Source organism: Bacillus cereus group sp. BfR-BA-01453 (assembly GCF_022662915.1).
Lineage (GTDB): Bacteria > Bacillota > Bacilli > Bacillales > Bacillaceae_G > Bacillus_A > Bacillus_A paranthracis.
Genome location: NZ_JAKUEN010000013.1, coordinates 57672 through 112774, shown reverse-complemented (window position 1 = coordinate 112774; position 55103 = coordinate 57672). Strand labels below are relative to the sequence as shown.

Genomic DNA, 55103 nt, shown 5'->3' with positions numbered 1-55103 from the left:
ATAGGAGCAATTTTTTCATAGTGCTTCGTTTTCTTTAAAACATCTTGGCATGTTTCAACAAGTTCATCTAAATAACCACCATCATCTTGATCGTCACGATAACGATAATAATTACCGCCACCTTCTACTTCAGGTGATAATGCCATTAACATAGATTCATGCAACGCGGCAAAATCATTCGGATCAAGTGATGTACTGCGATCACATAAATTATCTAAGTAGTCACTAATCGTTTGATATGCGACGATAAAACGAATACATTCCTCACGGTGTTCATTTGCTAATAGTGCTAAAATGCCACCGCCTTCGCAATGAAACGTTTTATGCTCAATACTTGCGATTGCCTGACTATGAAGCTCATCATTCGGAATATGGTAGGCACGCTCTTTCCACATCGCTAGCTCATGGTGTACAACCGGAAACACATCACGGTATACTTTCGCCATGAGCGTTATGGGATTACTCGGTACGTTCACTTCTTCCTTCATCTCCTCTATTCAATGTACAAATAATTTACTTATTTGTTTCTATTATGTTATTGATGCGTATTTCAGTAAATGACTGAATATAATTCAAAATTTCATCACGCTCATACTCATTTAATAACTCATGATAACAATTCGGCCATTCTTTAAAAGCCTTATCACTTATTTTAACATTATTAAACCAAGTGCGGACACGTGTTTTATCTACAAGTTTATCCTCACATGCTTGCATTAGCAATAGCGGAACATCTGGAAAATCATCTATTTTTTTATGAGCGATTTCAATAGACTTAATCAATTCACTATACCAACGTACTGATACTTTGCGCAAGAACAATGAATCGTTCTCCATCGCATCTCTCACTTCATGATTACGCGTTGACATTTCCACTGTAAGATTCGTTGCAAATTGTAACTTCGGAGCGATAATATTTAATATTTTTGAGGCAGCTTGCAGCGGTGCTGAAGGTCCAGCTAATGCGCCTAAACATGGCGAACTTAAAATAATGCCGTCTACATCTTCTCTCTTCGTTTCTTGCATCATACGAATAACGATAAGACCACCCATACTATGACCAAATAAAAAGATAGGTAATCTATACTTCCTTGCTTCTTTTACCCATAATTTAACTTCCTCTATGTATTCATCAAACGAATCAATATGTCCTCTATTTCTTGAAGTCGTTCCATGTGACGGAAGGTCCCCCATCACGACATGGTAGCCGATATGATTCCACATTTCCGCAACGGCTTCATAGCGTCCGTGATATTCCATTGCGCCGTGCACGATAACGATTACAGCCTTTGCTTCTTCAGCTTCATAATTCCACATACGGCTCTCCTCCATTTCACTCTTTTTCATAATTTGGTACACTGAAACTAGTCTCTAGGAAAGGAAGGCTTTACATGATATATCCTTACAAAGAAAAAAATCCGAAAATTGCGAGTAGTGCTTTTATCGCTGACTACGTTACCATTACAGGTGATGTTTCCGTTGGCGAAGAATCAAGTATTTGGTTTAATACAGTCATACGCGGCGATGTTTCACCAACAATCATCGGAGACCGGGTAAATGTACAAGATCAATGTACACTTCATCAAAGCCCGCAATATCCTCTTATTTTAGAAGATGACGTTACAGTTGGGCATCAAGTTATTTTACATAGCTGTCATATTAAAAAAGATGCTTTAATTGGAATGGGATCTATTATATTAGATGGTGCTGAAATTGGCGAAGGAGCCTTTATCGGTGCTGGCAGCCTCGTTTCACAAGGAAAGAAAATCCCGCCGAACACGTTAGCTTTCGGTCGTCCAGCAAAAGTCGTTCGTGAATTAACAGAGGAAGACCGTAAAGACATGGAGCGAATTCGCACGCAATACGTTGAAAAAGGTCAATATTATAAATCACTACAAAAATGATTTTACTGCTGCCATAATACTGGCAGCTTTTTATATAAAATCTAACTTTTTCTTTACAAAACATTATTACTCCCTCAACAAAATCTTATTAAAATAAAAGCTAATATCTCCATATATATGTAGATGAGGGAGGAAAATTTTCATGAAGGTCAGTGGATTATATAAAATAGAATGTTACATTTTCAGAGGAATTAACCGCTACTTTGATCAAAAAACGTTAAATATCTTTTTCAGCAATATTACTCATATCGGTGGCGCGACTTTCTCTATCGCACTCACACTGTTCTTTTTAATTTTCGCAAGTGGAACTTTGCATCAAGCTGCAATTGCAACTGCTATTTCGCTAGCAATTAGCCATATTCCTGTGCAAATATTAAAAAGATGGTATCCACGAAAACGTCCTTATTTAACAATTCAGGATGCAAAATATCCAGTCCATCCATTACAAGACCACTCTTTCCCGTCTGGTCATACAACAGCCGTTTTCTCTGTCTTTATTCCATTTATTTGCTATAATCCAAACTTACTTATTTTCCTATTACCGTTAGCATTATGCGTCGGTATTTCGCGCATTTATTTAGGGCTTCACTATCCGTCTGATGTATTCGTCGGTATGTGCCTAGGCACTTGCTCTGGCATCATCTCTTTTTATCAATTCATCCCACTTTTCACATAAAGTGAACCTATAATCAGTGGGGGTTTTGTTCATCCCCCACTGATTATTAGTTGAACCAATCGGACGTTTACGGGCAGTTGATCTCCCACCTAGCTTCTTTGCACCAGCCGAATTTTGAGGTGGGAGTTTTACTGCCCGTTAATGTCGGATAAAGGAGTGATATGATGAGAGTCGCCATTTTTACCGATACTTTTACGCCACAAGTGAACGGGGTTGCGAAAACGTTAGAGCGGTTAACACGATATTTTCAGAAAGAAAAAATCGCCTATTCTGTTTTCGCCCCTCAGCATACAGCTGAAGATAATTTCGTAGCGAATGTAAACAAGATGAGAAGTATCCCGTTAACAATATTATATCCAGAATGTCGCTTTTCTTTTCCTACTCCGCGCATTAGACGAGAACTTCTTTCCTTTAAACCTGACATGATTCACATTGCCACACCTTTCAACATGGGACTTTGTGGATTGTATTATGCAAAAAAGTTAAACATCCCAGTTGTCGGTTCTTATCATACTGATTTCGATGCTTATTTACGCTATTACAAAATCGAATTTCTCTCCAATATGCTTTGGAACTATTTAAAATGGTTTCATAGTCATATGCAAAAAAATTTCGTTCCTTCCTTTGAGACGTTACACCAACTAAAAAATAAAGGCTTTCAAGCCCTCTCCATATGGGGGCGTGGTGTAGATTGCACACTCTTTCATCCATCTTACAATACAGACCTATTCCGAAAAAAATATAATATTACAGCGAAGTATGTCCTTTCCTACGTTGGACGGATTGCTCCTGAAAAGGACATTGATACGTTGCAACACATTATCGTAAAAACGACGCATACTCGAAACGACATTCATTGGCTCATCGCAGGAGACGGTCCGCTAGCAACAAATTTGCGTGAAGCTGTTCCGAAAACAAATGTCACTTTTACTGGCTATTTACAAGGTAAGGATTTAGCTGAAGCATATGCTTGTTCTAATATCATGGTATTTCCATCCGCTACTGAAACGTTCGGAAATGTCGTACTCGAATCACTTGCATGCGGCACACCTGTCATCGGTGCAAATAGTGGCGGAGTTAAAAATATTATTACTGATGGAAAAACGGGAGTTCTTTGTCCACCCAAAAACGAGGACGCATTTCTATCATCCATTTATTCTTTACTGCAAAATGAAGAGCAACTTACGCAACTGGGCATAGCGGCTGCATCTTATGCGAAAACAAAAAGCTGGGATGAGATTTTTCGTGGGTTACTTGACCAATATGAAGAAGTCCTTCAGAACACCGCATCAGAATTACTCGCTTAAACAGAAAAACTCCCTTCAAAAACGGAGGGCACTGAAAAACTCCACTTCATAAGAAAAAGGATCCCATCACCTACTATATACAGATGACGGGATCCTTTTTAATTTCAACATATTGATGAAATATGTGTTATTTTTTCAAAGCAACCACTTTTTCAGTGGCCTCCAAAAACGAAGGGAGTTTATTACACAGTTATAAATTTTAGTTTACTAAATGATACATAAGGTGAAGTATCACTTTATTTCTATATTCATTATAACAAAAAGATACATAACTAAACAGACTTGTAATAAAAACCCATAAAAATTAATATATGGTTATACAGTATTTTAACTGTATAGTGATTTTAAGAATTCCCCTTAAAATCAACTTACTCACATACCTTTATACAGTAATTGTTCCCCAATTTCTGTATACAAAAAAGACCTTTCATTCATTTGAAAGGTCTTTTTGAGCCTGCACATATTCTTCTTTCGTATTCACATTTATAAACCAATCTGCATGCGCTTGTACATCTTCACCAGCAATATATTTCACATTACATTGTGATAAAAGCTGACCCATACTTCTTTTTTCTTCTTGAAGCAAAGTATAAATTCTTTCTTTCACGCGGTTATGGTACGCTGCAAGTAACGGTTGTTTTCTTCCATTAATAATAGGTACAATCGCATCATATTCATTGCTTGTTTTCTCTAATAAAATGGTAAACCACTCATGCGAAACATTTGGCGCATCACATGGCATAATAGCGTACCAATCTGCTTCTATATATTCCATTCCTGATACAATTCCAGCAAGTGGGCCATTTCCTTTATAATGCGGAATATCTTCAATAACAGCAACTTGTACAAGTTGCTCTACTCGCTCTTTTAGATCCGAATGACTAATGACTACAACTTCTTGAAGCGCATTTGTCATCACTTTCACAATATGTTCAATAAACGTACTACCTTGCCAACTCGCTAACGCTTTCGGCTCACCAAATCTACTCGACATACCACCTGCTAATACAATTCCAGCCCACTTACTCATTGTCGATGTAGCTCAAATGTAATATGACCTAATTCCGGTAAAATCAATTTATTCATCGCAAGACGAACTGCTCCGCTAGACCCTGGCATGGAAAAGACAACTTTGCGCCCAATTGTGCCACCTATCGCTCTACTTAACATTGCGCTGCTTCCGATATCTTCTAAATAACTAATCATGCGGAACAACTCACCAAACCCGACAATTTCTTTATCTAATAACACTGACACTGCCTCAATCGTCACATCGCGTTTCGTAATGCCAGTACCGCCATTTGTTAATACAACATCTACATCTTCTCTATGATAACCATCTAAAACTGCTTGCTGAATACTTTCTTTATCATCTTTTACAATTTCATAAGATGTCACTGTATGGCCTGCTTCTTTTAACAATGTATGTAATAGTTGTCCGCTCTTATCCGTCTCTTCTGTACGTGTATCAGAAATCGTTATAATCTTGCAGCGCACTTCTTTTGGCGCTTGTTTTTTATGTTCGGTTACGCTCATTTTTTCATCTTTCCTCTCATTTAGCTTTATAAAATTATGTATAAACTAAAGAATCCAATATGATACAATAAAAGTATATTTATCCATATAAAGGAGCTTTACATGATTCAAACTATGAAACGATACGTACCCATTATACCATTCCTAGTTATATTATCTTTTTTCCAATGCATCGCTTACGGATTTAATATTAACTTTTTAAAATTATATGTGCTTATGCCTGATGGTGGTATTCGTTACTATTTGACTAGCACATTAATTCCTCTCGTACTTGCCTATATAGTTGATTTTATTTTTAAACGTTCTATCTCTAAATAAGGAGGTCTACCTATTATGGAACTATACAAAAAATTAACAACAACATTCATCCTCTTATTTATCGCTTCCATCACTGTCGGTTTTTCTCTAAAAGGCGCAATTCCATACGCTACATTAGTAAGTATTATATTCGCAACGCTTTTTTTACTAAGCAGTGCATTTTGCGCGGGTAAAGCATGTCAAATGAAAGATTGATTACATATGTTCCAGAAAAAAAATCTTTTGTAAATCATGCGGGAAAGAAATACAAACGTATGAAAAAGCATGGATTCATATGCCATTTCCGGCAAGTGGTATGACTAATATAAGAAAGTATATTGCACTAGAAGGACACATTTATTGTAGCTCGTGTATTGAAATAATGAACAAAAACTAGTAAATACAAAAGGTGGGCTTATATTGTTTGAATCAAACCGTATCCAGTTACGAAAGTTTTCCGAAGATGATATTCTAACGTATTATAAATGGCATAATGATATAGACGTTATGAGTTCAACTACCCTTAACCTTGATAAATATTCCTTACAAGATACAGAAAAACTTTGCCAGCAATTTATTCATTCTTCAAACTCTAAAAGCTATATCATTGAAGAAAAAGCTACGAACCTTCCAATTGGTATTACTTCTTTAATTCATATTGATTCGTATAATCGAAACGCTGAATGCATTATTGATATTGGTAAAAAGGATTACTGGGGGCAAGGTTATGGGAAGGAAGCTTTCACTTTATTATTGAATTATGCATTTTTAGAATTAAATTTACATCGCCTTTCTTTACGAGTATTTTCTTTCAACGAGAGAGCAATTAAATTATATAAATCACTCGGTTTTCAACATGAAGGAACTTGTAAAGAAGCTATATTCCGCAACGGCACTTGGCATGACATTGAACTCTTCGCTTTATTCCAACGTAATTATAAATAAAAAAAGCTTTGCGCTCACGGCGCAAAGCTTTTTTTCATATATTATAGACCAGCTTGCTCTTTTAAAGCTGCAGCTTTGTCTGTACGTTCCCATGTTAGATCTACATCAGTACGTCCGAAGTGGCCGTAAGCTGCTGTTTGTTTGTAAATTGGGCGACGTAAGTCTAGCATTTTAATAATACCAGCTGGGCGAAGATCGAAGTTGTTACGAACTAGTTCTACTAATACGTCTTCAGATACTTTACCAGTGCCGAATGTATCAACTGAAATTGATACTGGTTGTGCTACACCGATTGCGTATGCAAGTTGTACTTCTGCTTTTTCAGCAAGACCAGCTGCTACGATGTTTTTCGCAACATAACGAGCTGCATATGCTGCAGAACGGTCAACTTTCGTTGCATCTTTACCAGAGAATGCACCGCCACCGTGGCGAGCGTATCCACCGTAAGTATCAACGATGATTTTACGTCCTGTTAAACCAGCATCACCTTGTGGTCCACCAATTACGAAGCGGCCAGTTGGGTTAATGAAGAATTTCGTTTCTCCATCGATTAATTCTGCTGGTACTACAGCTTTAATTACGTGCTCTTTTAAGTCGCGATCGATTTCTTCCCATGTAACATCTGGGTGATGTTGTGTAGAAATTACGATAGTATCAACACGTACTGGTTTACCATTTTCATCATACTCAACTGTAACTTGCGTTTTTCCATCCGGACGTAGGTATGATAATGTATCATTTTTACGTACTTCAGTTAAACGGCGAGCTAATTTGTGAGCAAGCGAGATTGGAAGCGGCATTAACTCTTGTGTTTCATTACATGCGAAACCAAACATTAAACCTTGGTCTCCTGCACCAATTGCCTCAATCTCAGCGTCAGTCATTTGACCTTCGCGTGCTTCTAGCGCTTGGTCAACACCCATAGCGATGTCAGCAGATTGCTCATCGATAGATGTTAAAACTGCACAAGTTTCTGCATCGAATCCGTATTTTGCGCGTGTGTAACCAATGCCTTGAATTGTTTCACGAACGATTTTTGGAATATCTACGTAAGTAGAAGTCGTAATTTCCCCCGCTACCAATACTAAACCAGTTGTTACAGTTGTTTCACAAGCTACACGTGCATTTGCGTCTTTTGATAAGATCGCATCTAAAATTGAATCAGAAATTTGGTCACAAATTTTATCTGGATGTCCTTCAGTTACAGACTCAGATGTGAACAGATGACGTTTTTTTGTCATGTGGTAAACCTCCCTACAGTAATTGTATATATTGTACGGAACTCATCCTTAATTTGCCACAGATTGCGACATACATTTATTCTCCCACACAAGCATACAGAAAAACCTTTCCTACTTTATATAGAGGAAAGGTTTAATTTGCTACTTGCATACTGCTTTTTGCCCTTCGCTCTTATCGTTCGAGACCTGTAGCCTCGCACAGGTTTTAGCACCTATTCACCTGTATTTACCACTACAAGTGAGGTTGCTGGGCTTCATCGGGCCTGTCCCTCCGCCAGCTCGGGATAAGAGAGTATCCGTCCCAACCTATACTAAAGAAATGATATTCATTTGTCAATTAATATTCACATTTTCGTGAAAGTTTTTCTCAATGCGCCTAAAATGAAATATTAATAAGGAAATAATGTATTCACACAAACAAAAAGAAATAAATAGTATACATTATTTATATAATTGTGTTATACTCTTGTTGGGGATTACGAGAAATATTTCATTAAATGAAAAGGATGGTATATAAATATGAGTACTGTGAATGTCCAAATTGGTTTACACGAATTATTGAACGGAAGCAATGCACAGATTCAACTAAGTGTTCCGCAATTAGTGGAAAAAGTATTAATGCGAAATGAAGGGAAATTAACTTCGACTGGTGCCGTTTCTGCTTCAACTGGAAAATATACAGGACGTTCTCCTAAAGATAAATTTATTGTGAAAGAAGCATCGGTTGCTGACAAAATTGCTTGGGGAGCTGTGAATCAACCGATTTCTGAAGAACATTTTAATAAATTATATACGAAAGTTTTAGAATACTTAAAAGAAAAAGAAGAGTTATTCGTCTTCAAAGGATTTGCAGGCGCGGACCGCAATTACCGTCTACCAATCCAAGTTATTAATGAATATGCATGGCACAATTTATTTGTACATCAATTATTCATTCGTCCAACTGAAGAAGAATTAACGACTCATAAATCAGAATTCACAATTGTTTCTGCACCGAATTTCAAAGCTGATCCAGCTGTTGACGGTACAAACTCTGAAGCATTCATTATGGTTTCATTCGAAAAACGTATCGTACTAATTGGTGGTACAGAATACGCTGGAGAAATGAAAAAATCAATCTTCTCTATTATGAACTTCTTACTACCTGAACAAGATATTCTTTCTATGCATTGCTCTGCAAACGTAGGTGAAGAAGGCGACGTAGCATTATTCTTCGGTTTATCTGGAACAGGTAAAACAACATTATCTGCTGATCCAAACCGCAAATTAATCGGTGATGATGAGCATGGTTGGTCTGATAACGGTGTATTCAATATTGAAGGCGGTTGCTACGCAAAATGTGTAAACCTTTCTCATGAGAAAGAACCACAAATTTTCGATGCAATCACATTTGGATCTGTTTTAGAAAACGTTATCATTAATGACCAAACGCGTATTGCAGACTATAACGATACTACTTTAACAGAAAATACTCGTGCTGCATACCCTATGCATGCGATCGACAATATCGTATTGCCAAGTGTTGCTGGACACCCAAATACAATTATTTTCTTAACTGCTGATGCATCTGGCGTATTGCCTCCAATCAGCAAGTTATCAAAAGAACAAGCTATGTACCATTTCTTAAGTGGTTACACTAGTAAACTAGCAGGAACAGAGCGCGGCGTTACATCACCGCAAGCAACATTCTCAACTTGCTTCGGTTCACCATTCTTACCACTTGATGCATCTCGCTATGCTGAAATGCTTGGTGAAAAAATCGAGAAACACGATGCGAAAGTATTCTTAGTAAACACTGGCTGGACTGGTGGCGAATACGGCGTTGGTAAACGTATGAACTTAGGCTACACTCGTGCAATGATTCAAGCAGCATTAAACGGTGAACTTGCGAAAACTGAAACAGCTAAACATGACATCTTCGGTCTTGAAGTTCCACTTCACGTACCAGGTGTACCTGACGAAGTGTTAATGCCTGAACAAACTTGGGCTGATAAAGCTGCTTACAAAGCGAAAGCAATCGAACTTGCAAATGAATTCAAAGCGAACTTCAAAAAGTTCGACAGCGTTTCTGAAGATATTATTAACTTAGGCGGTCCAATCGCTTAAGCGCAAACTTTCTGTTGGAATAACCCTTTACTCATATGAATAAGTGTCGTGTAACCGTAAAGTTCCGCGTACTCACCGACAAAACCCAATGCGGCTTAACGGTTACACACACTTACATAAAAAAGAAGCTTACGTTTTTTACGTAAGCTTCTTTCTATATCTTATATAAAGTGAAACGTTATTCTCTTCATCTGTGACTTAGTTTGTTAATTTACAGAAATTTCACTTTATATTTATTTGCTTTTAGTTTTTTATGATATAATTTACATATATAGGAAGGGGGGGACCTATGAAAAATTTTTCTCGTACAGGAAAAATTTTATTCAGTTACGGAGCGTTCCAAATGTTTTGGGGACTTGTAATGCCTAACGTTAATTTATTTGAGCATACAAGTGAAACGATAAAATATATTATTCTAATTACCGGAATAGTTTTTTGTATTATATCCAACTTTTTTAAAGAACCTAAGAATCATACCACGAAGTGATTTCGCGTTAACTTATTGGAAGCAAAAACCTGTATTTTATGCAATGTTTCGCTTCCTGTTATACTATCCATTATCGTATCCCTTATTCCAGAGTAAATCCATTTTCACACAGACAAATCACGGCTTCGAATATATAAATTATATCCCTACTCGCTACATATCTCTGGTTTCACATCGCATGGGGTAAAACAGGCTCTGACCGCTTCTATCCCCCGCTGGATCCTCTATTCCAGAGTAACCCACATTTCCACTCAGGCAAATCACGGCTTCGAACATATAAATTATATTCCCACTCACTACATCCCTCTGGTTTCACTCCGCGTGGGGCGAAAACAGGCTCTGACCGCTTCTATCCCCCGCTGGATCCTCTATTCCATCTAAAAGATGCTCTTTATCTTTTTATCTTTTTATCTTTTTATCTTTTTATCTTTTTAGCTCTTTGTTAATTCTTTCTCATCTTTCATACTATAGTATCCTAAATTCACAACAATTAAGAAATAACCGCCCATAATCCCTACTGCAAATGCCCACATCACCATATGGTGCTCAATTTCGTACATAATAATAGCGCCTAAAATAGCAGCGGCAAAACGATTAAACATACCGAGCGTCGGCGCTTTCGTTTTCTTTACGATACTATCTCCAAGCTTCTCAATTCGTCTCCCTAAAAGCCACACGCAATACATACTTACAATAAGTCCAATTCCTGCACCTAAAAAATGTGCTGAAAACGGTGTTACCATCCAGCCTAGCAAAAGAAAACCTAGTATATAATACGATTGAATTTTAAACGACCTTAACGACATACTAATCATGCTGTTCTCCTCTTCTTCAGTAATTTTTATCTATCCAACAAAAGACTTCTTTCAAGTTCATACTACTTAAACCCATTTCACTCAAATAAAAAACAACATAAACGGTATGTTTATGTTGTTTAAATATTTTTAGAAAATAATATTATACAAGATTTTAAACATCATATTTTCATAATTTGTGACGTTTTTTCAAACATTTTTCGTCCATTTATGAAAAAATTGATATCAATCTATGAACATACGGATATGATGTAATAAGTACACAAATAAAGGGGGCGTCTAATGATTTATTTTTTAATGGCTCTCATTCACCTCATTATCCCTGCACTTATTGGACTTTCATTGTATTGGTACACGAAAAACCATAGTATTTTCTACGCTGTCCTCGGTGTCCTTCTTCCGGGTATTATTCTTATCACACTCTTCCGTATTCCATTTTTAAACTTAATTCCTCTTATTACTGCGATCTTATTTCTCATCTTCTTACCAAAAATAAAAAAATAGGAAAGCAGATCATAGGTGATCTGTTTTCCTATTTTGATATAGGTTCTCCCGCAGTAGAATGCACTTTTACTTTCTCCGATTTCACAAACCATAAACCGAAGAAAATAATAATTCCACCGATTATTTGTTGAAACGATACATATTCATCTGCCCATACAGCTGCAAATAAAACGGCTACAAGCGGCGTTATATACATATATACCATCGTATGTGACGCCCCAATTTTTTGAACGCCTACATACCATATCACTAAACCAAATACTGTTACAAAGAAAATAGAATATAGTAAAGCAAATAGGGTCATTCCATGTGTAATGTAAAATGGCATTGTAAATACATGTGGTCCACTTAATAATAAGAGCGGAATCGCGCCAACTAATGCTGACCATGCGGTAACACGTAATGCTGAATATTTTTTAATTAATGGACCAGCTAAAACAGGATAAAGCCCCCAGCATATTGATGTAATGAGTCCAATCCCATTCCCGTAAAAAGAACTAGCCAGTGAATGCCCTGCTACTAAAACTAAAGCTGCCCCACCAAAAGCAATGATAGAACCGATGAGCTTTCTATAAGAAAACTTTTCTTGTTTCAAAAAAACCGCAAATACAGTTGTAAAAATAGGTGAAATGGAAATGAGTAAAGAGGCATTTGTAGCGGATGTATATTTGACAGTTTCCATAAATAACGTTTGATACAGTACAATACCTACAACGCTAACGATGATTAATCTAGGTATATCTTTTCTCTCCATATAAACCGACTTTTCAATAAAAAATGTAAGGAGTAACATAAGCGGTGCCGCCGATATCATCCGAAGTGCAGTAAACTCAATTGCTGTAAATTCTAAAAGTCCATATTTCGCAATCGTAAAATTAATCCCCCAAATAATAACGACTGCTAAAATTAATAACTCAATTCCCCATCTTCTCATGCGTATCCCCTCCGCAAAAACAATTATACAGAAAATTCAATCATATGTACATTTCATTATGTGAAAAAATCTTTGTATTGTATGAAACGTTTTGGGGCATGAAATTATATCAGCGATTTTCTGAATATATCAGCGCAACTCTGATTATATCGGCGATTTTCCAAATATATCGGCGCAACTCAAATTATATCAGCGATTTTTTAAAGATATCGACTTACCAACAAAAAACGACAATAATAGCGATTCCTACAATAAAAAAGGTGGTTCCAAAATACATTTTGGAACCACCTTTCCTTACTTACACTCGAACATGTAACTTCATATTTGGATTATAAAATTGGCTCGGGCTCTTCAGCTGAAACGTCCCTCCACCTTCATGCCAATCAACTGTTAATTTATCATCCATAAATACAAGCTTTGTGCGATCTGCGATAAAATTCATTGTGCTAGATTCGATATCCACATCGCGCTCATCTTTTTCTGCTACAGCTACTAAATCGATAATTCCGCTCATTACACAACCGCAACCTTCATTATCGTAAAATAACTTTATATATTTCGCTTCATTTGGAATCGTATCCATAATTTTTTTATATGCTGCTTCTGTTACAGTAACGTACATACTCTAATCTTCATCCTCTCTTCTCGTATCCTTCATATATTGTACCACCATTTTTCTTTAAAAATATATACAGAAAATTACGAACAATACACAATGTATGTAGTAAGTGAAAGAAACATTGATGTATGATTGGTTTAAAGAGAATTTTGAAGTGGATGTTACTTTAGTTCCACAGGAAAAATGGTGGTTATAAATTTTTAAAGAGATAGCTAATTTAGCTATCTCTTTTTACTAAACTTAAAATTTCATGAGGCGTTTGAAAAATATAATCAGCCTCTTCAAATCCTTTCCTTGTCTTTGCTCCCCACAAGGCTAAACCAAATTTTGCTCCCGCTTGTTTTGCGCATTGTAAGTCATATACTGAGTCACCTATGTATATCGCTTCTTGTGCCTCTATATTCAATCTTTTTAGACATGCCACAAGTGGCTCTGGATGTGGTTTATGTTTCATTGTATCTTCCACACAAATAGAGTGTTCAAAATATGAATGTAATCCAAATGGCTGGAAATCATCGATAAACTCTTGACGTGTTTTTGAAGTCACAATACCAGTTCGAATCTTATATGAAGATACTATTTCAATCACTTCCGCAATTCCTTTAAATACTGTAATTTCATTCTTAAAATCTGCCATATTACGTATCCATTTCTCATGAACTGCTTTCATATTTTCCACACCAATTTCTTGTAACGTAGCCATACCAGGAATACCTAATGCAAAATGTAGCTTTTCTAATGAATAATTCATCCCTTCATCTCGCAACGTTCTCTGTAATGAATATAAAACTGCTTTTTCCGTATCTAACATCGTTCCGTCAATATCAAATATAATCCCCTTCATTTTTACGTCCCCCTTTACTTCACTCCAACGATTAGCTCAATTCCATATTCTTTCACTACTCTTTCTAAATCGCCAGGTATAGCATCATTCGTAATAATTGTATCTATCGATTCTAATGACAGTGCCTTAAAGTTTTGACGTTGATTCATTTTTGTCTCATCAGCAAGTAAAAACACTTCATTTGTTTGTTTAACAATTTGACGCTTAAAATGAATATCTTCCTCATACGCATAATAGACACCATCTTCTGTAAGACCGGGTGATCCAATAAAAACCTTATCAAAATGATAATCTTTTAGTTTCTCCATTGCAGAAAAACCCGTCATATAACGTGAGTGTTTATTTAATTCTCCACCTAAAATATGAATATTTACATTCTCCATATCCATTAAATGATTTACTGTATCAATTGAATTTGTAACAACCGTTATGTTACTTGCTGTCAAAAATGAAGCCATACAGTTAACAGTTGTTGAAACATCAAGATAAATCACTTCATTATCTTCTACAAAAGAAGCAGCTCGCTTTCCAATAGATATCTTATATTCAATTTCTTTTTCCTCACGATTTACATAATCCGATATTTTATGGTGGAAAGATGATAAAGCTACACCACCATGGGTTCGCACTATTGTTGTTTCATTTGTTAATTTTACAATATCTCTTCTTGCTGTATCTCTGGAGACTTGAAATAGCTCACACATTATCTTCAAACTCATCGTCCTATGTTCATTCAAATACTCCATTATTTTTATTAAACGTTCCTCTTGATTCATACTCTCACCCATTTTTATTTACTTTTAAGTACTTTTAAGTTATTTTAAGTATATCACAACATAAATCCTTAAATAAACCTTAAAATAACTTAAAACAGGAGTGAGAAAATGCTACGTACAATTATTTTTGATTTTGATGGCACACTAGCTGATACTTTACCTTTATGTTATTACTCGTTTCAAAACGTTTTTTGGCAATTTGATAATAAAGAAATTACTGAAGCAGAGATTCTTTCTATGTTTGGCCCAAGTGAAATTGGTATTATTCATGAGAACTTACTCTCTGAAGAAAAAGAAGTAGCAGTTGAAAGATACTATGAATGTTATGAAGAAAAGCATCATGATTACGTAGAGCGAAATCATGAAATAGTAGACCTTTTAATACATTTAAAAAAACAAGGGTTTCAGTTAGCTATCGTAACTGGAAAAGCAAGAAGAAGCCTGGACATTTCTCTAAAAGCATTAGGATTAGTTTCTTTCTTCGACTGTATAGTAGCTGGAGATGATGTAATGAAGCCAAAACCTGATCCTGAAGGTATTCTTCTTGTATTAAATACATTACATGTAAATGCAAACGAAGCAATTTTTATTGGGGATAGTGATGCTGACATACTTGCTGGAAAACAGGCAGATGTACGAACGATTGGCGTACAATGGTTACCAAACTATCAATCTGTTACATTTACTGTACAACCAGATTATTTTATTAAGAAAACAGATGATTTTCTCATCTCATTAAATACTACATTTTCAAAATAAGTAGTCTACTACTGACAAAATTACTGAATCGGGGTAACTTCAAGTATTTAATCCTACTTCAGCTGTAGGTCCAGCTACTGTAACTTGGAGTAGCATTACAACCGGAAACCTCGTTTCGAGAGGAGATGCTATATCCCTTTATATTAATCCTGGAATTACTACCAGTGCTGTATATTCTGTTTTTCTAATCACAAATATTTAGTTCTCTCTTAAAAATAATTTATTCAACAGAAAAAGCCTCAATAATTTAGGTCAACAACTAACAAACTCACTCTATATTACCACCATAAAAATACCCATATCTTAGATTCGTAATTATACATAATGCACCAATAGTGTAAACACTTCCGGATTTTTATTCACAAAAAAGGGAAATCACTCTCAAATAAATGATTTCCCTTTTTAAAATATATTTTTTATTGTATCGGCAACATAACCTTCACTGTCGTTCCAACCCCAACTTCACTTTCAAAACTCATTTTACCGTTGTGGTCTTTAATAATTTTTTCTGTAACTACTAAGCCTAAACCTGTTCCCGTTTCTTTTGTTGTGTAAAAGGCTTCATTTAGCTTCGGGATTTTGTCTTTTGGAATGCCGCAACCTTCATCCTTAACTTGAACAATGATTGCATCTTCTACAGTCACTTTAATCGTAATCGTTCCGCCAACTGACATTGCTTCAATCGCATTTTTAATTAAATTAAAAAACACTTGTTTTAATCGTTTTTCATCGCATGTAATCGATGGTATGTCTTTACTATAAATACCTTGTATGTGCACACCTTGATTTAAAGCAGGCTTCCCCATAACTCGAATAACATAAGCGATAATTTCTTCTATATTATGAACTTCTGATTCTATTGATTTAGATTTCTCAAATCCACTAAGTTCTGTAGCGATTGTATGAATTCGTTCTACTTCTTGTTTCATAATATCACTATATATTTTATCCTCTGGATATTTAACCGCTTGCTTATTTACAAATTTATCTAAATTAGCTAAAGGTCTTTTAATTTTGGAACCAATAACCGTAGCCATTTTCCCAACAGTTGCTAACTTTTCTGTTTGTTGTATTTCTTTATTCATCATCTCAAGCGTACGAACGTAAGATTGGAACCTTAAAAACATAATCCAACATATGATAGTAAATACGCTATATAATGCCATCGGGATTAAAACGAGTGATGAGTGAATCATGATTCCTATAAGAGCATATTTTCCAACAAGTATGCTCGGAACTAACCAAAAATATCTTTTATTCACAAAAAGTGGGGCAAATAAAATAAAAAATCCTTCTACTATATTTCCACCATCAAACTCAGCATCACTACCGTAGTAAATCATAATATTATGGATAAAATCTAATAGATTATATCCAATTAGAATAATATACTTTACTGCAAATGGATTTTTCCATTTCATAAAGTATATTCCAATGCAAAATAAAACCACCATCAGAAAATAAAGCCATAAACCTAAACCATCTTCAAATTGTCCTACTCCTTCTTGCTCTCCTCCTATTAAAGGTACAACAAATTCGTAGGCAAGATCGTATACAAAAAATATAATGAAAAATAAACTTAAATATATTTTCAGCGCCTTCATTTCTTCATTTTTAAATATATCGTCTTTATTCATATGGTAACTCCTAGCTTTTCTCCTACTTGTATTTCATTATTTCCACACTTTTTTGGAAGAATAATATCTATTCTCGTTCCCTTATCTCTTTCACTTGAAATATGTAACGTACCAAGGTGTTCGTTGACAATTCGATCTGCTACCGTAAGTCCCAAACCAATTTTATCCTGTTTTGTTGTATAAAAAGCTTCCGTAACACGAGCCACATTCTCTTTCTTAATACCGTAACCATTATCGATTACACTTAGCATTACATAATCTTGTCCTTTATTTTCTAATCGTAACTCTAATGTGCCACCTTGCTCCATCGCCTCCAGAGCATTTTTTATGACATATAGAAAGACTCCTCTTATTTTTCGCTCATCACATTCAACTTCTATTATCTTTTCTTCGATATTAGACATAAGCTGGACAGTAGATTCATTCATTTTTTCTCGAAGAATTGCTACTGCTTGTAATGCAATTTCACCTATATTATGTTTTTTATAAATAGAGGGTTTACATGTAGCAACTTCCATCAATTCACTTATCATATTATTCATATTTTCTATTTCAAAAATCATCTGTTTATAAATAGGGTCCTCTTCATGCTTCTCTCGTTGTAATTGCGTAAACCCTTTCAATGAAGCAAGTGGATTTTTAATTTCATGTCCCACTGTCGCTGCCATCTTTCCGATTACTGCTAATTTTTGTGATTCACTAGCAATCTTAATACTTTCCTTTACCGCTGAAAGGTATTGTATAAATCGATTTAAAATGATGTATGCTGCTATTAATACAAGTGTATACATAATGAGGAACATAAATCCTTTTACTTCTTTTAATACAAATAAGTAAATTACATATTTCCCTACAATAGTTGAAAGTACAAACACAAAATATTTTTTATTTAAAAATATAGGTACAAAGAAGATGAAAATAATTTCTATTATATTTCCCCCATCAAATGCCGCCTCATTATAAAGCATATACGAAAATATGTTAGCAATTTCTATTCCTATGTATGCAAATACACATGCATATTTCACAAAATTCACTTTCTCTTTTTTTATTAAATATACATTTACACCGAGTATTGCAGTTCCGCAAATAACTTGCCATAGTATGCTATGTCCCTTATCCGTTAGTGATTTATTTTCTAATACGATTGCATAGAAAATTTGGTATGAAACAACAATGACGTATAGCACCCACAAAAAGATTTTGGCATTCCTTTCTTCTTCTTTATATGATAGAAAACTTTCTTTCACTTCAACACCCCTTCAACATAATATCTGGAAGAATATCATTTATTATAATAAATGATTTTCTTATACAAACAAAGATAAATCGAACATTTGAGGAAAATCATCCCAAAATCGTGATATTTTCAGACGATATGCAATCATAAAAATTATAAACAATAATACGTATATTATGTGGGAGAGATTTTATATAAGCGGCAAAAAATGAAGGAAAACTTCCCCCCTCACCAATCGGGCGTTTACGGAGAATGGATGAGGGATAAGTAACTACAATCACACGTAAGAATGAAGGAAAGCTTAGTGTCTTAATAGAACGAAATTCTACGCTCCTGGCGTATGAATAGGAGGCTCATTCATGTTTGTTACCGTCGAGAAAGATGTGCATATTTTTGTGCAAGATGTTAATCCCGGTCCTGGTAGTAAAACTGTGTTCTTCGTCCATGGTTGGCCTTTAAATCATCAAATGTACCAATATCAACTCAACGTGTTACCACAGCACGGTTTCCGCTGCATCGCTATGGATATACGCGGAAATGGGCAGTCTGATAAACCATGGACTGGTTACACATACGATCGTTTAGCAGACGATATCGCCATCGTTTTAGAAGCACTTCAAGTCGAAAATGCTACATTAGTCGGTTTCTCAGTAGGCGGTGCCCTTTCTATTCGGTACATGTCTCGCTATAATGGTCAGCGTATTTCTAAACTTGTATTAGTCGATGCCGTTTCCCCCTCTTTCGTTAAAAATCAAGAATCTCCCTATGGTGTCCCAAAAGAACAAGCAGATACTCTCATTAATCAAATGTATGCCAATCTCCCTAAATTTTTAAATGATGTATCTTTATCATTTTTTAATAGAAACTTAGGATCCGCTACGTTAGAATGGTTTTCTTATCTCGGTATGCAGTCTGCTTCCTATGCCCTCATCAAAATATTGCAAGCAGCTGCAAATGAAGATGTAACGAAAGATTTAAGTAAAATTAACGTGCCAACAAAAATATTCCACGGTATTCACGATCAACTTATCCCATACAAAAGCGCTGAACTTACGCAAAAGCGGATTAAAAATTCTCAGTTACATCCTCTCACCAATAGTGGTCACGGCTCCCCAATCGATCAAGCGGATGAATTAAACGAAGAACTTATAAAGTTTTTGCATTCATAAAAAACTATGCCAAATCGTATCGATAGGAACGTAGTTCTCAAAAACGTTAAAATTCACACATTTCTCACAAATCAACTGATAAAACGATTACATTTTCATTTATACTAAATGTACAGGTAATACTCCCTAAACCCAGCTTGTCTGGTTACCCCGTTAAATACTATAAAAAAGAACTTGTATCGTTATACAAGTTCTTTTTGTTTCTTTTACTTAAAGAGGATATCTTTGCTATATTGATTTCCGACGAGTAAATCATATTGGAGCATTTTATATTGCTCTAACATTTCTTTTTGTTTCTTTGTTAAATCATTGATTACTTCTCCATTTTTATCAATTTTTAATTCATCTCTAAGCACCGGTATTTCCTTGTAAAATGCCGATAAAAATTGATAAAATAAAGATTTATTTAATCCTGCATAATCAAAAATAAGATTAGAAAAATAAATTGGACTTACTACACCTAAATTATCATTTGGCATATCAAAGTTTGCGTACATTAATAGCGGCGTTTGGGCCATCGCTAAACGTTCGCTCGGTGTTTTTTCATTCGTTATATACCCATTCTCTTTATAAAAAGATTTATTTGTTCCTAATGATGGAAGATGATCTCCAAAGAATACTAATAATGTAGGTCTATCTAAATTATCTAGTTGCTCTATTAAATATTGAAGGGCCTCATCTGAACGTCTTAACCCTTCTGTATACGTTTCTAATTCTCCCTTTGATTCTTCATTTTCTAGCCCGCTAATTTCTATTAGGTTTTCACCAAATCGGCCCTCTGTAAATGGAAAATGATTTTGCATCGTAACTGCATGAATAAATGTAGGTTGTTTTTGTTTCTCTAACTCAGCAATTATCTCTTTACTCATCGCTAAATCACTAATATAATCTCCATCAACATCTACATTTTCCATCGTATCAGCTGCATTAAATTTATCAAATCCTAACACCTTATATACATCATCACGTTTAAAGAATGTGCGACCAAATGAATGAATTGCACTTGTGTAATACCCTTCTTTTTTCAACGCCGTAGGGATTGATGGAATTTCTTTCTTATTTGTAATAACCTGCTGATATGGTATAGAACCTGGCTTTAACAAACTCATTGAATAACTCGTTAATGCCTCAAATTCAACGTTCGCCGTATTTCCCCCAAATGTAGGAGAAATAGTTTGTCCACCAGGAAAGTTTTCTATATAATGATGTAAATTTGGTACAGGATCTTCACTAAAAGAAAGGTTAGTTGCTTTCGTCGGATCCCAAAACGATTCACTCATTACAAAAATAATATTCGGTTTCTCTTTTTTCTTTTGGCTCCCTATATTTCCACTATATTGTTTTTTTATATCGTTTGCTATTTGAAGCATATTTTCTTTAGAATAATTTTTTGGTTTTTCCATAACTGTTGTATCTAAATTGCTAATAAACCCAAGTACAAAACCATTTGAAGCATAGTTCTCATTTTGATCCCACAAAACAAAATCTACACCTGATTTTTGAAATACTTTATTCATAAATGTGTTCGCAAAATTACCGTACGCATATAGAACAAAAATAGAACCTACTACTAATAAGGCTCTTATTCCTAGATGAGTCTTTACATTTTGAATATACCTTCTCATATATATCCCTGCTACAATACAAGCCATGATACTTAAGATAATGACAAAAATATAACTCCAGCTAAAATAGTCCATCACCATCGGTATAACAGATTGCATATGCATAATTTGTGTGAAATCAGAAGGATACAGCGGATCACCTCTAAAAATAAGCTTTAAATAATTCACAATACCTAAAATGACTAACGTACAGCTCGTTAAAATCATACTTAGAAAAACCTTGCCTATTAAATTATAAACAAGAATGTATATTGCATAAATTGCTACAAAACTTAATATAAACTGCATGTTATACAAGTAAATCCAATTCATTGCCTCTATAAAACTCATATTAACTTGCATGACAATATAAAATAACGCTACTGTATGAGCTAGTAAAAATAATACAAAATGCACTCGTAGGGATGCCCTAAGTGTAGACATCTCTTTTTTATTAAAATGTGAAATATAAAATGTTATGCCCCATATGAAAATCATCATAACAATTAAAACAAGATTTTGATTTAAATGAGCTTTCATTATGTCTAAATTAAAAACCTTTAAAAGCATAAACAGCATAGTTATTACTAATAAAGTCACCATACTACTTATAATGCTAGAAATTAATATATTTCTTTTTGGAAGATCAAAAAGTGTAGAACCATACTTCAATTCATTCCCTCGTTTCTATGTCTTAATTTCCCCCGCATCGAAAGAACTATTTCTATTAAAATAACATATATGACATATTTCGTCTGCATACTTGATTCTATCATAAATGTATTGTCTTAATATTCCCTTAGTAAACAGTTAAATTATGGCATACAAATTACTCATTCTTGAAAAACTTAATTTCAGCATTCCACTTTATGATATAATAACTATGTTTTGGAAATCCTTAATACTATTAAAGATTTCACATGAAAATACGAAAGAATTAATAAAAAAGGAGTTGCTCATTTTTGCTTACTAAGTTTAAGAGTTTGCCTAAAGCGGTATATGCAATTTTGGCGCTTTCTTTCCTGTTGCACGTTTTTTGTTTAGTAAAACAGCCAGGATTAGATGGAGAGTTAGTCAAAGTAACATATGGTGCAAATGATGCCTTTAACTATTCGTTAACAGCTGAACAACTATTAAAACATGGTGTATTTGGTTATGTGTATTTAGAACCTAGTGAAGTTCCAGGGAAAAATGCATATATCACACCAGGTCAGCCATTACTATTAGCTGGCGCTATGATTATTTCTGATATTACATCAATTCCTTACTATTACGTAGCAACTGTTATTAACATGATTATGAACCTATGCACAGTGCTATTAGTATTCTTAATAGGAAAAGAATTGTTCGAAAAAAACATTTATGGAATTGTTGCAAGTATTTTATATGCTATTTATCCAAGTAACTATACATACTTCCGTACATTGCTAACAGAAGTTCCATCCATATTCTTATTAGCGTTATGTGTATATGTATTTGTTCTCGCATGGAAATACAATAAAGTGAAATTCCATATATGGTTTGGAATTGTCGTTTCAATTTTACTTATGTTCCGTCCAAATCCAGCTCCAATGATGCTCATTCCTGTTCTTGTTGTATTATTTACATATGGATTTAAAGACTCCATTCGAATCGGATTGTTATGGTTTATCGGACCTTTCTTTATTATTGGTGCATGGGTTGTTCGTAACTATTTAGCACTCAACCAATTTATTTTATTCTCAACCCAAGGTGCTGATCCACTAATTGCGGGTGCTGATCCATTTAATAAAATTGGATATGAAAATATAGTAAATGAAATGAGAGCCAAAGGCTTAGATGACAAAGGGGCATACGCAAAAGAATTAATCAAGAACGGCTTTAAGACGGACTTCACTTATTGGTTCTCTTGGTTCACTGTCGGTAAAACAATTGAATTATTCAAAACAGCTCCTGCTGTAGACCAATACCGTATTCACAACTTTATGCAACTATGTCATAGAGTGTTTATCATCGGTACATTCTTAAGCAGCTTCTGCTTCATGCTAAATTCATTTAAACATAAACGCGTTATGATGCTAGTAGCAAGTTCTATTATTTACATTATCTTCTCAAACTTATTCTTAGCAATTAACCGCTATGGATTTTTCATTAATCCCCTTATGTGCTTAATTCTTGCATACGGATTAATTCACATTGCGCAGAAGCTTCCATTCTTCCGCACGAACCAAGCATAATAAGAAAGAGGTCGTCCAACGGTGGACGACCTCTTTCTTATTACCCCACACTTTGCAAACAGCCAATTTGTCCATTCTGTAATCACACTTTAATTCCGTATGTATGTGTTTCTATATTTGTCAAAATATCTTTCACAATACTACTCACTATTTTACTTATAAATGCAAGTTTTTTACAACTATTACTATAACGAAAAAATCCTGCCACAAGACAGGTTCTTTTCGTTATTTTATGATAAAAGAAAAAATCATTAGCATGTGTATTATATAAAAGGAAACAGCCATATTTTCCATACGATACATACGAGTACAATAACTACAAAATCAAAAAAATCTAATCTCGGGCCTTTTTTCATATTCATATGTAGCCACATATGAAACCATTTTGTTTTTGTATATTTTTGAATGTTTTTCTTTGCAAATCGGTAAACGAGCACTTGCATAATAAAAAATCCGACTACGAAAATGAACAAGAAAATGAGAAAATCGACCACAAAATTCCTCCTTATTTTTGCAGCGATTTTTCTACTATATGATTTTTCAAAACCCACTCTTCAAATTGAGCACTTCCAAATTCCCAACTAAGATCACGAGCATGTACAGAAAAAACGTAATAACCAGCATATTCGTCCATAAATTTCCCCGTCTCAATCCCATCTTTCTGAAGACCATATGCTCCAAAATTAAAATATACATCCCACACGTCTTCATTCTTCCGTTTATAAGCAATCGATTCCATATCACATTCTGTTCCGAAATAGTCAAGATGTAAATGTACGCTATCATCATATTCGTACTCCATTTTATCACCCCTTATATTTGTACTTCTTTATCCCCAAAAAAATTCCTGCTATCTACACTCACATGTGGGCACTTACCTACATATCATGCTTGTAGAGTGACTTCTAGGAGGTGTTATATAGTGAAAAAATTAATAGCTGTTTTTTGTATCATGTTACTAGCTGTCTTCACACTTGTTGCTTGCAGTAGTAAAAAAGAAGATACGAAAGAACAAACTCAAAATGTTCGAGTCGGCGAAGTTACCCACTCTCTCTTCTATGCCCCGTTATATGTCGGGATTGAAAAAGGATTTTTTAAAGAGGAAGGATTACATGTTGACCTCCAAACAACAGCTGGAGGAGATAAAACGATGACTGCCTTATTATCTGGCGGGATTGATATTGCTCTCGTCGGTTCTGAAACGTCCATTTACGTTCATCAACAAGGCGCAAAAGACCCCGTCATTAACTTCGCACAACTTACACAAACAGATGGAACATTTTTAGTTTCGCGTAAAAAATTAGACTCTTTTAATTGGAATGACGTAAAAGGTGTTACGTTTTTAGGACAGCGTAAAGGCGGTATGCCGCAAATGGTTGGAGAATACGTTTTAAAGAAAAATGGCATTGACCCTCACAAAGATACAAACTTAATTCAAAACATCGAATTTGCTAATATTGCAAATGCCTACGCATCTGGTACGGGAGAATTTGTACAGCTTTTTGAACCGACTGCAAGTATATTCGAAAAAGAAGGAAAAGGATATATCGTCGCTTCGTTCGGAAATGAATCTGGTACTGTTCCGTATACATCGTTCATGGCAAAAGAAAGTTTCTTAAAGAAAGATAAAGCTGCTGCTGAAAAATTCACACGGGCGCTGTATAAAGCACAACAATGGGTTGATACTCATAGCCCAGAAGAAATTGCTGATGCCGTTTCTCCATTATTTAAAGACACTTCAAAAGACATTACAGTAAAAGTAATTGAACGGTATAAAAAGCAACATTCTTATGCGACAAATCCGCTATTAGATGCTGAAGAATGGAAACAGCTCCAAACGATTATGAAAGACGCTGGCGAATTACAAAAAGAAGTTCCATATGAAGCGCTCGTCAATACGAAAATTGCCGAAAGCGTTATTAAGAAATAGAGGCGAAGTGTATGAGTTTTTTACAAATACGTAACGTTTCTCACTGCTTTTTCGCAAAAGAGAATGCCAAATTGATTCTCGAAGATATGAGCTTACAAGTGGAAGAAGGCGAATTCATTTCGATACTCGGCCCAAGTGGTTGCGGCAAAACGACACTCCTCTCCATTATTGCTGGACTACTTGATCCAATTGAAGGTATCGTCTTTTTAGATGGTGAGCCCATTACAACGAAAACTTCATCTATGGGGTATATGTTGCAGCAAGACTACTTGTTCCCTTGGAAGACAATTGAAGAAAATATTATGCTTGGACTTCATATCCGAAACATTTACGATGAACAGACGAAAGAACATACTTTACAGCTTTTAAAGCAAGTCGGTCTACATGATGTAGAGCAGCAATATCCTCGTGAACTATCCGGTGGTATGCGTCAACGTGCTGCCCTCGTTCGAACGTTAGCGACCAATCCAAAAATTTTATTGCTAGATGAACCTTTTTCGGCGCTCGATTATCAAACGAAATTGAAACTAGAAGATCTCGTTTTCAGCTTACTACACAAATATAAGAAAACTTCGCTACTCGTGACACATGATATTGAAGAAGCCATTGCGATGAGTGATCGTATTTATTTACTACAAGCGAATCCTGGAAAAATTGCAAAAACATTTATCGTCCCAGAAAGCATCCGTTCCTTATCACCGTTACAATCACGCCACCACCATGACTTCCCATCCCTCTTCCAAAATATATGGAAGGAGCTGGAGCGACTTGGATAATATAAAGCAACTACATGAACAGTTTCGGAAGAAAGAACGCAAGCGCGCATGGTTAGCACGGTCTTTACAGCTTTTACTGCTCATTCTTTTCTTTGCACTATGGGAAATAGCTAGCAAAAAAGAGTGGATTGACCCTTTACTCTTTAGCTCTCCTTCAAGCATTTGGGAGCTCTTCCTTAGTAAATGGATGGACGGTTCGCTTTTGGTTCATATATGGACGACATTACTTGAAACGGGAGTAGGCTTCATTCTTGGAACAGTGCTCGGAGCTATTATCGCTACTTTCCTTTGGTGGCTACCACTTCTCGCCCGCGTACTCGATCCATATCTCGTCGTCCTAAACGCCATGCCAAAAGTGGCACTTGGTCCGATTATCATTGTAATCTTCGGCCCAAATATTTCTTCGTCAATTGCAATGGGAGTAATCATTTCTATCATCATTACCATTCTCGTTATTTACAGCGCATTTCAAGAAGTCGATTCTAACTATATAAAAGTGATGGACACATTTGGCGCAAATAAATGGCAATGTTATAAACAAGTCGTTCTCCCTGCATCTTTCCCAGCCATTATTTCAACGTTAAAAGTGAACGTTGGATTATCGTGGGTCGGTGTTATATTCGGCGAACTTCTCGTCTCTAAACAAGGCCTTGGCTACTTAATTAGCTACGGATTCCAAGTATTTAATTTCACACTTGTCTTACTAAGCGTACTACTCACATGCGTCCTCGCAACACTTATGTATGTGTTTGTTGAGGCATTTGAAAAACTTCTAATTGGGAAACGAAAAAGAAGCTGACTTAGAGCGATAGACTATAGTCAGCTTCTTTCTTTTACTTTTTATCACACATCTTTGTTTCATTTTTAACATTTCCATCCGCAACCGTAACTGTATGGAAACAATCTTTCACACGTACTGTAACGACATTATCTTTTCGATCTATCACATGATAATCATTAAACTTTTTATCCAATGCACTACGAATTTGCTCCCCTTCAAAAATCGGAAAACCGTGAGACATTACCCAAATGAGACCAGCGACAGCAAGAATCGTTTTCATACGTTTCATTACCTCCTCTAGAGTAAACTTATAGCCCCTATAACACGCGCATTATAATTGTGTCTAAATTGTGACATTTTTATACTAATTCTATTTTATAGTGATAGTTCCTTCTTCTTTTTAATAAAAAGACAGAATTTTCAATTTTATAAACATAAAAAACGTAAAGAACTAAAATTCTTTACGTTTTCTTAACTAACATATATAACTCACATTAGTTTCCACTTTGTTGTTCTACCGTTTTCGAAATATCATATAATCCCGACAACACTTCCGCTCTCATTTTTACAAGCTCAGGGAATTGATAGAAAAAGGCAATTTTTTTATATTTTAACTCCGTTCCTTCTTTCACCTTTTTTGAGTCTTGTAAAATAAACGCTGTAAATGTATCTGCAATATCTTCCGCTACATTTGTCGTTCCATACTGTGAGACAAACTCATCATGCTTTTCTTTAAAAAATGCAATTTGCGTTTCTTCACTTTCTTCTACTTTCTTTTCTGTCCACTCCTGCTCAATAGACTTCCAGAAAGAATTATAAAATTGATGAATATAAGAGTTTTCCTTCGCACATCCCTCTTGTAAGAAAAGATTTCCACATTTATTTCGGTACGTTGAAATATCTTTATCCTCTTCAAAATCCTTTATATAGTTTTCATCTACTGGTATTTGCTTATGCCCGAGCGTCAACACGTGAGCCGTCTCATGAATTAATGTTTTCATCACTTCATCGATATTTACCGCAGAATCAAGCGTATCTAAGCTAAGAGTCCAGTCTTTCGGATTCTCTATACTAGGCATAACGTGAGCAACAACACCGTCATAACCATCCGTTATTAAATCAAATTCTGTTATATTCCCGCGATATTTAGCTGGAATGAGCGTGCGATACATATCCCACAAGTCTTCATGATACCCTCTATCTTGACGTTGTTGCAGTACTTCTTCTTTCGCTTCTTTATCTTCAGCAAATACTTTATTTAAACGTTTCCGTTCTATTTTTTCAAAATAAGGATCTACAATTTCATCACCATCAATATAATAAGAAGCTAAAAAGAAATAACTTTCATCATCATCTTCTTTTTTCTGCTCTGCCTCTTTCATATCCGCACTTTCATGCTCTTCTATATCATAATCTTCTACTGCTTCAAGCTCAGATAATCCATCTATTTTTTCATATACTTTTTGAAGTTTCTTATCTCCTATTTCCACGCATTCTTCTTCTGTTTTACAAATTTCTTTTTCTTTCACACTCTTCATAGAACTACCGCACCCTGCCATTAAACCCATTGCGACGATAACCCCTACTAACTTACCATACAGTCTCTTCATACATTCCTCCATCAATACATTCTACAAAAATATCATAATCATTTTTTAACGAATATGCGATAATAAATTATAAAAATTGTAAGGAGGTTTCCTATGATTCGGGCAGTCCTATTCGACTTAGATGGAACACTATTAGATCGTCGTCAATCTTTAGAACAATTTATTCATGATCAATATAATCGCTTTATCTCTCATTTAATGAACATAGAAAAATCCGAGTATTGTTCTCGATTTCTCGAACTAGATAATAATGGCTATACGTGGAAGGATAAAGTATATGCTACTCTCCTTTCCGAATACAACATTACTACTTTAACGCAAGAGCAACTGCTGCACGACTACATTACAAATTTTCAACATCATTGTATCCCTTTCCAAAACATGCATGAATTACTTCGACGTTTAACACAACAAAATATTAAAATTGGTATTATCACAAATGGCTTTACTGACTTTCAAATGAACAATCTTCGCGCACTAAACATACATACGTATACAAATACAATTCTCGTTTCAGAAGCGGAAGAAATAAAAAAACCACATCCTGAAATTTTCGAACGAGCTTTAAAAAAGCTAGATGTGAAGGCGGAAGAATGTCTTTACGTTGGGGATCATCCTGAAAATGATGTACTGGGTTCTGAACAAGTAGGGATTCTTGGTGTTTGGAAAAGAGATTCATTTTGGGGTGATTTTGAGCATTCGCGTGTGGTGGATGATTTGTTGGAGGTGCTTTCGTTTTTAGAGATAGAGACAAAAACAAGACAATAGTAAAAGGAGGCTTCGTTTCCCCGACGCCTCCTCTTCCCTTATGATTCATATACTGTAAACTGCGGTTTACTCGGATGATCTTTAACTAGCGCATCATCTGGAAACTTTGAAACTTTTTGATATAAGGCAATGTCACCCATGCAACCTGCTGTTAGTAGAATTCCTAAAAATGAGATTAATGGCATATTCGTAGCTAACCCAATTACAATTGGCAAAATTCCAGTCGGTAAAAACGGCAGCATTAACACCTTCTTCATTTGCTTTACTGTAATCGCCTGTTTAGAATGAGCATATGCAACACCCAATTTCCAATTGACACCCCATTTCAGCTCACTCCACGGAACGCCTCCGATATAACGAAATCCTATTAAATGTATCGCTTCATGAATACAAACAAGAACAATCATTCCAATAATTAAAAGAAACATAACAGGCAATGTAAAGTCAAATTGAACCCCGCCTGAAAGAAATGCATGCAAAAAACTAATTCCAAATGCCAAAACAAATATTATAAGAAATGCATAGACATTTAATTTAACCATCGAAATAGTAACAATCGTTTCTTTTCTTTTATCCATCTTCCCCCTCCTAAAATGTAAATATATCTTTACAAAAATTGTATAATATACCCAAAATAATGTAAAGATATATTTACATTTTTACACACAAAAAAAGAAACCGGCCACTTTACTTCGTAAAACAGCCGATTTCTTCTATATGTTTCATCGTACGCGCCAATACATCGTCGCGCATTATAAAGCTAAATTTTCTATCCGTTTTAATGTTGTCAGGAATGTCTGTTAATAAAACAGATCCTTTCGTTTCTTCGTAATGCGTATGTTCTTCTACCGCACTAATTGTTGCAAAATAAATGTTTTTAATGATTATTTTGTCTTTTCCAGATACTTTATATTGTCCTAAGTAAGTTAAATCAGAAACTATGCCACCGGTTTCTTCATGAACCTCTCGAACTGCCGCTTCTTCCGGTGTTTCCCCGAGTTCTACTTTACCACCTGGAAATTCAAGACCGCGACGTAAATGATGCGTTAATAACCATTGATCCCCGTACCGGCATACAACCCAAACATGCTTTGGCTCAGGAGAAAATGGATAACGTTCAAACGATAATTGTACAGTGTTGTGGTAATAATCTTTAAATTTGTACATGCCATTACTCCCCTATTGATGGTTACAAGTTTTTCCTACCACAAATTGTAGCATATTCTCGCTTTTCTGCATAATATTATCCAATTATAATCCATTGATTATTCCCATTTGTGCGACTAATTCTTTCGTCTCATGATTTCCTAAATCGTAAATCATTTTATATGCTTTTTGTAGTTGTTCATCATATCGGTCATTATTTGAATCGTGATGATACTCAACAAATGGAATGTGAGAACGTACAAATGAGCCTAAATCTTCTACATAGGCTTGATCAAAGTACTCTCTTAACTCCGTAATTTCCTCATCATTTGCGGAAATCTCAAAATTATACGTATCCGCTGTCTTCACTTGTGAAATTTGACCGTTTCCTATTGATATATAATATGTTTTTTTCGTCTCCATGTAACACCCTTCTTTCATCCTTTTAATTTCTATTGTTTTCATCAAATACAAAATTATGTAAAATATAGAAAAGGAGGGATTCCATGTTCAAAATATTAATTATCGGTATTATCATCGTCCTAGTCATATTAGTACTCTCCGTCATGACGATTAACAAAGGCTACGCTTATAAACATTCTGTCGATAAACTAGAAGATAATCCTTATACAAAAAATAATAAGGAGAATTCATAATATGTTTCGTATACTTCGCATCGGAATCGCGCTCACTGTAATTATTATGTCAGCAATCGGACTCTATACGGGGCAAAATACCTTTCTCCCCCTTTCACAATTTCTATTAGGAGCTTTAATGTTTCTCATTGCTATTGAACAAATAAAGAAAAAGGATTCCGGAACAGGAGTTATTTGTATTGTTGCTGGAGCTTTCATTTGGATTGTTTTCATCAGTAGCTATATAAAATAAAAGGAGGGACATGCATGCTAAAAGGACTGCGGATTACTTTATCACTTCTTGCCTTATCTATAGCAGCCTATAGTTTTATCAGCAACAACAGAGAACTTATGCCTTACATGTTCATTTTCTTAGGATTAATGGCTTTCACTATAGGACTAGGAGAAATAAAACAAGACAGAAAATCTAGTGGTATATTTGCTTTCATAGCTGGAGCTGGTGCTTTATTTCTTAGCTTCTCAGAACTATTCCGATAAATAATCTATTTAAGGGGGAATTACATACTAATTGGTTTACGGATTGTTTTAGGACTTTCCACGCTTCTCATACTCACTCTTTGCACTTATATCCAGATTACCGATCATTTCTCACTTCTCCCATACGTACAATTTATTCTCAGTTGTTTCTTTATTCTTGTCGGAATTAACAAATTTATATCCGGACGAAAATCCATGAGCATTCCGTTTTTTTCGTTTCTATTCTTATGCTCTTCGTTCTCATATCAAACTACCTTCGCTACGTATAGAATGAAATCTTGAGCAATTTCGCATTTACAAGCACGCAATAAAATAGGGATGATTTTTTGTCAACTTTTTTTGGTAAGTCGATATCCAGTGTCGAAACGTCGATATATTAAAAAAATCGTTGATATATTTCAAGTTACGGTCGATATATTCGAAAAATCGTTGATATCATTTCATTTATCATCGTACTACAAAAAAACTGCCCTTTCACAGGCAGTTTTTCTTTCTATCCAAATACTTTCTCAAGTTCATCTTTATCTTGGCTTAACCAGAAGTTCATTAAGCGTTTTGCTCCTTCTAAATCGTGAAGCTTCGCTTGACCACATTGCGTTTCATTTGCAGCTGGAATTTCTGTAATTTGAACCGCATCTTTTAATGTTAGTTCTAATAAATCGATGATTTCTCGAACTGTCGGTGTTCCACTTACTACAAGATAATATCCTGTTTGGCAGCCCATTGGTGAAATATCGATAATATCAAAATGCGGATAACGATCAATATATTTACGTAAATTAAATGCTAATAAATGTTCTAACGTATGAATAACATCTGGTTTCATCGCTTGTTTATTCGGTTGGCAAAAACGAATATCAAATTTATTTACAATACCGTCACTACCTACATTGTGAACTCCGCAATGTCTTACATAAGGTGCCTTTACAATCGTATGATCTAATTCAAAGCTTTCTACTGATGGCATACAACATCTCTCCCGCTTTTAATTTAATTCCATTATATCCAATATGATATAACGGAAATGCACATTAGTAAAGTATTATGTACAGTCGTGCTATAATACTTTAAGAATATGCTGAAAAGGAGACCGTTATGAAACAGATTTTTATTGGTATTATACGCTTTTATCAAAAGTTCATTTCTCCGATGACACCACCCACTTGTCGCTTTTATCCAACTTGCTCTCATTATGGATTAGAAGCGTTTCAAAAACATGGTGCACTCAAAGGTTTTTTGCTTACTTGTAAGCGTATATTAAAATGTCACCCTTTCCACCCAGGAGGATTTGATCCTGTCCCAGATAAAAAGGATGACAAAGTACATTCTTAATTGTCGTAACCATTCACAACTAAATCTAATTTTCCTGTATCAGGATCGATAACAAGACCGTGAACAGGTACTTCTTCCGGAAGTAATGGGTGGTTGCGAAGTACTGATACGCTATGTTCTACACTTTCTTCCACACTAGAGAAGCCGCGCAAAAATTGTTCTAAATCGATTCCAGAATAACGAAGCATATCTAATTTCTCTTCTGTTACACCGCGTTCTTTCATTTTCTCAATCGTACTGCTTGCTTGAATTTTTGCCATACCACAATCGTGGTGACCAACTACACATACTTCATCAGCGCCAAGTTCATATACAGCGACTAAAATACTACGCATAATACTTCCAAATGGATGTGAAATAACAGCGCCTGCTACTTTAATAATTTTCACATCGCCGTTACGCATATTCATCGCTTTCGGCAATAGTTCAACAAGTCTTGTATCCATACAAGAAATAATTACCATCTTTTTGTTTGGAAATTTCCCCGCTACAAACTCTTCATACTTTTTCTCTTCCACAAATTTCTCATTGTATTGCAAAATCTCTTCTAATGACTTCATAGTAAGGAACCCTCTTTTCTCTCATTTACACTACATAAATAGTGTACCAAAATATGAAAAACTCAAAAAGGATATCGCTTTATAGTAAAAATGAGATATTTTCAGATAATCGACATAATTCTTTCAAAATATACACACAGCTTTGTAACAAGTCTCACATACTTTAAACGCATTTTCACTATAAACTGATTGTAGATAATGTAAAAAAGGAGTGAATATTTATTATGTCCGACGTTCTGTTACTGAGTCGTTTTCAATTTGCAATTACTGTTTTTTATCATTTTTTATTTGTACCTTTGACAATCGGACTTGTTATTTTAGTAGCGTGTATGGAGACTCAATACGCCCGCACATTGAATCCAACATACCGCAAAATGGCAAATTTCTGGGGTAAATTATTTACAATTAACTTCGTAATGGGGATTATAACCGGGATTACGATGGAATTCCAATTTGGAACAAACTGGTCTGAGTACTCCAAATATATGGGAGATATTTTCGGATCACCTCTCGCAATCGAAGCACTCGTTGCCTTCTTCTTAGAATCTACTTTCATGGGAATATGGTTATTCGGTAAAGACAAAATTTCACCAAAGTTCCGTGCCTTCTGTATGTGGATGGTTGCACTTGGAACAAATATTTCCGCCCTTTGGATTATTACAGCAAACGGCTTTATGCAAAACCCTGTTGGCTACGTCGTACGTAACGGCCGCGCTGAATTAAATGATTTCTGGGCACTCGTTACGAATCCATACGCTTGGAATATGTTCTTCCATACTGTAGTTGGTTGTTATATTGTTGGTGCTTTCTTCGTCATGGCAATTAGTGCCTATCACTTATTACGTAAAAATGAAGTTGAATTCTTCAAAAAATCATTTAAGTTTGGCTTAATGTTAGGCTTATTTGCCGCAACAATTACACCGTTTATGGGACATCAATCTGGTGTATCCGCAGCTAAATATCAACCTGCTAAAGGTGCTGCAATGGAAGCTGTTTGGGAAACTGGAAAAGGACAAGGCTTCTCGATTGTTCAAATTCCTGATGTGAAAAACGAAAAGAACTTTGAATTCCTAACGATTCCAAAGTTAGGAAGCTTCTTCTATACAAATTCATTTGATGGGGAAATTGTTGGTTTAAAAGATATTCCGAAAGAAGATCGTCCAAATGTTAACCTCGTGTACTATAGCTTCCGCTTAATGGTTGCACTTGGTATGTTCTTTATGGCATTAACTTGGTACGGTTTCTACTTAAACCGAAAAGGAAAACTAGAAAACTCAAAACGTTACTTAAAAATTACAATATGGTCTGTTTTACTACCATATATCGCAATTAATGCTGGTTGGATTGTTGCCGAAGTAGGTCGTCAACCATGGACAGTATATAAACTCATGCGTACCGCAGAATCTGTATCACCTATATCTGTCCCGCAAATTTGGTTCTCATTAATTAGTTTAATCTTGTTCTACACTTTACTTTTAATCGCAGACGTATACTTAATGCTGAAGTTCGCCAAAAAAGGACCAGCAGCATTAGAGGAACCTGCTACTAAGGGAGGCGTGGCTCATGTCTCATGATATGCTTGCGATTATCTGGTTTGGTTTATGGGGCGTGATTTGGACAGTTTACTTTATTCTTGATGGATATGCACTTGGTAACGGAATGATTTTTCCTTTCGTTACGAAAGACCGACAAGAACGAAATCAATTACAAGAAGCAATTGGCCCGTTCTGGGGCGGTAATGAAGTGTGGTTAATTACAGCTGGTGGCGCAACATTTGCTGCCTTCCCAGTCACATATGCAAATATGTTTAGTTATTTATATACACCGTTATTCTTAGTATTACTTGCACTATTTGCTCGTGCTGCTGGACTTGAGTTCATGCATAAAGATGATTCACCAATTTGGCAAAAAACTTGTAAATGGGCATTTGCAATTGGTAGTTTCTTAATTGCTTTCCTATTCGGTGTTACATTTGCTAATCTTTATTACGGACTACAAATCGGAAAAAATGGCTATGAAGGAAATTTACTTAGCTTACTAAATCATTACGGTATTTTAGGAGGGCTGTTCTTCACTGCTATATTCGTCGTATCCGGTGCCCTTTGGGTTATGATTAAAACGACTGGTGAAGTATCCGACCGTGCTTATAAAATCGCAAGACCATTTTCAATGGCAGCTGCTATCATTTTAGCTATTTTCTATGTAGCAACTGCAAATCGTACAAATTTATTCCAAAACTTCACAGAATATCCGGTACTATTCATTCTTCCAGTACTTGCAATGTTAATGAGTGTACTTGCACTTATTATGGTGCACAAACATAAAATCGGCCTTGCATTCACATTCGTTTGCTTAACAATCGCAATGTTTATGACAACTGGCTTTGCGGGTATGTTCCCTAGAATGTTACCATCTCGTATTAATGACGCTTATAGTACAACGTTATACAACGCAGCTGGTAGTCAATTAAACTTAAAAATTATGTTCTTCGTTGCAATGGTTATGGTACCAATTGTTATTGGATATCAACTTTGGAGCTACAGTATCTTTAAAAATAAAATTCATAAAGACTCTGCTAAAGGGTATCACTAAAATGAAAAAAGACACTTCGGTTGAAGTGTCTTTTTTATACGTATGATTTTCGATAAGATGTTATATTTCTAATCTAACAACTATAATACAGAAGAATCATTAACAGCTCACAGCTAGATTGTAGCACAGGACAAGTTCATCATTTTATGCAATTTTACATATTTCTCTATAAAGTAAACTGTATTCCTTGATCATTCACATCGCTATCCCCTACATCTGATGTACTAATCCCGCTAAATGTTTGTACTTTAATCCCTGTATTCGATGATCCCGATCCATTATAAGCTTTCGTTTTTTCAATCGGCTGCACGTTATATTTATCTCCTAAATTAATCGTTCCATTGCAGTTTTCAATAATAACGCCTTCCACAACTGACGGCATTTTGTCACCTACTTTCATTTCCTTACCTTCATTTTATGAAAAGTGCCTAAAAAAATAGCATGTCTCCATAAGAAAAAGCACTCAAATTGAGTGCTTTTTCTTATTTACCTTTTTTCTTTTTCTCACAAGCAATTCCATCGCCATCACGGTCTAAATGCTTACCGTAATATGGACTATCTCTTGTAATGTCATAATATCCCGCATCGTTTGCCTCTTTACAGTTAGCAAACCGTTTTGGATCTGGCTTTACTTCTGGTTTCGGTTCTGGTTTCGGCTGTGGTTGTTTTGCTCCTGGTCTTTCTTCAAATGGTAACGTTGCATTATATAAGAACTGAACATATTGCTCACGACTTACATGCATTTTAGGTGCGAATGTACCGTCACCAGTTCCAGCTGTAATATAATTTGATTTAATTGCAGTAATTGCAGGATTCGCCCATCCATTTCTATCTACATCCGGGAAATTATGATCCCCTCTAATTTGCAATTGAAATCCTCTTGTCAAAATTTGTGCCATTTCTTCACGAGTTAACGCATCTTTCGGTCTGAATTTCCCTGTGTTATCTCCAACGAATACGCCCATCTCTGTTAAAGCAAGAATCTCTTTTTTAAACATAGTTGAACGATCCGTAACATCTTTATATGGATTGTTATACTGTTCTTTTACTGTCGGTTTTAAATGGCGGAACATAAGAGCTGCAACTTGCTCACGCGTTACATTATCACCAAATCCAAAAATCCCATTTCCGTATCCAGCAACAACGTTTTTATTTGCTAAATCCATAATTGCTTTATAAGACCAATGATTGTTTGGAACATCTTTAAAACCTGCGCTTGCCCCCGCTGTTCCAATTGAAGTAAATGCTGTAGTTGCAACAAGTGCACCTGTTAAAATTAATTTTTTAAATCTCATACTTAAGTCTCCTTCTCTTTCCATAATAACCATTTAACAATATAACAATTTATTCAAATGTATTTTGTCATATTCTGTCGAACACAAAAAAGAATCCTGCAGGATTCTTTTTTGTTAAGCATGAATGGCAATTTTGGAGACAGTTGACTTCTTCAAAAATTTATTAGGGGTAATATTTTGAAAAAGAAAGCCTTTCATATGTAGGTTAACACCGCTGGAATATATAGTAAATTGATAATGTTTATACGGAAGATTGCTAATGTTTAGTATAGATAGTTTCCACTATGCAAACAGTAAAAACATTCTATACTAAATAAAAAAAGGGCCTTCAAAGAAGACGCCTTTCATAAACAGACACTATAAAACAGAATTATTTATTGTTATACGATTGTTAGATACAAAAAGTAGAGGGAAATGTTTGTATTACATTCTGTTTTATAAAGTATGTCTACCACCTATATTTTAATCCTCTTCACTTGAAAATAAATCTAATATGCATAATTACATACAAAAAAGAAAAGACACTCCATTGAGTGCCTCTTCAACCACTTTACTTTTAATATATCGCTTTGAATATATTGTAACATATGTATCCATATATTTTATTGAGAAAATTCTAAATCATTTTTTCTTTCATTTTCAATTATAAAATCATGTAATATAAAAGGTATGTCAAATTCTTATACAAGTCGAGGTGTACTATATTTATGCTGTATTTCGGAATTATCCCTCTTATACTGTTTATTATTTTTCTTATCTCCTATTTAAAAGATCCACGAAAAATAATAAACGGCTTTTTATTTAATACCTTTATCTGTTTTTTCCTTCTTTTTTGTGTGATTATATCTGTAAATTCAAGTAGTGATGTCTTACGCTATATTATCATTTTACCTATTTTAGCACTTATTATTATGATTCCTTTTGGCGTTATTGCCTTAATGTTTGGGTTATTTCTGAATGCTAGAATTTTAATGAAGCGCGAAGGACGACGTTTCACTAACTGTTTAACACTCCTTGCTGCTTTAGGAATATTATTCTTTATGTTACTTCCTATTATAAATCCAGCAAGTTTAGTCTCATCACATTTCCAGCCTATTTTTGCAGGTATTTCTCTTATAAGCGTATATTTCTTTATACACTTATCTAACTTCTTAAGCGCGTACTTTTTATACCAATTCAACAGACCAAGACGTAATCAAGATTTCATTATCGTTCTTGGTAGCGGATTAATTAATGATAAAGTACCACCTTTACTTGCCAGTCGTATTCATAAAGCAATCGACTTTTACTGGAAACAAGCCGCTGTAAATACGCCACCAACAATTATTTTCTCTGGTGGACAAGGTCCAGATGAAGGTCTTCCAGAAGCAGAAGCGATGCAAAAGTACGCTGTTGAAAAAGGAATTCCGCTTGAACATACAGTGCAAGAAAATCGCTCTGTAAACACATATCAAAATATGTTATTCTCTAAAGAAATTATGGATTCTTTAAAACCTGAAGGTAAGTATAATAGTATCTTTACAACGAACAACTTCCATCTATTCCGCGCTGGTATATATGCAAGACAAGCAGGTCTTAATAGCCAAGGAATCGGATCAAAAACTGCATTTTATTACTGGCCTAATGCGATGATTCGCGAATATGTCGCGATTGTCGTAATGGGACGTAAACGTCATATGAAAGTTTGCGGAGCTGTTTTAGGATTCTTTTTATTCCTATCCGTACTTAGTTTTATCATTTCTTAATAGCATCCCATCCTTTGAAAGGATGGGATTTCTTATACTCATTTCAAAAATATTTTAAAGTTAATATGGTCATAATATTCCCTGCATACATCCATTAAAGGAGAAATTTTTCAAATAAAATGTTAAAATAAAATTTAAGTGTGAATGATGTGACAAATAAGAAACTAGTTTGAAACGAGGAAATTACATGGAGAAAATTATGAAAAACAAGCCCAATAAGCTTAAAATCGCTTCAAAAGCTTTGATGATTATTATTGGGGCATTTATCACAGCGTACGGATTAGAAGCGGTATTAATTCCAAATAACGTATCAGACGGTGGTGTAACTGGTTTAAGTATCGTTAGTTCAAGATTATTTGGATTGCCATTAGGAGCTCTAATTGCAATTATTAACATTCCTTTCGTTTGGTTAGGATATAAGCAAATCGGTAAAAGCTTCGCTATTTATTCCATTATCGGGATTGCTTCATTAGCAATAGGTACCGTTGTCATGCACGGAATACCAGCTATTATTGAAGGCGATACATTATTAGTTACAGTTGTTGGTGGTATTATCATCGGTTTTGGTATGGGACTAGCATTACGTAACGGCGGGGCATTAGATGGAATCGATATGCTAGCTGTATTGCTTTCTCGTAAGTTACCATTTGGAACGAGTGACCTTATTTTATTCTTAAACATGTTCGTATTCATTTTCGTATCAACCGTATTCGGCCTTCAAGGAGCTATCCTTTCGGCAATTGCTTACTTTATTGCTTCGAAAGTGATTCATATCGTTGAAGTTGGTTTAAGTGGTTCGAAAGCATTTAAAATCATTACGAAAGAGCCTGAATTGATGGTAGAAACAATTCGTGATCGTTTAGGCCGAAGTGCAACATATAACGAAGTATACGGCGGTTATTCTAGAGAGAAATTCAAAGAAATTTCTTGTGTAATTAACCGTTTAGAAGAAAGTAAAATGAAAGAACTTATTAATGAAATCGATCCACACGCCTTTATTACAGTTTATGACGTAGCAGAAGTAAAAGGCGGTAACTTTAAGAAACGTGATATTCATTAATCATTATGAAAGAAGAGGGTGTGCCAATATGTTGGCACACCCTCTTCTTTTATTGTTGTCAATTTTTGTCGGTAAGTCGATATATTCTAATAATCGCTGATATATTTGGAGTTGCGGTCGATATATTCCAATAATCGCTGATATATTTGGAGTTGTGGTCGATATATTTTTACTCCCCCCATCTTCCCCCGCTCTTAATCCATGCCACGTATTTTTGAAAGGCTGGCACTTCATGTTGGAAACGAAGCGGAACATACAGAAAAAGGGCACATGTACATAGTATCCATAAAATACCTACTACAAAGTGAAATTTCATCGTTGTACTAATGAACAAACTTAAGAATAATACGAGGAACATAATTACACTAAATCTTTTATACATAGTCATACTATCCCCTCCTTATAACTTAATTGTACCAGTTATAAGGAATTAATTCCCAGGATGAAAAAAGACCGAAAAGCAAATTCCACTTTTCAGTCTCTACACTATCTTCTCTTCGTAATCTTTCCTGAACCTCCGACCCTCGTTTTCGGGGGAGATGTATTCCTTGGCGGCGTTTTAATAGATGATTTTGGCTTCACATCTGATCCGCTTGAACCACCTGGATTTTTCGTTATTTTCCCTTTGCTTCCAGTAGAAGGCGGAGGCGTGTTGCTTCCTTTTTTCGTAATACTTCCTGTATCTCCTACAGAAGATTTCGAATCTACATTATCGCCACGCTTAATGATAGACCCTTTCCCTTCCTTCGTAATTGGAGGCGGGGTTTTCTTTTCTTCTTTCGTAGGCGGTCTCTCTGGAATAACTGGTTTATGATTTTGTCTGTCATTATATCCGCGATAATCACCGTACGATGATTTTCGTGAACCGAATATATCATTTAATATACTACCCATAATATATCCTTGCAGGAAGGACGGTTGGTAATTTTGACGGACAAACTCTTTATTACTTATTTCAATTAACGTATCAGATGGCTTCTCTTTATCCTTTTGCAGATTATAAATCTTATCAGAATAAACGAGGAACATTTGATTTTCGTCTTCTTTAGATGCTTGCTTCGGTTCTCTTTCATTCATGAGTTCCTTCGCGACTTCAGGAACTGACCGATTGGCGGCCCTATACACGTAAGATTCTTGTTTACCTTCCTTTGCGACAGATTCAAGCGGATAACGGTCTTGAATCGACTTTGTCTGCCCGCCCTGACAACCTGATAAGGCATATCCAGCAACAACAAGTAATGTAACGATAGCAAGTATAGGGATCACGAACGATTTAATCATGGTAAACAATCGGTTTGACATGATTACGCCCCCTTACGTTGCTCTTATAATTTGTACATCAGCAGGAATAATTGCTTCTCCCTCATACATCATTGTGCGACCATTTTGCCATTCAATACGCAATAATTTTCGATTATCTGATTGGAACTCCCATACATACTGTTCTTCTGAAGCTGAGAATGGTGTTTTTCCCATCACAACAACCCGTCCGTTATATTGCTCTTCCATATGGTACTCTGTATCATCCATTTCAATTGTCGTTGGAATTTCATCAATTGAATCTAAACGACCATCAATTGGTGTATACAATTTGTAATACGTATTTTCACGGTCTTCAATTTTTAAATAACGAATATCTTTCCCGTCTTGCAGTGTTAAAACAATTTCTTTACGAGAATGCATACTCGTTTTCCCAATTAATTCATACATGACTAATGAAACTTCAACCATATCGCCAGGAGCTAACGTTAACAAACTTTTCTCTGGTTTCGGTGGTTCTGGGCTTTTCATTATATTTTTAATTCGTTTAAATAAACTCATGATCTACCCCTCCTTCTCTCTTTATAAACACGCACCTAAAATAAGTGCACCAACAATATGTAATGATCCGGCCAACATCGCATGAGCAACACTGCCTTCTTTCGTACCTTCTTCTAAATCTAAACCAGCCATTTTCTTTAACACAAATTCGATAAACATTTCTACCACTAATAAAATAACGAAAGAAACTGCTGATGCAAGTAGCGCTTGCCATAAGTCATTTGCTTTCGTTATCGATTGAGATAAAATGTACCCTTGCGCAAATAATTTCATAACGAAACGAGTTGTTACTGCTGTATTCCCATTTTTTATTTCTTTTAAATCATTGTATTTAGTAAAAATTGAATCAACCCACATAATTGCAAATAAAAGTATTGCACTCGCTCCAGTCCATACAAGCATCGCTAATACATTTGTCCATGTCATTGCAAAACCTCCTCTAAATATAAAGTGAAACTTTAATCAGTGGGGAGGTGTTCATTCCCCGCTGATTATTAGTTGAACCAATCGGGCATTTACGGGCAGTAGATCTCCCCCCACCTCTCTGCTTTCACAAAAAGTAAAGGTGGGAGTCTTACTGCCCGTTAATGCGGGGTAATAGAAAACCGACATGAATTTGTTTAGACATGTCGGTTCATTTGTCTCTATTCTATATTATTTCTCATACTGCTTCATAATACGAGCTAATTCATCGTCAACAGCAGAATTTTTGTTTAAGCTTGCGAATTCATCATCTAATGATTTTTCTTTTTTATACACTTCACCGCTCGCTTCTGCTTCAGCCTCTAATTGAAGAGCTTTCTCTTCCATACGGCTTAAACCAGCTTTTGCTGAGTTTGAATCAAATCCAGACATCGCCTGATTAATATTCTTTTGTGCTTTCGCCGCATTTACACGTGCTACAAGTGTTTCACGTTTATTTTTCAGCTCAGTTAATTGCTTACGCATTTCTTCTAGCTTCAGGCGCAGATTATCAGCAGCAACTTTGTTTTGCTCATAGCTTGCTTTATACTCATTCATCTTTTGCTCTGCATTTTGTTTTTCTTCTAATGCACGGCGCGCAAGATCTAAGTTGTTAGCTTGAACAGCCATATGAGCTTGCTCTTCACGTTTTTTCACAAGCGCTTCTTGCTCTTCAAATAAGATTTTGAATTTCTTCTCAAGTGCAATTTGAGCTGCTACACTTTTCTCAGCTTCTTGTACATCCGCTTGCATATCGCGTAAATATTGATCAGTCATCTTAACTGGGTCTTCCGCTTTTTCAATTAATGAATATACATTCGACATTGTTAAATCTCTTAATCGTTTAAATACAGACATCTAAATTCCTCCTATGATATACCTCATATTTCAAATTCACTACTTGGAAAACTGAAAAATCTCCCTTAACAGTAAAGAATATTCATTTTTACAGCCTACGTGTTTATTATAACAAAACTAATATGTCCTTACATGTTATTTCCAAAATACATCCATTATAATATGACATTCCATATAAAATATTGTATTCCTAATATATTCTCATTAATCCTTGTGAGAATTAACTTATTTTTATGCACTTTCACTAAATTACATTATTGTAATGTTACTGTAAGCTAACTCGATAGTTACGTTGCAATATTTCTTATACACTAATACCAGAAGCAACGAACAAGCTTCTCATCATTTCAGAACTAATACAAAAATGTATTGACTATAAAACATATAAAAGGAGAAATTCATCATGAAAAAATTAGTAGGAATCGGATTAGCAGCAGCAATTTCATTCGGAGCATTATCAGGTTGTTCTTTATTAGGAGATAAAGCAAACGGTTTTGTACTGTACGGATCAGAAGAACAAATTCAACAAATTACAGATAAGAACAAAAAAGAAGTGAAAGAAAAAGACTTCTATAAAATGAAAATGACAACATTAGAAGGTAAAAAAGTTCTTGTCATGGATAAGAAAACTGGTGAAGAACTGGTGAAGAAAGAATTACTTAACAAAGTGGATGCAAAAGACGACACGAAACCACTTGATAAATTACCAGCTGTAACAGCAGAGCAAGGTGTATTATTTGCTAAAGAAAAAGTAGAAAATGCTACACTTGATGGAGCAAAATTAAAATATGAAGGCAACACAATTATCGGAAGTGGCCGTGCATATGCCGACATGTTCGCAATTGTTGATGATGCAACTTACGGAAATGTAAAAGGTGAAGAAAAATCTGTAGGTGTATTAAAATTCGATAAAGATCCAAGTAAAGAGTTCCCTGGAAAGAATGGTGTAGAATCATCACAACTTGTAAAAATTAAAAAGTAAAACAAAAAAGCTTCACGAAATGAAGTGCACCCCAATTGTTAGACACATAATTAACAATTGGAGGTGCATTTTTCCCTAAGGATTGGAATAGAGTCCAGGTAGTTGATTCTATTAAAGAAGCATATACCAATCGTGTTCAAATCGCTCTAAATAAATACGTAGGGCAAACTTCTTCTGGATTTAAGGTTGAGATGATTATTGAAAATGGAGAAATTACCACTGCTTATCCAAAATATACGAGAAGATAGTGAGGTTGTATTAATGAATTATTCACATGAATTTTGGCGTGACCCATTTGGTGGACTAAGAATTCGTTTACCAAAAGAAATTGCTATTGTATCTGACTTTATAGAAAACCTAGATGAAGATGAAGCGGATGAATATATAGAAGTTTTAGACCATGTCGTAGAGGGAAAGTACCCTAGTTATGAACTAGAATACAATGCTGCTGCTGTATTTATTGAACCTAAATATACAAGCGCGATTAATTATTACATTAGCCCACCAAATAATCAATGTAAATTAGAAACTTCAGAATTTAGGAGATTACTTTTGCTTTGGAGAAATAAAATGATGACAGAAGGCCGAGATATTGAAGTAGATTAAAAAGAATGTCTGTAATGAAGTGCACTCCAATTGTTAGACACATAATTAAATGGCTAAATTTTCTTCAAAGGATAAAATACAAGCAGTAAATGGAACAATTTAAGCAAGAACTAGAAACTTATATTTATTACTACAATCACAAAAGAATTAAAGCAAAACTAAAAGGATTGCCCCCTGTGCAATACAGAGTTCAATCCTTAGTAGCTAGCTGCTTAATATATTTGTCTAACTTTTTGGGTTCAATTCAAATTCGAAAGGCTTTTTTCTATTTATGAGCAATTTGCTCCATATCCGGACTACAAGTATTCGACTGACATGACTTATTTAAAGAACATGCCGCGCATTTTCCTTTTTTACTTCTCTTTACAAAATTAACTAACGTGTATGCTGCATAACCAAAAATGATAGCTCCAATTATAATATTGACCATCATCACAATACATCTCCTTCTAGAATCCGAGTAGGGATCCAACTTGGTATATAATGAGCGTTAATACATAAGCAACTACGAGTGGATACACGACTGAGAAAATCGTCCATTTCGCTGATCCTGTTTCACGTTTAATAACAGCTACCGTCGCTAAACACGGAACATATAATAAAATAAAGAACATAAATGCATAAGCTGATAATGCTGTATAATGTGCTCCCATTACATTTCCAAGCACATCTTCTTTCACTGCATAAATAATGGCCATTGTAGAAACGACAACTTCCTTCGCTAAAAATCCTGTTAAAAGGGAAGCTGCAGCTTGCCACGTTCCAAAACCAAGCGGTGCAAATAGTGGTGCGATAAATCCACCAATCATTGCTAAGTAACTGTCTCCCATATCAACACCAAATCCTGATGGACCTGCATAATTTAATAGCCAAATGACAACAGAACCACCAAAGATAAATGTACCTGCTTTACGAACAAATCCTTTCCCTTTCTCCCACGTACTTAGCCATAACGTTTTCGCTTGCGGCACGCGGTAAGGTGGTAGTTCAATAACGAAAATAGATTTTTCCGCTTTTAAAATGGTAAGAGACATAATTTTTGTAACTAATAACGCAAGGACAATCCCTGCAACATATAGGGAGAACACAACAGTTGCCTGACTATGAGGGAAGAATACTCCCGCAAATAACGCATATACAGGTAAACGTGCCGAACAAGACATAAATGGTGTTACAAGAACTGTAAGTAAACGTTCTTTTTCTTGTTCAATCGTTCTCGCTGCCATAATACCTGGAACATTACATCCAAAACCGATAATCATCGGAATAAACGCTTTTCCGTTTAAACCGAAGAACTCCATAATTCTATCCATAACAACTGCAATTCGCGCCATATATCCTGAGTCTTCTAATAATGAAATGAAAAAGAATAGTGCAAAGATTTGTGGAACGAATACTAATACGGCACCAACACCAGCAATAATACCTTCTGTAACGAGTGCTTGAATAAAATCAGAAGCCCCAACACTTGTAAGCCCAGCTGTCACCCAATCCGTAAGCTGTCCAGCAAAAAACTCATCTAACATCTCCGATAAAGGTGTTCCAATCCACGTAAACGTAACCTGAAAAATAAAAAACATAACTGCTAAAAAGATTGGAAGTCCTAAAATTTTATGTGTAATTAATCTATCAATTTTTTCTGAAAAAGGAATTTTTCCTTCTTTCTCATGCTTCATAACATTTGTTTTTAACTTTTCAATATACGCTTCACGAGTTTTGTAAATATGTTCCTCCAACGTACAATCAAGTTTTTCTTCTAAGCGAGATCGAATGGCTATGAGTTCCTTATAGATCGGTAATGCTTTCATTTCTTTTTCTACTACTTCGTTATTACTTAAAAATTGAAGGGCTAACCATCTTGGATGCTCATAATTTGCTGTCTCTAAAAGAGCAATTACTTCTCCAATTCCTTCATCCATTCGTACACCATATGAAATAATGAATGGCTTTTTCTCGTTTTTGTCATTTTCTTTAAGAGTCGCAAGTAATTCTTCACAGCCTTTTCCACTTCTTGCAACGACAGGAACGACTGTTACACCTAATAGTTCTGATAATCGTTTTACATCAATGACAATTCCTCTTTGCTTCGCCACATCAATCATATTTAAACCAATTGAAACGGGCTTACCAAATTCAAGTAATTGCAACGTTAAATGCATATTTCGTTCAAACTGCGAAGAATCTACAATATTTAACATATGCTGAAATTCTTCTGTTAATAGAAAGTTTGTTACAACACCTTCATCACGCGAAACTGGATTTAAATCATACACACCTGGTAAATCAATTAATGTTCCTTGCTTATCTTTTAATTTACCAACCTTCTTTTCTACTGTTACACCGCTCCAGTTTCCTACGTATTCATAAGAACCAGTAAGCGCATTAAATAATGATGTTTTCCCTGTATTCGGATTCCCTAGCAAAGCTACCTTATTCACGCTAATTCCACCTTTATCATTTTCGCGTCACAATGACGAATACTAATTAACTGTCCACGACACTCCAATGTACAAGGACCTTTGAACATCGCTTTCTGCTTCATACGAAGTTCGCTTCCTTCAGAAAGACCAAAAGCAGCCAGTCTTCTCTTTAATAATTGATCTAAAGACTGAACGCTTTTTACTAACACTTTCTCACCAATTTTAATATCTACTAAGCTCATAACCTTCCCCCTCAGAAGAGAATGATAATTATTTTCAAAAAAATTATAGCACACTCTATTTCTCTTGTACTATACCCTTTTGCTTCATATTTATTAACATTTCGCTACAATTCTATTTCAATTATTGTCATACTGTATTCGTTTGCCATTCTCATCCATTTCGCTTACAATAAACAATAGCAAATAAAGAATCTCGTTATCACTGGGGGAGCCATGCCGCTGAGAGGGAACACTTCGTTCCGACCCTTCGAACCTGTTAGTTAATGCTAACGCAGGGATTGTGCAAACGTCCGAAATACATACCTCTTTTGTATTTACGTATTTCGTATCCTCCTATGATATCTATTCTTTTTTGTACAACTTGGATTTAGGGGGAGACAACATGCGTAACACCAATTTACAAGCGATGATCGAATCTGCTATTCTTGCAGCCTTCGCCATGATCATCGATATTTTACCATTATCAATTAAACTTCCAACAGGCGGTTCCATTTCATTTGCTATGATTCCTATTTTTATTATTGCTTACCGCTGGGGCTTTAAATCAGCTTTCTTAGGTGGTTTAGTTTGGGGACTATTACAAATTGTTGTGGGAGATGCTTACATTTTAACACCTGTTCAAGCATTCATTGAGTACTTCATTGCCTTTGCTTTTATCGGATTTGCTGGCTTATTCTATCGTCCAATTCAAAAAGCACTTTTAACTTCTAATGAAAATAACTTAGAACAATCAAGTTTAGGTAGCCGTAAAGACAAACCTTCATCAAAACAAAACGAAGGAAAGAAAGTCCTTGCTTATATTATCCTTGCTACATTTATCGGTAGCTTTGCCCGCTACTTCTGTCACTTTATTGCCGGTATCATTTTCTGGGGACAATATGCACCGAAAGGTCAATCAGCTGTGCTATATTCATTAATCGTAAATGGTAGTACAATGATTGGTTCCTATATTCTATGTACCGTTTTACTTATATTTTTATTCCTTACTTCACCACGCTTATTCAAGAGCATCAATGCTTATCAAATAAATGCAAACAAAAAGGGCGCTTAATGAGCGCTCTTTTTTCATATCGTAATATCAATTAAAAATACAATAAATGCGCAAAGAAAAATAAATACTACCATACCTAGTAAATTGCTATTCACGGCTAATCTACTCCTTACATAACCTCATTTTCTAACCAGATTATATCTCTTAAAAATAAAGATTAGGTAAAGATAATATGAAAATAAATTAAAAAAGCGTAGCATGCATCATCTACGCTTTTTTCAATAAGTAGAAATAAAATAATACACCATCTTCTGTATTCTTTACTCCATATTCAGCATCATGTAGTTCTAAAATATTCTTTGAAATGGCAAGCCCAAGACCTGTTCCACCTTGCGAACGCTGACGAGCTGCATCCACGCGATAAAAACGATCCCAAATTTTATCTAATTGCTTTTCTTCAATGTGAGTACCTTTATTTTCAATACATACTTTTATACGATTTTTTTCATCTATTGTAGAAATAATAATCTCTTCTTTATTTGGTGTGTAACGTATCGCATTTGTAATGAAGTTCACAATGACTTGTTCAATCCGTCCTTGATTTGCGACTACTTCAAATGGACCTATATGTTTATGAACACGAAGTTCTTTTTTCTCTATTTCTACAGAAAGGTGTTCACATATCTCTTCAATTACAGCATCAATATAAAATGGATCCTTTTTCATTTTATATGTACCTGACTCAAATTTAGCTAACTCAAGCATATCCAAAATTAATGTATCCATTTTGTCTACTTCTCTCTCCATCGCTTGAAAATAATACTCTTTTTTATGCTCAGCTACCCCGTCTTTTAAAATAGAAATACAGCTTTTCATAATACTCAGCGGTGTTTTTAATTCATGCGAAACACCAGAAATAAATTCTTTCCGCGTCTTTTCTAACTTTCTTTCCTTTTCAATATCTTCTTCTAACTGTCCAATATGCGAATTGAGTTTATTCGATAGCACATTAATATTTTTCGATAAATCTCCAATTTCATCTTTTGAAGTAATCGGTATTTTTTCTGTAAAATCTAATTGTGCTATTTTCTTCGTCGTATCATTTATTTTTAATAACGGTTTGGCAATTTGTTTTGAGTAATAGAACGAAGCTAAAAAAATAAGAACGACTACAAATGCAATGATATAGATGTAATAATCTTGCACCATTTGTACAGCTTCATCTACGGGCTGTAAAGAAGCCATCGCATAAATATATGTTACTGATCCGTCTTTTTCTTTTATTGGTTTCATTAATAATTTATATTTAATATCATTTTTTTCATAGTCCATTGTTTGTGTTGTATATCGTATTTTATTGCTTTCTTTTAATAATAAATCGGTTTGAAAACCCTTAATATTATCTAAAAATATGCTATTTTTATAAATTGGATTCACAGGACCGTTTATATCTGGTAACTGTACTTTTGTAACACGTCCTCCTATGTAAACGCCTAATTCCTGAGCAGCTTCTTCCTGAACAGCTGGTTTCTTTTCCTTAGCAAGTTGCTCCCCAGCCGCTCTCTTTTTCTCCTCATCTAATTTTATTTTCTCCTGAAATGCTTTTTCTAACGGTTTATTAGATCCGCTTAAATTCTGCTTAGATAAAGAAAAAGAGAATGGAATAAAACTATCTTCTTTTCTCACTCCAGAAAAATAAATTTCTTGTCCTAAAAACTGCTCTGATAATTTATTATCAATTTCCTCTATATTGACGAGATTACCTAAGGGAATTTTGAATATTTGTTGTCCAAAGCTCTTTTGTTGCCTACGATCTATTGTTACTTCAAAATAAAAATCATCTGCGTGTTTTAAATTCCCGTTCTTATCTAATGTCGTAATCCACGTATTATTTTCTCTTAAAAAGTCTTGCTCAAGTTTCTGAATTCCTTCTACGTTTCCTGTGTAGTTTAAATAATTCTTCTCAAAGGAATTTAAATTTACTTTAATATCTTCCACTTTTCGATTCGCATAATATTGTTTAAAAAATATCGTTTGTCCAATAAATATCGTCGCTAAAATCAACATACATAATGCTGTTGTAAGAGTAAATAATTTTAGTACAATTCCTTTTCTCATACATTTCCCTCAAATTTATAACCAGTTCGTACTACAGTTGTAATGTACTTTGCTTTCTCTCCTAATTTATTTCTTAAATTACGAATATGACTATTAACCGTTCGATCATCGCCAGCAAATTCATATCCCCAAATTCTTGAAATGAGTTGCTCTCGCGTTAAAACGATTCCTTGATTTTTCATGAAATACACCAATATTTCAAACTCCGTATGCGTTAAACTAACATCTGCCTCATCAACAGTAACAGTACGCGACGGAAAATGGACATGGATGCCATGAATCGATAACGTATCATCTTCGTTCTCTAAAGGTTTCTTCGATGCTTTTCTACTTTCTAATAATCGTTTCGCTCTTGCTAATAAAATTGGAGGACTATACGGCTTCGTCACATAGTCATCTGCTCCAAGTTCAAAACCAAGTAACGTATCGTCTTCATCTACACGTGCCGTCAGCATAATAATAGGCACCTCGGACGTCTTCCTAATCCTTCGGCAAACAGACCATCCATCGAGTTCTGGCAACATAATATCTAAAATAACTAAATCAACCTCTTCTTCTTCAAATACAACTAAAGCCTCTTTCCCGTCCCTCGCTTCAAACACTACATATTGTTCACTTAAAAAATAATCTTTTAATATTTCACGTAATATGTCTTCATCTTCAACAATTAAAATGTTTTTTGACATAACTTATATATCCCCCTCTCGCTTTCAGAAACTATAATTTCACTTTGAATAACTGCCAGTTAACTTCGCCTCTATAATATATCTATCTGGTGCATCCCCTATATAATCAAATGGGTAACAAGTTGTCAGTGTTAATATCGGTTCTTCTTTTTTTATAATAACAGTACGATCATCCGCATGAGTAATCCATGTTTTTTGAATTTCATATGTGTAAGTTTTATTATCATACTCTAAAATAAGAGTGTCTCTTTCTTTTAACTCTCCTAAATCTGTAAAGACAGTATCTCGATGTCCACTTAGTACAGTATGTCCCCCTCCAGATGGTGTTGTCGTTACGTCACTAACGAACATTCCAACCCCTTTTTTCAGCGTTGCATCATCTGCTCCCCAATATATAGAAAACTTCTTTTTTATTTTCGGTATATGTAACATCGCTACCTTTTCTCCTTCTTTATGCTCTGTTTGAGAAGAAGGCACTTGAGAAGTTACGGGTGTTTCATGTGAAAGTTGATTATGTTGTATATTGTTAAGACTCTTTATTTCTTCTTCTGTCAGTTGCTGAGCAGAGCTTTTTCCTTTATACCATTCTATAGCGTAATATGATCCCATAAATAGCCCTATAGCCATCAATATGATACCGATATAATTGAGTAACTTCATGTTTCATCCCTCCATGCCAAAAATGGTAGGAATAACCTACCATTTTTAATATATGAAATTATTCCATTCTTTATAGGAGAATATTTTATTTACGCCTTAACTTTATTGCGACGATTCAAACCAAATAATGTCCCTAGCCCTACAAGGCATGCGCTTAGTGCCATCATTGCTACATTATTAGAAGCTGTGTTTGGTAATTTTTCACCTTGTACAACTGGCTTTGCTACTTCTTTTTTTGCTACATCATTTTTTTGCTGTTCCTTAATTGCGGCTTCTTTTTTTGCCATATCACTTTTTAACTGTTCTTGCGCTATTCTCTTTTTCTCTTCTTCACTTTTTTTCTCAGCTTTTATTGCTTCCTCTTTTTTAGCCATATCATTTTTTTCTTGTACTTGTGCCGCTTGCTTTTTCTCCGCATCACTCTTTTGCTGTATCTTAATCGCTTCTTCTTTTTTAGCTTTATCTTGCTGCTGTTGCGTTGCTTCTTCCTTCGTTACTGTTCCAGTATCCGCACTTGCTACTGAAGAATATCCTACTGTTAAAAGTGCTATTGCACAGATCGGTAATAGTTTCTTTTTCATTTTATTTCTCTCCTTTTATACGTTTTACATCACTTCGCATCGGATGTATCACTAGAATAAACAAGAGATATAAATATAAGATGCAGATGAAATATATTTCATTTAAAGATTTCATTGTAGAAAAATAAAAAAACATCGCAATATATACGATGTTTTTTCGGGTGTGTGTCTCAATATTTACATGTTACTTTCGCGTGATTTAGAAGTAGAATGGGCCGGAGCGATAACTAATTGTCTCGGCTCAGTTTTCTTTAAGTGATTTTTGACGTTACACTTACGACGTTGAACAACCCACGCTTTAATAGGGTTTGTCAAAATAATTTTTTGCGCTTCGTTAGGGGCCTCTTCTTCCAACCTACAACTTTCGCTCCATTTATTCCATTTCATTGTAAATTTAGAAGAAGAATGATCGTCTTCTCGATCAAACAAGTGCAAAAAATCCATCTCGCCAGCTAGCATTACGGTGTTGCTAGTTGCTAACAAAGAAAAGGTCGTCCAACGTTTCTCCATGCCCTCCTACTCCTTTTTCACATATAGAGTGCCTAAAACTGAATTTACCTAAAATATGCTTGCCTTTTACCTTACACCCATAGTTTATCCAAAACACTACTATGCAACTATCGATTTCCCTTACAACTACCTTACATTTTTGTAAGAAACAAAAAACCCTCACTATGCATATGTGAAGGTTTCTCATTTCTTATCTATATGATCTTTCATATCATCAAGTCCAGCTTCTTGTAGCTGCGACATCATACCATGAGAAATTGCGCCTAATACTAAAGTCATTCCAATTAGTGAAATCCGAATCGCTGGTACATCAATTATATAAGCCAACAATCCAAGAACAATTGTTAAAAGTAATGCTTTTATAAATGTTACAGTTGTGTACTGTTTCTTTTTCATTATAATCACCCTTTATGGAAGCGTTTTCTTAATGTAATTAGTATATCATATCATCAGATGATTTTGTCGGTATTTTGTAAAAAATTACTATCTCCTTTGACTTTTTCCTTTCTATCCTTTACAGTCGAAATGTTCACAAGTTTTACACTGTAGGAGGACTCCAATGAATATTGAAATAAAAGACACTTTAATTTCTGAAGAACAATTACAAGAAAAAGTAAAAGAACTAGCACTTCAAATCGAACGTGATTTTGAGGGAGAAGAAATCGTAGTAATCGCTGTATTAAAAGGCTCTTTCGTATTCGCTGCTGATTTAATTCGTCACATTAAAAACGATGTAACAATCGACTTTATTTCTGCATCTAGCTACGGAAATCAAACAGAAACAACTGGAAAAGTAAAACTATTAAAAGATATCGATGTAAACATTACTGGAAAAAACGTAATTGTCGTAGAAGACATTATCGATTCTGGTTTAACACTTCACTTCTTAAAAGATCACTTCTTTATGCATAAACCAAAAGCATTAAAATTCTGTACGCTACTTGATAAACCTGAGCGTCGTAAAGTGGACTTAAAAGCTGAATATGTTGGCTTCCAAATTCCAGACGAATTTATCGTTGGCTACGGCATCGACTGCGCAGAAAAATATCGTAACTTACCATTTATTGCTTCGGTTGTAACGGAATAATCGTATAACTTAAAAAATCAATAGTACATGAAATTTATATCGGCGATTTTCAAAATATATCGACCGTAACTCAAATTATATCGGCGATTTTTTCAATATATCGACTTACCGACAATAACCGACAATCTTAGCACCTTATTAATAGGAAGAAGCTGTTCTGAAATACATCGGAACAGCTCCTTCTTTCCATTACAAAAAACAGGGAGAGATGAAAAATGACAAAAACAAAATTTGAAAAAGTACTCCTCATCGTAAATCCAAAAGCTGGACAAGGCGACTTACATACAAATTTAACGAAAATCGTACCACCTCTTGCCACAGCTTTTCCTGACTTACATATCCTTCATACGAAAAAGCAAGGTGATGCAACAAAATATTGCCAAGAGTTTGCTAGTAAAGTAGATTTAATTATCGTCTTTGGTGGTGACGGAACAGTATTTGAATGCACAAACGGCTTAGCACCTCTTGAAACTAGACCTACACTTGCAATTATTCCAGGCGGAACTTGCAATGACTTCTCTCGCACACTAGGCGTTCCGCAAAACATTGCAGAAGCAGCAAAACTTATCACTAAGGAACACGTAAAACCAGTTGACGTTGCAAAAGCAAATGGACAACATTTCTTAAACTTCTGGGGCATTGGACTCGTATCTGAAGTATCAAACAATATCGATGCAGAAGAAAAAGCAAAGCTTGGTAAAATCGGTTACTATTTAAGCACAATTCGAACTGTAA

68 protein-coding genes, 2 pseudogenes and 2 riboswitches (2 of these 72 cut by a window edge) are annotated in these 55103 nt (G+C 35.0%); of the genes and pseudogenes, 31 read left to right on the top strand and 39 right to left on the bottom strand.

The window, feature by feature from the left end:
* Positions 1-476: the 5' end (the start) of a tetraprenyl-beta-curcumene synthase family protein gene (locus MR070_RS21530; RefSeq protein ID WP_001102470.1), read on the bottom strand. 589 nt of this gene lie to the left of the window's left edge; the window shows 476 of its 1065 coding nt (coding positions 1-476); the start codon lies at positions 474-476; the stop codon falls past the left edge of the window.
* A gap of 37 nt (positions 477-513) precedes the next feature.
* Positions 514-1317: an alpha/beta hydrolase gene (locus MR070_RS21525; RefSeq protein ID WP_075396137.1), complete on the bottom strand. Its 804-nt coding sequence runs from the start codon at positions 1315-1317 to the stop codon at positions 514-516.
* Between the two features lie 74 nt (positions 1318-1391).
* Between MR070_RS21525 and MR070_RS21520 the strand changes: the two genes are divergently transcribed.
* The 3 genes from MR070_RS21520 to MR070_RS21510 all read left to right on the top strand — a co-directional run bounded on the left by MR070_RS21520 (position 1392) and on the right by MR070_RS21510 (position 3887).
* Entirely contained in the window at positions 1392-1904 is a 513-nt protein-coding gene (locus MR070_RS21520) for a gamma carbonic anhydrase (protein ID WP_000640209.1), read from the top strand.
* Between the two features lie 142 nt (positions 1905-2046).
* The gene (locus MR070_RS21515) at positions 2047-2580 is read left to right on the top strand and encodes a phosphatase PAP2 family protein (RefSeq protein ID WP_000868593.1); all 534 of its coding nucleotides are present in this window, start codon (positions 2047-2049) and stop codon (positions 2578-2580) included.
* 164 nt (positions 2581-2744) lie between these two features.
* Positions 2745-3887: a glycosyltransferase family 4 protein gene (locus MR070_RS21510; RefSeq protein ID WP_242261981.1), complete on the top strand. Its 1143-nt coding sequence runs from the start codon at positions 2745-2747 to the stop codon at positions 3885-3887.
* Positions 3888-4314: 427 nt separating this feature from the next.
* Here MR070_RS21510 and MR070_RS21505 read toward each other — a convergent pair whose 3' ends face one another.
* Complete coding sequence (locus MR070_RS21505) at positions 4315-4917, bottom strand: molybdenum cofactor guanylyltransferase (protein ID WP_242261980.1); 603 nt, start codon at positions 4915-4917, stop codon at positions 4315-4317.
* A complete protein-coding gene (locus MR070_RS21500; RefSeq protein ID WP_242261979.1) occupies positions 4914-5423 on the bottom strand; it encodes a MogA/MoaB family molybdenum cofactor biosynthesis protein in 510 nt (169 codons plus the stop codon). Before MR070_RS21500 ends, MR070_RS21505 begins: the two co-directional genes overlap by 4 nt.
* Before the next feature lie 102 nt (positions 5424-5525).
* On the opposite strand from MR070_RS21500, the gene MR070_RS21495 reads away from it, so the two are divergent.
* The 3 genes from MR070_RS21495 to MR070_RS21485 all read left to right on the top strand — a co-directional run bounded on the left by MR070_RS21495 (position 5526) and on the right by MR070_RS21485 (position 6665).
* On the top strand, positions 5526-5741 hold the full coding sequence (locus MR070_RS21495) for a hypothetical protein (RefSeq protein ID WP_242261978.1): 216 nt from the start codon (positions 5526-5528) through the stop codon (positions 5739-5741).
* A gap of 15 nt (positions 5742-5756) precedes the next feature.
* Positions 5757-5936, top strand: a complete 180-nt coding sequence (locus MR070_RS21490; protein WP_242261977.1) for a hypothetical protein — start codon at positions 5757-5759, stop codon at positions 5934-5936.
* A 204-nt stretch (positions 5937-6140) separates the two neighbouring features.
* Positions 6141-6665, top strand: coding sequence for a GNAT family N-acetyltransferase (locus MR070_RS21485; RefSeq protein ID WP_242261976.1), 525 nt, complete (start codon positions 6141-6143; stop codon positions 6663-6665).
* Positions 6666-6706: 41 nt separating this feature from the next.
* Here MR070_RS21485 and metK read toward each other — a convergent pair whose 3' ends face one another.
* On the bottom strand, positions 6707-7906 hold the full coding sequence (gene metK, locus MR070_RS21480; RefSeq protein WP_000163127.1) for a methionine adenosyltransferase: 1200 nt from the start codon (positions 7904-7906) through the stop codon (positions 6707-6709).
* Between the two features lie 169 nt (positions 7907-8075).
* Positions 8076-8197: riboswitch (SAM riboswitch) on the bottom strand.
* A gap of 228 nt (positions 8198-8425) precedes the next feature.
* Here metK and pckA point away from each other — a divergent pair.
* Both pckA and MR070_RS21470 read left to right on the top strand, forming a co-directional pair.
* Positions 8426-10012, top strand: a complete 1587-nt coding sequence (pckA, locus tag MR070_RS21475) for a phosphoenolpyruvate carboxykinase (ATP) (RefSeq protein WP_242261975.1) — start codon at positions 8426-8428, stop codon at positions 10010-10012.
* Between the two features lie 289 nt (positions 10013-10301).
* Positions 10302-10499 carry a hypothetical protein gene (locus MR070_RS21470; protein ID WP_242261974.1) on the top strand — a complete coding sequence of 66 codons (198 nt, stop codon included), beginning with the start codon at positions 10302-10304 and terminating at the stop codon, positions 10497-10499.
* A 431-nt stretch (positions 10500-10930) separates the two neighbouring features.
* Here the strand turns inward: MR070_RS21470 and MR070_RS21465 are convergent, their stop codons facing one another.
* On the bottom strand, positions 10931-11314 hold the full coding sequence (locus MR070_RS21465; protein ID WP_000624921.1) for an ATP synthase subunit I: 384 nt from the start codon (positions 11312-11314) through the stop codon (positions 10931-10933).
* Positions 11315-11596: 282 nt separating this feature from the next.
* Between MR070_RS21465 and MR070_RS21460 the strand changes: the two genes are divergently transcribed.
* Positions 11597-11818, top strand: a complete 222-nt coding sequence (locus tag MR070_RS21460; RefSeq protein WP_000639042.1) for a hypothetical protein — start codon at positions 11597-11599, stop codon at positions 11816-11818.
* Positions 11819-11846: 28 nt separating this feature from the next.
* Here MR070_RS21460 and MR070_RS21455 read toward each other — a convergent pair whose 3' ends face one another.
* The 4 genes from MR070_RS21455 to MR070_RS21440 all read right to left on the bottom strand — a co-directional run bounded on the left by MR070_RS21455 (position 11847) and on the right by MR070_RS21440 (position 14991).
* The gene (locus MR070_RS21455; RefSeq protein ID WP_242261973.1) at positions 11847-12752 is read right to left on the bottom strand and encodes a DMT family transporter; all 906 of its coding nucleotides are present in this window, start codon (positions 12750-12752) and stop codon (positions 11847-11849) included.
* A 298-nt stretch (positions 12753-13050) separates the two neighbouring features.
* Positions 13051-13374, bottom strand: a complete 324-nt coding sequence (locus MR070_RS21450) for an iron-sulfur cluster biosynthesis family protein (protein ID WP_000289565.1) — start codon at positions 13372-13374, stop codon at positions 13051-13053.
* 214 nt (positions 13375-13588) lie between these two features.
* The gene (locus tag MR070_RS21445; RefSeq protein ID WP_242261972.1) at positions 13589-14215 is read right to left on the bottom strand and encodes an HAD family hydrolase; all 627 of its coding nucleotides are present in this window, start codon (positions 14213-14215) and stop codon (positions 13589-13591) included.
* Positions 14216-14229: 14 nt separating this feature from the next.
* Complete coding sequence (locus MR070_RS21440; protein ID WP_048551248.1) at positions 14230-14991, bottom strand: DeoR/GlpR family DNA-binding transcription regulator; 762 nt, start codon at positions 14989-14991, stop codon at positions 14230-14232.
* A 108-nt stretch (positions 14992-15099) separates the two neighbouring features.
* Between MR070_RS21440 and MR070_RS21435 the strand changes: the two genes are divergently transcribed.
* A complete protein-coding gene (locus MR070_RS21435; protein ID WP_242261971.1) occupies positions 15100-15750 on the top strand; it encodes an HAD family hydrolase in 651 nt (216 codons plus the stop codon).
* A gap of 416 nt (positions 15751-16166) precedes the next feature.
* On the opposite strand, the gene MR070_RS21430 is transcribed toward MR070_RS21435, so the two are convergent.
* Together MR070_RS21430 and MR070_RS21425 are read right to left on the bottom strand one after the other, a co-directional pair.
* The gene (locus tag MR070_RS21430; protein WP_242261970.1) at positions 16167-17387 is read right to left on the bottom strand and encodes an ATP-binding protein; all 1221 of its coding nucleotides are present in this window, start codon (positions 17385-17387) and stop codon (positions 16167-16169) included.
* Positions 17384-18637: an ATP-binding protein gene (locus MR070_RS21425; protein ID WP_242261969.1), complete on the bottom strand. Its 1254-nt coding sequence runs from the start codon at positions 18635-18637 to the stop codon at positions 17384-17386. The genes MR070_RS21430 and MR070_RS21425 overlap by 4 nt, the downstream gene beginning before the upstream one ends.
* Before the next feature lie 349 nt (positions 18638-18986).
* Between MR070_RS21425 and MR070_RS21420 the strand changes: the two genes are divergently transcribed.
* Positions 18987-19796: an alpha/beta fold hydrolase gene (locus MR070_RS21420; protein ID WP_044793588.1), complete on the top strand. Its 810-nt coding sequence runs from the start codon at positions 18987-18989 to the stop codon at positions 19794-19796.
* A gap of 206 nt (positions 19797-20002) precedes the next feature.
* Here the strand turns inward: MR070_RS21420 and MR070_RS21415 are convergent, their stop codons facing one another.
* Positions 20003-22072 (bottom strand): LTA synthase family protein, encoded by a 2070-nt coding sequence (locus MR070_RS21415; RefSeq protein ID WP_044793589.1) that lies wholly within the window; start codon positions 22070-22072, stop codon positions 20003-20005.
* 290 nt (positions 22073-22362) lie between these two features.
* On the opposite strand from MR070_RS21415, the gene MR070_RS21410 reads away from it, so the two are divergent.
* Positions 22363-23616 carry a glycosyltransferase family 39 protein gene (locus tag MR070_RS21410; RefSeq protein ID WP_044793590.1) on the top strand — a complete coding sequence of 418 codons (1254 nt, stop codon included), beginning with the start codon at positions 22363-22365 and terminating at the stop codon, positions 23614-23616.
* 82 nt (positions 23617-23698) lie between these two features.
* Here MR070_RS21410 and MR070_RS21405 read toward each other — a convergent pair.
* From MR070_RS21405 to MR070_RS21395, 3 genes and pseudogenes are all read right to left on the bottom strand, one after another.
* A pseudogene (locus MR070_RS21405) lies at positions 23699-23773 on the bottom strand (DUF2196 domain-containing protein); the annotation flags it as partial.
* Between the two features lie 106 nt (positions 23774-23879).
* On the bottom strand, positions 23880-24110 hold the full coding sequence (locus MR070_RS21400) for a hypothetical protein (RefSeq protein ID WP_242261968.1): 231 nt from the start codon (positions 24108-24110) through the stop codon (positions 23880-23882).
* Positions 24111-24121: 11 nt separating this feature from the next.
* Positions 24122-24418 carry a DUF3986 family protein gene (locus MR070_RS21395; protein WP_000455572.1) on the bottom strand — a complete coding sequence of 99 codons (297 nt, stop codon included), beginning with the start codon at positions 24416-24418 and terminating at the stop codon, positions 24122-24124.
* 120 nt (positions 24419-24538) lie between these two features.
* On the opposite strand from MR070_RS21395, the gene MR070_RS21390 reads away from it, so the two are divergent.
* The 3 genes from MR070_RS21390 to MR070_RS21380 are packed head-to-tail and all read left to right on the top strand — an operon-like array spanning position 24539 to position 27121.
* Complete coding sequence (locus MR070_RS21390) at positions 24539-25546, top strand: ABC transporter substrate-binding protein (protein WP_070807023.1); 1008 nt, start codon at positions 24539-24541, stop codon at positions 25544-25546.
* Between the two features lie 11 nt (positions 25547-25557).
* Positions 25558-26322, top strand: coding sequence for an ABC transporter ATP-binding protein (locus tag MR070_RS21385; protein ID WP_242261967.1), 765 nt, complete (start codon positions 25558-25560; stop codon positions 26320-26322).
* Positions 26315-27121 carry an ABC transporter permease gene (locus MR070_RS21380; protein WP_242261966.1) on the top strand — a complete coding sequence of 269 codons (807 nt, stop codon included), beginning with the start codon at positions 26315-26317 and terminating at the stop codon, positions 27119-27121. The genes MR070_RS21385 and MR070_RS21380 overlap by 8 nt, the downstream gene beginning before the upstream one ends.
* 34 nt (positions 27122-27155) lie before the next feature.
* Here MR070_RS21380 and MR070_RS21375 read toward each other — a convergent pair whose 3' ends face one another.
* Entirely contained in the window at positions 27156-27383 is a 228-nt protein-coding gene (locus tag MR070_RS21375; RefSeq protein WP_000849109.1) for a hypothetical protein, read from the bottom strand.
* Positions 27384-27597: 214 nt separating this feature from the next.
* A complete protein-coding gene (locus MR070_RS21370; protein ID WP_242261965.1) occupies positions 27598-28713 on the bottom strand; it encodes a recombinase family protein in 1116 nt (371 codons plus the stop codon).
* A 93-nt stretch (positions 28714-28806) separates the two neighbouring features.
* Here MR070_RS21370 and MR070_RS21365 point away from each other — a divergent pair, with 93 nt between their 5' ends.
* On the top strand, positions 28807-29481 hold the full coding sequence (locus tag MR070_RS21365) for an HAD family hydrolase (RefSeq protein WP_242261964.1): 675 nt from the start codon (positions 28807-28809) through the stop codon (positions 29479-29481).
* Between the two features lie 38 nt (positions 29482-29519).
* Here the strand turns inward: MR070_RS21365 and MR070_RS21360 are convergent, their stop codons facing one another.
* The 3 genes from MR070_RS21360 to MR070_RS21350 form a co-directional block, all read right to left on the bottom strand.
* Positions 29520-30059: a DUF3267 domain-containing protein gene (locus tag MR070_RS21360; RefSeq protein WP_000361272.1), complete on the bottom strand. Its 540-nt coding sequence runs from the start codon at positions 30057-30059 to the stop codon at positions 29520-29522.
* 109 nt (positions 30060-30168) lie between these two features.
* On the bottom strand, positions 30169-30648 hold the full coding sequence (mutTA, locus tag MR070_RS21355; protein WP_000276386.1) for an antimutator 8-oxo-(dGTP/GTP)ase: 480 nt from the start codon (positions 30646-30648) through the stop codon (positions 30169-30171).
* Between the two features lie 84 nt (positions 30649-30732).
* On the bottom strand, positions 30733-31050 hold the full coding sequence (locus tag MR070_RS21350) for a hydrolase (RefSeq protein WP_242261963.1): 318 nt from the start codon (positions 31048-31050) through the stop codon (positions 30733-30735).
* 83 nt (positions 31051-31133) lie between these two features.
* Here MR070_RS21350 and ytzI point away from each other — a divergent pair, with 83 nt between their 5' ends.
* Genes ytzI through MR070_RS21335 form a run of 3 tightly spaced genes read left to right on the top strand, consistent with a single transcriptional unit; the run spans position 31134 to position 31760 of the window.
* On the top strand, positions 31134-31283 hold the full coding sequence (gene ytzI / locus MR070_RS21345; RefSeq protein ID WP_000472798.1) for a YtzI protein: 150 nt from the start codon (positions 31134-31136) through the stop codon (positions 31281-31283).
* Position 31284: 1 nt separating this feature from the next.
* Positions 31285-31515, top strand: a complete 231-nt coding sequence (locus MR070_RS21340) for a DUF3953 domain-containing protein (protein WP_000488457.1) — start codon at positions 31285-31287, stop codon at positions 31513-31515.
* 14 nt (positions 31516-31529) lie between these two features.
* Positions 31530-31760: a YczI family protein gene (locus MR070_RS21335; protein ID WP_242261962.1), complete on the top strand. Its 231-nt coding sequence runs from the start codon at positions 31530-31532 to the stop codon at positions 31758-31760.
* A gap of 493 nt (positions 31761-32253) precedes the next feature.
* Here MR070_RS21335 and luxS read toward each other — a convergent pair whose 3' ends face one another.
* The gene (gene luxS, locus MR070_RS21330) at positions 32254-32727 is read right to left on the bottom strand and encodes an S-ribosylhomocysteine lyase LuxS (RefSeq protein ID WP_001141369.1); all 474 of its coding nucleotides are present in this window, start codon (positions 32725-32727) and stop codon (positions 32254-32256) included.
* A 128-nt stretch (positions 32728-32855) separates the two neighbouring features.
* On the opposite strand from luxS, the gene yidD reads away from it, so the two are divergent.
* Complete coding sequence (gene yidD, locus MR070_RS21325) at positions 32856-33092, top strand: membrane protein insertion efficiency factor YidD (protein WP_242261961.1); 237 nt, start codon at positions 32856-32858, stop codon at positions 33090-33092.
* Here yidD and MR070_RS21320 read toward each other — a convergent pair.
* Positions 33089-33652: a beta-class carbonic anhydrase gene (locus tag MR070_RS21320; protein ID WP_000838163.1), complete on the bottom strand. Its 564-nt coding sequence runs from the start codon at positions 33650-33652 to the stop codon at positions 33089-33091. The two genes, yidD and MR070_RS21320, sit on opposite strands and share 4 nt — an antisense overlap.
* Positions 33653-33876: 224 nt before the next feature.
* Here MR070_RS21320 and cydA point away from each other — a divergent pair, with 224 nt between their 5' ends.
* Together cydA and cydB are read left to right on the top strand one after the other, a co-directional pair.
* Positions 33877-35226 (top strand): cytochrome ubiquinol oxidase subunit I, encoded by a 1350-nt coding sequence (gene cydA / locus MR070_RS21315; RefSeq protein WP_098920909.1) that lies wholly within the window; start codon positions 33877-33879, stop codon positions 35224-35226.
* The gene (gene cydB / locus MR070_RS21310) at positions 35216-36244 is read left to right on the top strand and encodes a cytochrome d ubiquinol oxidase subunit II (RefSeq protein WP_044793599.1); all 1029 of its coding nucleotides are present in this window, start codon (positions 35216-35218) and stop codon (positions 36242-36244) included. The genes cydA and cydB overlap by 11 nt, the downstream gene beginning before the upstream one ends.
* Before the next feature lie 166 nt (positions 36245-36410).
* On the opposite strand, the gene MR070_RS21305 is transcribed toward cydB, so the two are convergent.
* Both MR070_RS21305 and MR070_RS21300 read right to left on the bottom strand, forming a co-directional pair.
* On the bottom strand, positions 36411-36644 hold the full coding sequence (locus MR070_RS21305) for a spore germination protein (RefSeq protein WP_001998505.1): 234 nt from the start codon (positions 36642-36644) through the stop codon (positions 36411-36413).
* 82 nt (positions 36645-36726) lie between these two features.
* Positions 36727-37539 (bottom strand): S-layer homology domain-containing protein, encoded by an 813-nt coding sequence (locus MR070_RS21300; protein WP_044793601.1) that lies wholly within the window; start codon positions 37537-37539, stop codon positions 36727-36729.
* A 707-nt stretch (positions 37540-38246) separates the two neighbouring features.
* Between MR070_RS21300 and MR070_RS21295 the strand changes: the two genes are divergently transcribed.
* Positions 38247-39284, top strand: coding sequence for a YdcF family protein (locus MR070_RS21295; protein WP_242261960.1), 1038 nt, complete (start codon positions 38247-38249; stop codon positions 39282-39284).
* 187 nt (positions 39285-39471) lie between these two features.
* Positions 39472-40344: a YitT family protein gene (locus MR070_RS21290; RefSeq protein ID WP_000411467.1), complete on the top strand. Its 873-nt coding sequence runs from the start codon at positions 39472-39474 to the stop codon at positions 40342-40344.
* Positions 40345-40513: 169 nt separating this feature from the next.
* Here the strand turns inward: MR070_RS21290 and MR070_RS21285 are convergent, their stop codons facing one another.
* The 5 genes from MR070_RS21285 to MR070_RS21265 form a co-directional block, all read right to left on the bottom strand.
* A complete protein-coding gene (locus MR070_RS21285; RefSeq protein ID WP_242261959.1) occupies positions 40514-40732 on the bottom strand; it encodes a hypothetical protein in 219 nt (72 codons plus the stop codon).
* Positions 40733-40830: 98 nt separating this feature from the next.
* On the bottom strand, positions 40831-41646 hold the full coding sequence (locus MR070_RS21280) for a DUF4247 domain-containing protein (RefSeq protein WP_242261958.1): 816 nt from the start codon (positions 41644-41646) through the stop codon (positions 40831-40833).
* Positions 41647-41658: 12 nt separating this feature from the next.
* A complete protein-coding gene (locus tag MR070_RS21275) occupies positions 41659-42165 on the bottom strand; it encodes a DUF4178 domain-containing protein (protein WP_000051759.1) in 507 nt (168 codons plus the stop codon).
* 21 nt (positions 42166-42186) lie between these two features.
* Positions 42187-42591, bottom strand: coding sequence for a DUF350 domain-containing protein (locus MR070_RS21270; RefSeq protein WP_000220319.1), 405 nt, complete (start codon positions 42589-42591; stop codon positions 42187-42189).
* Between the two features lie 228 nt (positions 42592-42819).
* Entirely contained in the window at positions 42820-43485 is a 666-nt protein-coding gene (locus MR070_RS21265; RefSeq protein ID WP_000110282.1) for a PspA/IM30 family protein, read from the bottom strand.
* Between the two features lie 403 nt (positions 43486-43888).
* Here MR070_RS21265 and MR070_RS21260 point away from each other — a divergent pair, with 403 nt between their 5' ends.
* From MR070_RS21260 to MR070_RS21245, 4 genes and pseudogenes are all read left to right on the top strand, one after another.
* On the top strand, positions 43889-44467 hold the full coding sequence (locus tag MR070_RS21260; protein WP_000737463.1) for a lipoprotein BA_5634 family protein: 579 nt from the start codon (positions 43889-43891) through the stop codon (positions 44465-44467).
* 56 nt (positions 44468-44523) lie between these two features.
* Positions 44524-44715, top strand: a complete 192-nt coding sequence (locus MR070_RS27155) for an EndoU domain-containing protein (RefSeq protein ID WP_313933832.1) — start codon at positions 44524-44526, stop codon at positions 44713-44715.
* Entirely contained in the window at positions 44672-45073 is a 402-nt protein-coding gene (locus MR070_RS21250) for a hypothetical protein (RefSeq protein ID WP_242261957.1), read from the top strand. The genes MR070_RS27155 and MR070_RS21250 overlap by 44 nt, the downstream gene beginning before the upstream one ends.
* An 89-nt stretch (positions 45074-45162) precedes the next feature.
* Positions 45163-45282 (top strand): annotated as a pseudogene (locus tag MR070_RS21245) (IS3 family transposase); the annotation flags it as partial.
* Between the two features lie 56 nt (positions 45283-45338).
* Here MR070_RS21245 and MR070_RS21240 read toward each other — a convergent pair.
* Genes MR070_RS21240 through MR070_RS21230 form a run of 3 tightly spaced genes read right to left on the bottom strand, consistent with a single transcriptional unit; the run spans position 45339 to position 47735 of the window.
* Positions 45339-45506 carry a FeoB-associated Cys-rich membrane protein gene (locus MR070_RS21240; RefSeq protein WP_000989595.1) on the bottom strand — a complete coding sequence of 56 codons (168 nt, stop codon included), beginning with the start codon at positions 45504-45506 and terminating at the stop codon, positions 45339-45341.
* 16 nt (positions 45507-45522) lie between these two features.
* Positions 45523-47511 carry a ferrous iron transport protein B gene (feoB, locus tag MR070_RS21235; protein WP_242261956.1) on the bottom strand — a complete coding sequence of 663 codons (1989 nt, stop codon included), beginning with the start codon at positions 47509-47511 and terminating at the stop codon, positions 45523-45525.
* Positions 47508-47735, bottom strand: coding sequence for a FeoA family protein (locus MR070_RS21230; RefSeq protein ID WP_000060519.1), 228 nt, complete (start codon positions 47733-47735; stop codon positions 47508-47510). The genes feoB and MR070_RS21230 overlap by 4 nt, the downstream gene beginning before the upstream one ends.
* Positions 47736-47929: 194 nt before the next feature.
* Positions 47930-48031: riboswitch (TPP riboswitch) on the top strand.
* 86 nt (positions 48032-48117) lie between these two features.
* Between MR070_RS21230 and thiT the strand changes: the two genes are divergently transcribed.
* On the top strand, positions 48118-48786 hold the full coding sequence (thiT, locus tag MR070_RS21225; RefSeq protein WP_044793606.1) for an energy-coupled thiamine transporter ThiT: 669 nt from the start codon (positions 48118-48120) through the stop codon (positions 48784-48786).
* A gap of 207 nt (positions 48787-48993) precedes the next feature.
* Here the strand turns inward: thiT and MR070_RS21220 are convergent, their stop codons facing one another.
* From MR070_RS21220 to MR070_RS21195, 6 genes are all read right to left on the bottom strand, one after another.
* A complete protein-coding gene (locus MR070_RS21220) occupies positions 48994-50844 on the bottom strand; it encodes a sensor histidine kinase (protein ID WP_138320896.1) in 1851 nt (616 codons plus the stop codon).
* On the bottom strand, positions 50841-51530 hold the full coding sequence (locus MR070_RS21215; protein ID WP_000041848.1) for a response regulator transcription factor: 690 nt from the start codon (positions 51528-51530) through the stop codon (positions 50841-50843). Before MR070_RS21215 ends, MR070_RS21220 begins: the two co-directional genes overlap by 4 nt.
* A 39-nt stretch (positions 51531-51569) precedes the next feature.
* Entirely contained in the window at positions 51570-52190 is a 621-nt protein-coding gene (locus tag MR070_RS21210; RefSeq protein ID WP_044793610.1) for a class D sortase, read from the bottom strand.
* A gap of 89 nt (positions 52191-52279) precedes the next feature.
* Positions 52280-52771 carry an LPXTG cell wall anchor domain-containing protein gene (locus tag MR070_RS21205; RefSeq protein ID WP_138320894.1) on the bottom strand — a complete coding sequence of 164 codons (492 nt, stop codon included), beginning with the start codon at positions 52769-52771 and terminating at the stop codon, positions 52280-52282.
* Positions 52772-52948: 177 nt separating this feature from the next.
* Positions 52949-53281: a hypothetical protein gene (locus tag MR070_RS21200; RefSeq protein WP_138320892.1), complete on the bottom strand. Its 333-nt coding sequence runs from the start codon at positions 53279-53281 to the stop codon at positions 52949-52951.
* A 183-nt stretch (positions 53282-53464) separates the two neighbouring features.
* Positions 53465-53680, bottom strand: coding sequence for a hypothetical protein (locus MR070_RS21195; RefSeq protein WP_002156638.1), 216 nt, complete (start codon positions 53678-53680; stop codon positions 53465-53467).
* Positions 53681-53840: 160 nt separating this feature from the next.
* On the opposite strand from MR070_RS21195, the gene hpt reads away from it, so the two are divergent.
* Both hpt and MR070_RS21185 read left to right on the top strand, forming a co-directional pair.
* Complete coding sequence (hpt, locus tag MR070_RS21190) at positions 53841-54368, top strand: hypoxanthine phosphoribosyltransferase (protein ID WP_001019304.1); 528 nt, start codon at positions 53841-53843, stop codon at positions 54366-54368.
* Positions 54369-54583: 215 nt separating this feature from the next.
* Positions 54584-55103: the 5' portion of a diacylglycerol/lipid kinase family protein gene (locus MR070_RS21185; RefSeq protein WP_242261955.1), read on the top strand. The gene runs 383 nt beyond the window's last position; only the first 520 of its 903 coding nucleotides appear in the window; it begins with the start codon at positions 54584-54586; the stop codon falls past the right edge of the window.

What these genes read in the sequence shown, in the direction of transcription:
- MR070_RS21305 (WP_001998505.1), bottom strand. Translation starts at nt 36,644, where the DNA reads ATGAAAGTAGGTGACAAAATGCCGTCAGTTGTGGAAGGCGTTATTATT.
- MR070_RS21420 (WP_044793588.1), top strand. Translation starts at nt 18,987, where the DNA reads ATGTTTGTTACCGTCGAGAAAGATGTGCATATTTTTGTGCAAGATGTT.
- MR070_RS21350 (WP_242261963.1), bottom strand. Translation starts at nt 31,050, where the DNA reads ATGGAGACGAAAAAAACATATTATATATCAATAGGAAACGGTCAAATT.
- MR070_RS21300 (WP_044793601.1), bottom strand. Translation starts at nt 37,539, where the DNA reads ATGAGATTTAAAAAATTAATTTTAACAGGTGCACTTGTTGCAACTACA.
- pckA (WP_242261975.1), top strand. Translation starts at nt 8,426, where the DNA reads ATGAGTACTGTGAATGTCCAAATTGGTTTACACGAATTATTGAACGGA.
- MR070_RS21285 (WP_242261959.1), bottom strand. Translation starts at nt 40,732, where the DNA reads ATGACTATGTATAAAAGATTTAGTGTAATTATGTTCCTCGTATTATTC.
- MR070_RS21490 (WP_242261977.1), top strand. Translation starts at nt 5,757, where the DNA reads ATGGAACTATACAAAAAATTAACAACAACATTCATCCTCTTATTTATC.
- MR070_RS21470 (WP_242261974.1), top strand. Translation starts at nt 10,302, where the DNA reads ATGAAAAATTTTTCTCGTACAGGAAAAATTTTATTCAGTTACGGAGCG.
- MR070_RS21205 (WP_138320894.1), bottom strand. Translation starts at nt 52,771, where the DNA reads ATGAAAAAGAAACTATTACCGATCTGTGCAATAGCACTTTTAACAGTA.
- MR070_RS21340 (WP_000488457.1), top strand. Translation starts at nt 31,285, where the DNA reads ATGTTTCGTATACTTCGCATCGGAATCGCGCTCACTGTAATTATTATG.
- MR070_RS21240 (WP_000989595.1), bottom strand. Translation starts at nt 45,506, where the DNA reads ATGATGGTCAATATTATAATTGGAGCTATCATTTTTGGTTATGCAGCA.
- MR070_RS21510 (WP_242261981.1), top strand. Translation starts at nt 2,745, where the DNA reads ATGAGAGTCGCCATTTTTACCGATACTTTTACGCCACAAGTGAACGGG.
- MR070_RS21215 (WP_000041848.1), bottom strand. Translation starts at nt 51,530, where the DNA reads ATGTCAAAAAACATTTTAATTGTTGAAGATGAAGACATATTACGTGAA.
- MR070_RS21270 (WP_000220319.1), bottom strand. Translation starts at nt 42,591, where the DNA reads ATGACATGGACAAATGTATTAGCGATGCTTGTATGGACTGGAGCGAGT.
- MR070_RS21445 (WP_242261972.1), bottom strand. Translation starts at nt 14,215, where the DNA reads ATGAAGGGGATTATATTTGATATTGACGGAACGATGTTAGATACGGAA.
- MR070_RS21395 (WP_000455572.1), bottom strand. Translation starts at nt 24,418, where the DNA reads ATGGAGTACGAATATGATGATAGCGTACATTTACATCTTGACTATTTC.
- MR070_RS21385 (WP_242261967.1), top strand. Translation starts at nt 25,558, where the DNA reads ATGAGTTTTTTACAAATACGTAACGTTTCTCACTGCTTTTTCGCAAAA.
- MR070_RS21460 (WP_000639042.1), top strand. Translation starts at nt 11,597, where the DNA reads ATGATTTATTTTTTAATGGCTCTCATTCACCTCATTATCCCTGCACTT.
- MR070_RS21360 (WP_000361272.1), bottom strand. Translation starts at nt 30,059, where the DNA reads ATGGATAAAAGAAAAGAAACGATTGTTACTATTTCGATGGTTAAATTA.
- mutTA (WP_000276386.1), bottom strand. Translation starts at nt 30,648, where the DNA reads ATGTACAAATTTAAAGATTATTACCACAACACTGTACAATTATCGTTT.
- MR070_RS21250 (WP_242261957.1), top strand. Translation starts at nt 44,672, where the DNA reads ATGGAGAAATTACCACTGCTTATCCAAAATATACGAGAAGATAGTGAG.
- MR070_RS21265 (WP_000110282.1), bottom strand. Translation starts at nt 43,485, where the DNA reads ATGTCTGTATTTAAACGATTAAGAGATTTAACAATGTCGAATGTATAT.
- MR070_RS21525 (WP_075396137.1), bottom strand. Translation starts at nt 1,317, where the DNA reads ATGTGGAATTATGAAGCTGAAGAAGCAAAGGCTGTAATCGTTATCGTG.
- MR070_RS21370 (WP_242261965.1), bottom strand. Translation starts at nt 28,713, where the DNA reads ATGAAGAGACTGTATGGTAAGTTAGTAGGGGTTATCGTCGCAATGGGT.
- MR070_RS21450 (WP_000289565.1), bottom strand. Translation starts at nt 13,374, where the DNA reads ATGTACGTTACTGTAACAGAAGCAGCATATAAAAAAATTATGGATACG.
- MR070_RS21210 (WP_044793610.1), bottom strand. Translation starts at nt 52,190, where the DNA reads ATGAAGTTACTCAATTATATCGGTATCATATTGATGGCTATAGGGCTA.
- hpt (WP_001019304.1), top strand. Translation starts at nt 53,841, where the DNA reads ATGAATATTGAAATAAAAGACACTTTAATTTCTGAAGAACAATTACAA.
- MR070_RS21220 (WP_138320896.1), bottom strand. Translation starts at nt 50,844, where the DNA reads ATGAGAAAAGGAATTGTACTAAAATTATTTACTCTTACAACAGCATTA.
- metK (WP_000163127.1), bottom strand. Translation starts at nt 7,906, where the DNA reads ATGACAAAAAAACGTCATCTGTTCACATCTGAGTCTGTAACTGAAGGA.
- MR070_RS21295 (WP_242261960.1), top strand. Translation starts at nt 38,247, where the DNA reads ATGCTGTATTTCGGAATTATCCCTCTTATACTGTTTATTATTTTTCTT.
- cydB (WP_044793599.1), top strand. Translation starts at nt 35,216, where the DNA reads ATGTCTCATGATATGCTTGCGATTATCTGGTTTGGTTTATGGGGCGTG.
- MR070_RS21440 (WP_048551248.1), bottom strand. Translation starts at nt 14,991, where the DNA reads ATGAATCAAGAGGAACGTTTAATAAAAATAATGGAGTATTTGAATGAA.
- MR070_RS21320 (WP_000838163.1), bottom strand. Translation starts at nt 33,652, where the DNA reads ATGAAGTCATTAGAAGAGATTTTGCAATACAATGAGAAATTTGTGGAA.
- MR070_RS21200 (WP_138320892.1), bottom strand. Translation starts at nt 53,281, where the DNA reads ATGGAGAAACGTTGGACGACCTTTTCTTTGTTAGCAACTAGCAACACC.
- MR070_RS21430 (WP_242261970.1), bottom strand. Translation starts at nt 17,387, where the DNA reads ATGAATAAAGACGATATATTTAAAAATGAAGAAATGAAGGCGCTGAAA.
- MR070_RS21520 (WP_000640209.1), top strand. Translation starts at nt 1,392, where the DNA reads ATGATATATCCTTACAAAGAAAAAAATCCGAAAATTGCGAGTAGTGCT.
- MR070_RS21515 (WP_000868593.1), top strand. Translation starts at nt 2,047, where the DNA reads ATGAAGGTCAGTGGATTATATAAAATAGAATGTTACATTTTCAGAGGA.
- MR070_RS21375 (WP_000849109.1), bottom strand. Translation starts at nt 27,383, where the DNA reads ATGAAAACGATTCTTGCTGTCGCTGGTCTCATTTGGGTAATGTCTCAC.
- yidD (WP_242261961.1), top strand. Translation starts at nt 32,856, where the DNA reads ATGAAACAGATTTTTATTGGTATTATACGCTTTTATCAAAAGTTCATT.
- MR070_RS21500 (WP_242261979.1), bottom strand. Translation starts at nt 5,423, where the DNA reads ATGAGCGTAACCGAACATAAAAAACAAGCGCCAAAAGAAGTGCGCTGC.
- MR070_RS21465 (WP_000624921.1), bottom strand. Translation starts at nt 11,314, where the DNA reads ATGATTAGTATGTCGTTAAGGTCGTTTAAAATTCAATCGTATTATATA.
- luxS (WP_001141369.1), bottom strand. Translation starts at nt 32,727, where the DNA reads ATGCCATCAGTAGAAAGCTTTGAATTAGATCATACGATTGTAAAGGCA.
- thiT (WP_044793606.1), top strand. Translation starts at nt 48,118, where the DNA reads ATGCGTAACACCAATTTACAAGCGATGATCGAATCTGCTATTCTTGCA.
- MR070_RS21365 (WP_242261964.1), top strand. Translation starts at nt 28,807, where the DNA reads ATGATTCGGGCAGTCCTATTCGACTTAGATGGAACACTATTAGATCGT.
- MR070_RS21260 (WP_000737463.1), top strand. Translation starts at nt 43,889, where the DNA reads ATGAAAAAATTAGTAGGAATCGGATTAGCAGCAGCAATTTCATTCGGA.
- MR070_RS21290 (WP_000411467.1), top strand. Translation starts at nt 39,472, where the DNA reads ATGGAGAAAATTATGAAAAACAAGCCCAATAAGCTTAAAATCGCTTCA.
- MR070_RS21230 (WP_000060519.1), bottom strand. Translation starts at nt 47,735, where the DNA reads ATGAGCTTAGTAGATATTAAAATTGGTGAGAAAGTGTTAGTAAAAAGC.
- cydA (WP_098920909.1), top strand. Translation starts at nt 33,877, where the DNA reads ATGTCCGACGTTCTGTTACTGAGTCGTTTTCAATTTGCAATTACTGTT.
- MR070_RS21335 (WP_242261962.1), top strand. Translation starts at nt 31,530, where the DNA reads ATGCTAAAAGGACTGCGGATTACTTTATCACTTCTTGCCTTATCTATA.
- MR070_RS21435 (WP_242261971.1), top strand. Translation starts at nt 15,100, where the DNA reads ATGCTACGTACAATTATTTTTGATTTTGATGGCACACTAGCTGATACT.
- MR070_RS21280 (WP_242261958.1), bottom strand. Translation starts at nt 41,646, where the DNA reads ATGTCAAACCGATTGTTTACCATGATTAAATCGTTCGTGATCCCTATA.
- MR070_RS21455 (WP_242261973.1), bottom strand. Translation starts at nt 12,752, where the DNA reads ATGAGAAGATGGGGAATTGAGTTATTAATTTTAGCAGTCGTTATTATT.
- MR070_RS21495 (WP_242261978.1), top strand. Translation starts at nt 5,526, where the DNA reads ATGATTCAAACTATGAAACGATACGTACCCATTATACCATTCCTAGTT.
- MR070_RS21505 (WP_242261980.1), bottom strand. Translation starts at nt 4,917, where the DNA reads ATGAGTAAGTGGGCTGGAATTGTATTAGCAGGTGGTATGTCGAGTAGA.
- MR070_RS21275 (WP_000051759.1), bottom strand. Translation starts at nt 42,165, where the DNA reads ATGAGTTTATTTAAACGAATTAAAAATATAATGAAAAGCCCAGAACCA.
- ytzI (WP_000472798.1), top strand. Translation starts at nt 31,134, where the DNA reads ATGTTCAAAATATTAATTATCGGTATTATCATCGTCCTAGTCATATTA.